Annotated in this window: 50 protein-coding genes (2 of these 50 running past the window's edge); 17 read left to right on the top strand and 33 right to left on the bottom strand. The window is 66.8% G+C overall.

Annotation, left to right across the window (positions count from 1 at the left end; translation table 11 throughout):
* Together smrA and AC27VL_RS03375 are read left to right on the top strand one after the other, a co-directional pair.
* Positions 1-814: the end of a multidrug efflux ABC transporter SmrA gene (smrA, locus tag AC27VL_RS03380; RefSeq protein ID WP_488765535.1), read on the top strand. It extends 1019 nt beyond the left edge of the window; only the last 814 of its 1833 coding nucleotides appear in the window; its start codon lies beyond the left edge, outside the window; the stop codon is at positions 812-814.
* 106 nt (positions 815-920) lie between these two features.
* Complete coding sequence (locus tag AC27VL_RS03375) at positions 921-1157, top strand: hypothetical protein (protein WP_100552001.1); 237 nt, start codon at positions 921-923, stop codon at positions 1155-1157.
* A gap of 129 nt (positions 1158-1286) precedes the next feature.
* On the opposite strand, the gene AC27VL_RS03370 is transcribed toward AC27VL_RS03375, so the two are convergent.
* Complete coding sequence (locus AC27VL_RS03370; protein WP_488765534.1) at positions 1287-3095, bottom strand: DUF885 domain-containing protein; 1809 nt, start codon at positions 3093-3095, stop codon at positions 1287-1289.
* 112 nt (positions 3096-3207) lie between these two features.
* On the opposite strand from AC27VL_RS03370, the gene AC27VL_RS03365 reads away from it, so the two are divergent.
* Together AC27VL_RS03365 and AC27VL_RS03360 are read left to right on the top strand one after the other, a co-directional pair.
* Entirely contained in the window at positions 3208-3564 is a 357-nt protein-coding gene (locus tag AC27VL_RS03365; protein ID WP_089239800.1) for a GFA family protein, read from the top strand.
* Positions 3561-4364: a DUF4349 domain-containing protein gene (locus AC27VL_RS03360; protein WP_488765532.1), complete on the top strand. Its 804-nt coding sequence runs from the start codon at positions 3561-3563 to the stop codon at positions 4362-4364. Before AC27VL_RS03365 ends, AC27VL_RS03360 begins: the two co-directional genes overlap by 4 nt.
* An 86-nt stretch (positions 4365-4450) precedes the next feature.
* Here the strand turns inward: AC27VL_RS03360 and AC27VL_RS03355 are convergent, their stop codons facing one another.
* Together AC27VL_RS03355 and AC27VL_RS03350 are read right to left on the bottom strand one after the other, a co-directional pair.
* The gene (locus AC27VL_RS03355) at positions 4451-4744 is read right to left on the bottom strand and encodes a hypothetical protein (protein ID WP_025877698.1); all 294 of its coding nucleotides are present in this window, start codon (positions 4742-4744) and stop codon (positions 4451-4453) included.
* Between the two features lie 69 nt (positions 4745-4813).
* Complete coding sequence (locus AC27VL_RS03350; RefSeq protein WP_108265809.1) at positions 4814-5758, bottom strand: LysR substrate-binding domain-containing protein; 945 nt, start codon at positions 5756-5758, stop codon at positions 4814-4816.
* Between the two features lie 116 nt (positions 5759-5874).
* Here AC27VL_RS03350 and AC27VL_RS03345 point away from each other — a divergent pair, with 116 nt between their 5' ends.
* Positions 5875-6747 carry a DMT family transporter gene (locus AC27VL_RS03345; RefSeq protein WP_089239805.1) on the top strand — a complete coding sequence of 291 codons (873 nt, stop codon included), beginning with the start codon at positions 5875-5877 and terminating at the stop codon, positions 6745-6747.
* A 590-nt stretch (positions 6748-7337) separates the two neighbouring features.
* Here AC27VL_RS03345 and AC27VL_RS03340 read toward each other — a convergent pair.
* Entirely contained in the window at positions 7338-8240 is a 903-nt protein-coding gene (locus tag AC27VL_RS03340) for a peptidylprolyl isomerase (RefSeq protein ID WP_488765531.1), read from the bottom strand.
* 130 nt (positions 8241-8370) lie between these two features.
* Here AC27VL_RS03340 and AC27VL_RS03335 point away from each other — a divergent pair, with 130 nt between their 5' ends.
* From AC27VL_RS03335 to AC27VL_RS03325, 3 genes are all read left to right on the top strand, one after another.
* On the top strand, positions 8371-9840 hold the full coding sequence (locus AC27VL_RS03335) for a hypothetical protein (RefSeq protein ID WP_488765530.1): 1470 nt from the start codon (positions 8371-8373) through the stop codon (positions 9838-9840).
* A 94-nt stretch (positions 9841-9934) separates the two neighbouring features.
* Positions 9935-10300, top strand: coding sequence for a PadR family transcriptional regulator (locus tag AC27VL_RS03330; protein ID WP_089239815.1), 366 nt, complete (start codon positions 9935-9937; stop codon positions 10298-10300).
* Positions 10297-11286 (top strand): sensor domain-containing protein, encoded by a 990-nt coding sequence (locus tag AC27VL_RS03325; protein WP_180164148.1) that lies wholly within the window; start codon positions 10297-10299, stop codon positions 11284-11286. Before AC27VL_RS03330 ends, AC27VL_RS03325 begins: the two co-directional genes overlap by 4 nt.
* Before the next feature lie 112 nt (positions 11287-11398).
* Here the strand turns inward: AC27VL_RS03325 and AC27VL_RS03320 are convergent, their stop codons facing one another.
* Together AC27VL_RS03320 and AC27VL_RS03315 are read right to left on the bottom strand one after the other, a co-directional pair.
* Positions 11399-12706 carry a polyhydroxyalkanoate depolymerase gene (locus AC27VL_RS03320; protein ID WP_100464249.1) on the bottom strand — a complete coding sequence of 436 codons (1308 nt, stop codon included), beginning with the start codon at positions 12704-12706 and terminating at the stop codon, positions 11399-11401.
* Positions 12707-12793: 87 nt separating this feature from the next.
* The gene (locus AC27VL_RS03315; protein ID WP_089239821.1) at positions 12794-13390 is read right to left on the bottom strand and encodes a class I SAM-dependent DNA methyltransferase; all 597 of its coding nucleotides are present in this window, start codon (positions 13388-13390) and stop codon (positions 12794-12796) included.
* Between the two features lie 148 nt (positions 13391-13538).
* On the opposite strand from AC27VL_RS03315, the gene AC27VL_RS03310 reads away from it, so the two are divergent.
* Complete coding sequence (locus AC27VL_RS03310; protein ID WP_025877688.1) at positions 13539-13994, top strand: CopD family protein; 456 nt, start codon at positions 13539-13541, stop codon at positions 13992-13994.
* 329 nt (positions 13995-14323) lie between these two features.
* Here the strand turns inward: AC27VL_RS03310 and AC27VL_RS03305 are convergent, their stop codons facing one another.
* The 24 genes from AC27VL_RS03305 to AC27VL_RS03190 all read right to left on the bottom strand — a co-directional run bounded on the left by AC27VL_RS03305 (position 14324) and on the right by AC27VL_RS03190 (position 42445).
* Positions 14324-15283, bottom strand: coding sequence for an acetyl-CoA carboxylase carboxyltransferase subunit alpha (locus tag AC27VL_RS03305; protein ID WP_049465344.1), 960 nt, complete (start codon positions 15281-15283; stop codon positions 14324-14326).
* 128 nt (positions 15284-15411) lie between these two features.
* Entirely contained in the window at positions 15412-16275 is an 864-nt protein-coding gene (locus AC27VL_RS03300) for a hypothetical protein (RefSeq protein WP_488765529.1), read from the bottom strand.
* A 59-nt stretch (positions 16276-16334) separates the two neighbouring features.
* Complete coding sequence (gene dnaE, locus AC27VL_RS03295; protein WP_180164154.1) at positions 16335-19913, bottom strand: DNA polymerase III subunit alpha; 3579 nt, start codon at positions 19911-19913, stop codon at positions 16335-16337.
* 238 nt (positions 19914-20151) lie between these two features.
* The gene (gene rnhB, locus AC27VL_RS03290; protein WP_180164156.1) at positions 20152-20811 is read right to left on the bottom strand and encodes a ribonuclease HII; all 660 of its coding nucleotides are present in this window, start codon (positions 20809-20811) and stop codon (positions 20152-20154) included.
* Positions 20808-22010 carry a lipid-A-disaccharide synthase gene (lpxB, locus tag AC27VL_RS03285; RefSeq protein WP_488765545.1) on the bottom strand — a complete coding sequence of 401 codons (1203 nt, stop codon included), beginning with the start codon at positions 22008-22010 and terminating at the stop codon, positions 20808-20810. Before lpxB ends, rnhB begins: the two co-directional genes overlap by 4 nt.
* A 53-nt stretch (positions 22011-22063) precedes the next feature.
* Entirely contained in the window at positions 22064-22855 is a 792-nt protein-coding gene (gene lpxA / locus AC27VL_RS03280) for an acyl-ACP--UDP-N-acetylglucosamine O-acyltransferase (RefSeq protein ID WP_089239831.1), read from the bottom strand.
* 19 nt (positions 22856-22874) lie between these two features.
* Positions 22875-23330, bottom strand: coding sequence for a 3-hydroxyacyl-ACP dehydratase FabZ (fabZ, locus tag AC27VL_RS03275; RefSeq protein WP_089239833.1), 456 nt, complete (start codon positions 23328-23330; stop codon positions 22875-22877).
* Positions 23327-24349: a UDP-3-O-(3-hydroxymyristoyl)glucosamine N-acyltransferase gene (gene lpxD / locus AC27VL_RS03270; RefSeq protein ID WP_093817747.1), complete on the bottom strand. Its 1023-nt coding sequence runs from the start codon at positions 24347-24349 to the stop codon at positions 23327-23329. Before lpxD ends, fabZ begins: the two co-directional genes overlap by 4 nt.
* Before the next feature lie 422 nt (positions 24350-24771).
* Positions 24772-27135 carry an outer membrane protein assembly factor BamA gene (gene bamA, locus AC27VL_RS03265; RefSeq protein WP_089239837.1) on the bottom strand — a complete coding sequence of 788 codons (2364 nt, stop codon included), beginning with the start codon at positions 27133-27135 and terminating at the stop codon, positions 24772-24774.
* Positions 27136-27209: 74 nt separating this feature from the next.
* The gene (rseP, locus tag AC27VL_RS03260) at positions 27210-28568 is read right to left on the bottom strand and encodes an RIP metalloprotease RseP (RefSeq protein ID WP_100552014.1); all 1359 of its coding nucleotides are present in this window, start codon (positions 28566-28568) and stop codon (positions 27210-27212) included.
* Between the two features lie 55 nt (positions 28569-28623).
* Positions 28624-29814: a 1-deoxy-D-xylulose-5-phosphate reductoisomerase gene (locus AC27VL_RS03255; protein WP_165376691.1), complete on the bottom strand. Its 1191-nt coding sequence runs from the start codon at positions 29812-29814 to the stop codon at positions 28624-28626.
* Positions 29815-29816: 2 nt separating this feature from the next.
* Positions 29817-30653 (bottom strand): phosphatidate cytidylyltransferase, encoded by an 837-nt coding sequence (locus tag AC27VL_RS03250; protein ID WP_025877667.1) that lies wholly within the window; start codon positions 30651-30653, stop codon positions 29817-29819.
* Entirely contained in the window at positions 30650-31417 is a 768-nt protein-coding gene (gene uppS / locus AC27VL_RS03245; protein ID WP_100464280.1) for a polyprenyl diphosphate synthase, read from the bottom strand. Before uppS ends, AC27VL_RS03250 begins: the two co-directional genes overlap by 4 nt.
* A gap of 5 nt (positions 31418-31422) precedes the next feature.
* Positions 31423-31977, bottom strand: a complete 555-nt coding sequence (gene frr / locus AC27VL_RS03240; RefSeq protein ID WP_089239845.1) for a ribosome recycling factor — start codon at positions 31975-31977, stop codon at positions 31423-31425.
* 97 nt (positions 31978-32074) lie between these two features.
* Positions 32075-32803 (bottom strand): UMP kinase, encoded by a 729-nt coding sequence (gene pyrH / locus AC27VL_RS03235; protein WP_025877663.1) that lies wholly within the window; start codon positions 32801-32803, stop codon positions 32075-32077.
* Positions 32804-32922: 119 nt separating this feature from the next.
* Positions 32923-34461: a sensor domain-containing diguanylate cyclase gene (locus tag AC27VL_RS03230; protein WP_100552016.1), complete on the bottom strand. Its 1539-nt coding sequence runs from the start codon at positions 34459-34461 to the stop codon at positions 32923-32925.
* Between the two features lie 260 nt (positions 34462-34721).
* Positions 34722-35600, bottom strand: a complete 879-nt coding sequence (tsf, locus tag AC27VL_RS03225) for a translation elongation factor Ts (RefSeq protein ID WP_089239849.1) — start codon at positions 35598-35600, stop codon at positions 34722-34724.
* A gap of 125 nt (positions 35601-35725) precedes the next feature.
* A complete protein-coding gene (gene rpsB / locus AC27VL_RS03220; protein ID WP_089239851.1) occupies positions 35726-36532 on the bottom strand; it encodes a 30S ribosomal protein S2 in 807 nt (268 codons plus the stop codon).
* A gap of 219 nt (positions 36533-36751) precedes the next feature.
* The gene (locus AC27VL_RS03215) at positions 36752-37450 is read right to left on the bottom strand and encodes a fimbrial biogenesis chaperone (RefSeq protein ID WP_191077539.1); all 699 of its coding nucleotides are present in this window, start codon (positions 37448-37450) and stop codon (positions 36752-36754) included.
* Entirely contained in the window at positions 37450-37677 is a 228-nt protein-coding gene (locus AC27VL_RS03210) for a hypothetical protein (RefSeq protein WP_100552018.1), read from the bottom strand. Before AC27VL_RS03210 ends, AC27VL_RS03215 begins: the two co-directional genes overlap by 1 nt.
* Positions 37678-37778: 101 nt before the next feature.
* On the bottom strand, positions 37779-38813 hold the full coding sequence (locus AC27VL_RS03205; RefSeq protein WP_488765544.1) for a Csu type fimbrial protein: 1035 nt from the start codon (positions 38811-38813) through the stop codon (positions 37779-37781).
* Between the two features lie 2 nt (positions 38814-38815).
* Entirely contained in the window at positions 38816-41158 is a 2343-nt protein-coding gene (locus AC27VL_RS03200) for a fimbria/pilus outer membrane usher protein (RefSeq protein ID WP_488765527.1), read from the bottom strand.
* 7 nt (positions 41159-41165) lie between these two features.
* The gene (locus AC27VL_RS03195; RefSeq protein ID WP_488765525.1) at positions 41166-41918 is read right to left on the bottom strand and encodes a fimbrial biogenesis chaperone; all 753 of its coding nucleotides are present in this window, start codon (positions 41916-41918) and stop codon (positions 41166-41168) included.
* Positions 41918-42445: a Csu type fimbrial protein gene (locus AC27VL_RS03190; protein ID WP_488765524.1), complete on the bottom strand. Its 528-nt coding sequence runs from the start codon at positions 42443-42445 to the stop codon at positions 41918-41920. Before AC27VL_RS03190 ends, AC27VL_RS03195 begins: the two co-directional genes overlap by 1 nt.
* Positions 42446-42618: 173 nt before the next feature.
* Here AC27VL_RS03190 and map point away from each other — a divergent pair, with 173 nt between their 5' ends.
* The 5 genes from map to dapE are packed head-to-tail and all read left to right on the top strand — an operon-like array spanning position 42619 to position 48640.
* Positions 42619-43461, top strand: a complete 843-nt coding sequence (gene map / locus AC27VL_RS03185; RefSeq protein WP_488765523.1) for a type I methionyl aminopeptidase — start codon at positions 42619-42621, stop codon at positions 43459-43461.
* A gap of 20 nt (positions 43462-43481) precedes the next feature.
* Entirely contained in the window at positions 43482-46091 is a 2610-nt protein-coding gene (locus tag AC27VL_RS03180; RefSeq protein WP_488765543.1) for a [protein-PII] uridylyltransferase, read from the top strand.
* Positions 46091-47137 carry a 2,3,4,5-tetrahydropyridine-2,6-dicarboxylate N-succinyltransferase gene (gene dapD / locus AC27VL_RS03175; protein WP_100552023.1) on the top strand — a complete coding sequence of 349 codons (1047 nt, stop codon included), beginning with the start codon at positions 46091-46093 and terminating at the stop codon, positions 47135-47137. The genes AC27VL_RS03180 and dapD overlap by 1 nt, the downstream gene beginning before the upstream one ends.
* Before the next feature lie 13 nt (positions 47138-47150).
* Positions 47151-47516 (top strand): arsenate reductase, encoded by a 366-nt coding sequence (locus AC27VL_RS03170; protein ID WP_025877641.1) that lies wholly within the window; start codon positions 47151-47153, stop codon positions 47514-47516.
* Entirely contained in the window at positions 47513-48640 is a 1128-nt protein-coding gene (gene dapE, locus AC27VL_RS03165; protein WP_100552024.1) for a succinyl-diaminopimelate desuccinylase, read from the top strand. Before AC27VL_RS03170 ends, dapE begins: the two co-directional genes overlap by 4 nt.
* Positions 48641-48686: 46 nt before the next feature.
* On the opposite strand, the gene AC27VL_RS03160 is transcribed toward dapE, so the two are convergent.
* Positions 48687-49580 (bottom strand): tetratricopeptide repeat protein, encoded by an 894-nt coding sequence (locus AC27VL_RS03160; protein WP_488765521.1) that lies wholly within the window; start codon positions 49578-49580, stop codon positions 48687-48689.
* Positions 49581-49938: 358 nt separating this feature from the next.
* Here AC27VL_RS03160 and asnB point away from each other — a divergent pair, with 358 nt between their 5' ends.
* Together asnB and AC27VL_RS03150 are read left to right on the top strand one after the other, a co-directional pair.
* On the top strand, positions 49939-51630 hold the full coding sequence (asnB, locus tag AC27VL_RS03155; protein ID WP_108266122.1) for an asparagine synthase B: 1692 nt from the start codon (positions 49939-49941) through the stop codon (positions 51628-51630).
* Between the two features lie 106 nt (positions 51631-51736).
* Complete coding sequence (locus AC27VL_RS03150) at positions 51737-53125, top strand: cation:proton antiporter domain-containing protein (RefSeq protein WP_488765520.1); 1389 nt, start codon at positions 51737-51739, stop codon at positions 53123-53125.
* A 123-nt stretch (positions 53126-53248) separates the two neighbouring features.
* On the opposite strand, the gene AC27VL_RS03145 is transcribed toward AC27VL_RS03150, so the two are convergent.
* Positions 53249-55579 carry a penicillin acylase family protein gene (locus AC27VL_RS03145; RefSeq protein ID WP_488765518.1) on the bottom strand — a complete coding sequence of 777 codons (2331 nt, stop codon included), beginning with the start codon at positions 55577-55579 and terminating at the stop codon, positions 53249-53251.
* 125 nt (positions 55580-55704) lie between these two features.
* On the opposite strand from AC27VL_RS03145, the gene bfr reads away from it, so the two are divergent.
* Positions 55705-56193, top strand: a complete 489-nt coding sequence (gene bfr, locus AC27VL_RS03140) for a bacterioferritin (RefSeq protein ID WP_025877631.1) — start codon at positions 55705-55707, stop codon at positions 56191-56193.
* Between the two features lie 379 nt (positions 56194-56572).
* Here bfr and parC read toward each other — a convergent pair whose 3' ends face one another.
* Positions 56573-57159: the final stretch of a DNA topoisomerase IV subunit A gene (parC, locus tag AC27VL_RS03135; RefSeq protein WP_488765516.1), read on the bottom strand. It continues 1657 nt past the right edge of the window; only the last 587 of its 2244 coding nucleotides appear in the window; its start codon lies off the right edge, out of view; the stop codon is at positions 56573-56575.

Below are 57159 nucleotides of genomic sequence, written 5' to 3'. Positions count from 1 at the left end.
CCAGCCGCTGACGGTGCAGGACCGCGAGGATGCGGTGCCGCTGCAGGTGACACGTGGCGGTGTGCATTTCCAGGATGTCCATTTCCATTACGGCAAGAAGGGTGGCGTGATCGCTGGCCTTGAGCTGGTGGTGAAGCCGGGTGAGAAGATCGGTCTGGTCGGCCCATCCGGTGCCGGCAAGTCGACGCTGGTGAACGTGCTGCTGCGGCTGTACGACCTGGAAAGCGGTCGCATCCTGATCGACGACCAGGACATTGCCTACGTCACCCAGGAAAGCCTGCGCCAGCAGATCGGTGTGGTTACCCAGGACACCTCGCTGCTGCACCGTTCGATCCGCGACAACCTGCTGTACGGGCGCCCGGATGCCAGCGACGAGCAGCTGCGCGCGGCCGTGGCCAAGGCGCGCGCGGAAGCCTTCATCGATACGCTGGTCGACGGCGAAGGGCGTCGTGGCTACGACGCGCACGTCGGCGAGCGCGGCGTGAAGCTGTCCGGTGGCCAGCGCCAGCGCATCGCCATTGCCCGCGTGCTGCTGAAGGATGCGCCGATCCTGGTGCTGGACGAGGCCACCTCGGCGCTGGACTCGGAAGTGGAAGCGGCGATCCAGGACAACCTGGACGAGCTGATGGGTGGCAAGACGGTGATCGCGATCGCCCATCGACTGTCGACCATCGCCCGCATGGACCGGCTGGTGGTGATGGACCAGGGCCGCATCGTCGAGACCGGTACCCATGCCGAGCTGATCGAGGCCGGTGGCCTGTATGCGCGCTTGTGGGCGCGGCAGACCGGTGGGTTTGTTGCTGCCGAGGAGTAGATCCACGCCATGCGTGGATGCACCGCTCGGAAGGCAATGCTCCACAGGGTTGGTTGAAAGGAAACTGGGCTGATTTCTTGCTGCCAAGACCAGGAAAAGGTGCGCCTTGAACATTACCGACTTTCTGCTGATGGACTATGAGGGTGATGAAATCGAAGCGGATGCGCATGGCAGCAACATCGCATTCCTCTGCTTCGACTGCGGGCATCCAGTCCTGGCCAGCGCGTTGGATGAGCAGCGGGGCAGCGACGAGGAGCATCCGTCCAAATGCCGTGGCTGCGGTGCAGAGTATTTTCTCGATGTCCGGCCACACGCGGAAAAACTCTACATCCACATGCTCTGAACCGACGAGCATCCACGCATGGCGTGGATCTACTGCAGGATCCGGGTGGATGGGATGCGCCTGCACACATGGAAATGAAAACGGCCCGGGTCTCCCCGGGCCGTTTGCGTTCAACTCACAGCCGATCGATCACTCGATCGGCTGGTCCAGCATCAGCTGGCGCGCGAAGCGCACCGGCGGGGCGCCGTAGGACAGCATCTGGTCGTGGTAGGCCTTCAGGTTGAACTTGTCACCCAGCTTGTCCTGCATCGCCTTGCGGGTGTCGAAGTGTTCCTGTGCACCGACGAAGTAGGTCGGCAGCTGTGCCGAGGTCAGCTGCGCACGCACCCACTTGCCCGAGGCTTCGCTTTCCTGCTGGAAGGCGTCGTGGGTCATCAGGTGCATCGCCTTCTCGCGATCCCAGTTGTCCACGTGCACGCCCTGGTCGAGGATCGCGTTGGAGATGGTGCGCAGGTAGAACTTCAACTGCACCAGGTGGAACAGCGGGTCGTTGTTGAGGTAACCCTGCTCCTGCATCATGCGCTCGGTGTAGACCGCCCAGCCTTCGGCGAACAGGCCCGAGCGCAGCACGGCGCGCAGGGTGGAGGGGAACTTGGCCGAGTGCCAGCCTTCCAGGTAGTGGCCCGGGGTGCCTTCGTGGATGCTCAGCAGGTGGATCATGCGCGAGTTGTACTCACGCAGGAACGAGTCAACCTGCTTGTCGTTCCAGTCGTCCGGAATCGGCGAAACGGCGTAGAACGTCTTCAGGTTCTTGTCCAGCGGGCCCGGCGAATCGCAGTACGCCACGGCCACGCCACGCTGGAATTCCGGCATCAGGATGATGTCCACCGGCGCGTCGGGCAGGGTCATCAGGTCGTGCTCGCGGACGAACGCGGTGGACTGCTCCAGTGCGGCCTTGGCATCGTCGACAACCTTGTCGCGCGCCGGCTTGTCAGCGTAGGCCAGCTCCAGCGCGGCCTCGATCGCCTTCTGCTGCTGTTCGTCGCTCGGCTGCGCCGGCATTTCCGGTGCGCCCGGCTTGTCCTTCAGCACGGTCTGCGCGATGCCGTACATGTCCTCGCGCACGCGCTTCAGTTCGGCGCGCGCACGCTCACCGATCTCCTGCCGCGACAGCGAGGAATTCAGCGCGAACTTCAGCTTCTGGTCGTACTTTTCCGCGCCGATGCGGAAGTCACCCTTGGCGTTCGGCACCAGGGTCTTGTCCAGCCAGGTCTGCTGCTCGTCCACCGCCTTCTTCAGGCCATCGATGGCGGCCTGCAGGCGCTGCTGGTCGGCCTGCGGCAGCTCGCCGATGTGCGGGGTGATGAAGGTATCGACGATGCTGAGGATGCCCTTGTTCTGCTTGGCCACGGTCTCGGCATGGATCTTCGGCACGCGTGCCGGATCCAGGTTGTCGCGGGCCTGGGCGAAGATCGCCGGCAGCTTTTCCATGCGCGCGGTGGCCGACTTCAGGCGCTCCGGCAGCGGCGCGAACTCGCGCGCCATCAGGCCGTAGATCGCGCTGCCGGCAATGCCGTTGTACAACTGCGGGTCCCACTTGCCGGACTGCATCACCTCGGCATTCCAGATCTCCGACTGCAGCTGGTTGCGCAGGATCGCGGCATCCACCTGGTTCTCGCGGCCGAGCTTGGCCACCTCGATCTTGTCCAGTTCGCCCAGCAGGCCCTTGTAGGCGTCCACGGTCTTCTGCTGGCCGGCCGCGCTCAGGTCGTCGATCTCGCTGTCATAGCGGTGGTCGCCGATCTGGGTGGCGCTGACCGGGGACAGCTGCATCCAGGTGTCCAGGGCACGCTTGGACAGGTCGGCGAAGGCGGCATCGACCGCCGCATCACCGGCCTGCTGGCTGGCGGCCGGGGTGGAACCGTTGGTCGGGGCATCGGCCGGCTGGCAACCGGCAAGGGCGGCGACGAGGGCGAGGGCAAGAAGATGCGGGCGCATCGGCATTCCTGTACGGGGTCAATCCCCGAGCATAGGCCCCCGGGGCTGCTTTGTCCCCGTGCCATAGGATTACCATGGGCGCACACAAGGACCCTCCAGCGGAGCGCAGGACATGGAATACCAGGGAAGCTGCCATTGCGGCAGGATCGCATTCACCGTGCAGGCTGATGCACCCATCAAGGACGTCATCGACTGCAACTGCTCGATGTGCCGCCGCCGCGGCAGCCTGCTCTGGTTCGCCCCGCGCGAGGCGTTCCAGCTGGGCACCGACATCGCCGACGTGGCGACCTACCAGTTCAACACCCACAACATCGATCACCATCACTGCCGCGCGTGCGGCACCGCGCCGTACAGCGAGGCGGTGGACCCGCGCAGTGGCCTGCCGATGGTGGCGATCAACGTGCGCTGCCTGCCACAGGTAGAGTTGGGTGGATTGTCGATCACCTCGTTCGATGGAGCCTCGCGATGACGGCGCCTCGCGTGTGGACGCGTGTGGTTATCGTGCCGGCATTGCTGCTGGCGCTGGCGGCCTGTGCCAAGAACGGTGAGCGAGCGCAGGAGTCCGGCGCAGTCGCTGCCGATGCCGCTGTCGCTTCGCCGGAAGGCGCTTTCCTGGCCTACGAGCACGATGTGCAGGTGCAGCTGGAAGCGGCGCAGATCGCGCCGCGCATCCAGCAGGTCGCGCAGGCCTGCCAGAACGCGAAGTTCGGTGAGTGCGCGGTGCTGCAGGTGGATCAGCGCAGTGGCGAACAGCCCAGTGGCGAAGTCAAGGTTCGCATCGCGCCGAAGGGCGTGGAATCGCTGATCGGCCTGGCCGGCGAAGGCGGCAAGCTGCATGCGCGCAACACGCGTGCCGAGGACCTGGCCCAGCAGGTGGCCGACACCGCGCTGACCAAGGCTCGGCTGGAGAAGGAGCACGCGCGGCTGCTGTCCTACCAGGACCGCGGCGATCTGAAGATCGAGGATCTGATGGCGATTACCACCCGCCTGTCAGAGATCGAAGCGGGTGTGGAGCAGGCCACCAAGGACGCCGCCCAGCAGCGCAGGCGCATCGATACCCAGCTGGTGACGATGCATTTCGACACCACCTCCGGCCAGCGCAGCCGCAGCGAGATCGGCGAAGCACTGAGCGAGTCGGGCAGCATTCTCAGCACCAGCGTGGCATTCCTGATCCGTGCTGCGGCCGCTTTGCTGCCGGTGGGCGTGGTGGCGCTGGTGATGGCCTGGATCGTCCGTGCGCTGATCCGTCGTCGCCGCCGCAAAGCCTGATCGACACCGCGCGATGCGCTCGCCGGGCATGGCCCGGCGCTACCGGAATGTGCAGAAGGTAGCGCCGGGCCATGCCCGGCGGCTGTTCACCCTTCGTCGGTCTCGTACTCGACGAACACATCCAGTTCCAGCGCCAGTTCCTGCACCGCATCGCGCACCTTCTGCGCGGTGCTTTCGTTGCCCACTTCCACTTCCAGTTCGTGGGTACCCGGGCCGATGTCGTCGGACAGCCCGGCCGAGCTGGAATCATCGTCGTCCATGTGCGGCATCAGGTCGTCGGTCTCTTCGACGTGTTCGATGCCTTCCAGGCCGAGCAGCAGGTCGCTGATCGCGCGGGCATCGTCTTCGGTTCCGGTAATTCGCAGTCGCAGCAGGGCCATGGCAGAAGCACGTTGTGGGGTTCGCCTGCAGCCTAGCCAGCGCCGGGCAAAGATCGGGTGAGGGCGCAGTCAGCCGGGTGTGCTCGGGCGCCCCAGCAGGCTGTCGGGCAACGCGGGAACCGGCGTGCGTTCGTCCTGCGCCTGACCCAGCAACCAGTCGATGAACAGCCGCGCGGCAGGGCTGGGCGGCCGCCCTTCGGCATGCACCACGTAGTACGCGTAGCGTGCCTTCAGTGCAGGGCCTGGCAGGCGCACCAGCTCATAGCGCTGCAGATAGGGCTGGGCGACGTGGGTGCGCGCCAGCACCGCGCCCATGCCATACACCGCCGCGCGCATCGCGTCGGTACTGTCGGCGAAGGTGTGCATCGCCGGCAACGGCGACGGCGGGCGCACGCCGGCGTGGCGGAACCAGTCGCGCCAGCCCTGTGGTGACAGATCACTGAGCAGCGGCAATCCGGCGATGCGTGCCGGGTCTTCCAGTGCTTCGACACCGGGCAATGCCGGGGACGCGACGGGAAAGAGGTTGTCGTCCATCAGGTGCTGCGCGTGCAGTCCGGGCCACTGGCCCAGTCCATAACGGATGCCCACCTCCGGGCCGTTTTCGTCGTAGCGGTCCAGGCCACTACCCGTGTGCAGCTCGATGCGGATGTGTGGATGGGCCTGGGTGAAACGCGGTAGACGTGGCAACAGCCAGCAATACGACAATGAGCGCAGCGTAGCGATCCGCAGCGGCACGCTGTCCGCGTCCGGCTGCAGATGGTGGGCGACGGCGGCCACATCGGTGAACGCGGCGCTGGCGGCGTCGGCCAGCTGCCGGCCTTCGGCCGTCAGTCGTACCCCGCGCGCATGGCGCAGGAACAAGCGCGTGGCCAGCACCTCTTCCAGGCGACGCACATGGTGACTGACCGCGCTGGCGGTCAGATGCAGTTCCTGCGCCGCCTGGGCGAAGTTCTGATGGCGCGCGGCGACCGCGAAAACGGCCAGCGCAGGGAGCAGGGAAGGGCGCAGCAGCATGTCCAGCCTCAAGCCATATTTGTGGCTGGCAGCGATACTACGCGCTTGTGCAGCGGGCGTCTGCGGCCGATCCTGTGTGGCCAGACCAGCGCCACGTTGACGGACGGACACAGAAGATGAATGCGATACCCCAGGCGACCGAGCGTGATTGGCGCACACCGCTGGAACTGACCCTGCTCGGCGCGATCTGGGGCTGCTCGTTCCTGTTCATGCGGGTGGCGGTGCCCTCGTTCGGTCCGTTCGCCCTGGTCGAGGTGCGGCTGGTGCTGGGCGCGCTGGTGCTGCTGCCGTTCCTGTGGCGCGCCCGCGCGCAGTTCCCACCGCGCCGCTGGCTGTGGCTGGCACCGATCGGTCTGGTCAATTCGGCGTTGCCGTTCGTGCTGTTCGCGTACGCCGCAGAGCGTGCGCCGGCCGCCATCGGTGCGATCTGCAATGCGATGACCGTGCTGTTCGCCGCGTTGATTGCGTTCCTGTTCTTCGGCGAGAAGATCGGTGTGCGCCGCGCGGGCGCGCTGCTGGTCGGTTTTGCCGGCGTGGTGGTGCTGGCCACGGCCAAGATCTCGGGGTTGAGCATCGGCACGGCAGTGCTGGCCGGTGCGGCAGCCTCGCTGCTGTACGGACTGGGCGTGAACCTGGTGAAGCGGCACATGACCGGTCTGCCCTCGGCTGCAGCTGCCGCTGCCACGTTGTCGTGCGCCTCATTGTGGTTGTTGCCGATGGCGCTCACGCATCTGCCGCAGGGCCCGATTCCGGGCAAGGCCTGGGGCGCGGCGATCGCGCTGGGCGTGGTCTGCACCGGATTCGCCTTCCTGATGTTCTATCGCCTGATCGGCCGCATCGGCCCGTCGCGTGCGTCAACGGTGACCTACCTGGTTCCGTTGTTCGGTGCTGCGTTCGCCTGGTTGTTCCTGGGCGAAGCGGTGACGGTGCAGATGTTGATTGCCGGTGCGTTGATTCTGGGCAGCGTGGCGGTCAGCCAGAAGGGCTGAGGCTCATTGGCGCCCACGCATCGGTAGCGCCGGGCCATGCCCGGCGAGCCCTTTTCCGCGGCTGCGGGGAGGTGTCACTTTCTTTGCTCGTGCAAAGAAAGTAACCAAAGAAACACGCCGCCAAACCGCGAGCCGCCGTGCTTCGCACGTCGGTACCCTGCGCTCCTCGGTCCGCCGAGGGACGGCGCGGGAACTCGCTGCGCTCAGACACCCGCGCCTCTTTGCCCTCGCCGGACCTGCGGTGCTCGGCTCGCTCAAGGCGGACCCAGACCAAAGGCTACAGCTGCACCCAGTAGATCCACGCCATGCGTGGATGCATTTGCTGTTGACCTTGCCCTTTCAGTCCGCCTTGAGCGAGCCGAGCATCGCAGGGGAATCAGGGGCGAAGAGGTGCCGATGTCTGAGCGCAGCGAGTTCGGCATCGTCCCCTGATTCGCCGAGAAGCGCAGGGGACCGACGTGCGAAGCACGGCGGCTCGCGGTTTGGCGGCGCGTTTCTTTTGGTTACTTTTCTTTTCGCGCGAAAAGAAAAGTAACGCCCATGAACAATGAAGCATCTTCAGCACGCGTCATGTGCAGGAAGCCAAGCCACTACCGCACCGGCACCGGAATATTGCACAGGTCGATATGCCCGGCCGGGCGCTTGTAGAAATCATCCACGCGGTTGCGCCGCGCTTCGACCGTGTCGGCGAAGGTCTTCGAGTCGGTGCGCAGCACCTGGATCGGCGTGCGCTCGGCCGCGGGTACGTCGCTGACGCGACGGATCGACACGATCGGTGTGCGCAGCTTCGGGTCGGCGTAGAAGCCCATCGGTGCCGGTCCGCGCGGGATCGCGCTGAGCAGTTCCATGCCCTTCAGCACGCGGCCGACCAGGGTGATGTTGCGGTCCAGCTGGCGCGGCGATTGGCCGGTCACCACGTAGAGTTCTGCACCGATGCTGCTGTCTTCCTCGTTGCTGCGGCCCGCACCCAGCATGCCGTAGCAGTGCGCCAGCCAGGCCTTGCCGGCCTGCGGGTCCTGACCGACCGGGAAGCCGTCGACGAAGCCGGTCTGCGCTGCCCAGCCATCGCGATCCGGCAGCACGCTCACTTTCAAACCGCTGTTGGCACGCTCGAATTCGGCCGGCAGCTTGCGCTGCGCGCTGCCGAACGGCTTGGCCCTGGCGGCATCGTCGGCGTCGGCATCGCCGAACTGCACCACGAAGTTGTCCTGCGAGCGGTAGATGCTGGTGCCGTCCCAGAAGTGCTCGTGGGCGAAGGTCTGGATGTTGCCGACATGGCGCGGGGCGAACTGCGGCGCCAGCTCGATGATCACCCGCCCGGCCGGCAGGTCCATGTACAGCAGGTTGGCCGGGTCCGGCGTGCGCCAGTCGCTGGCGGCCGAGGCCTCCAGGATCTGTTGGGGGCTGCGGTAGGGCGTGGCCGCGCTGGCGAGTGCGGGCAGCAGGCAGGCCAGGGCGAGGGTGGTCAGGGCAGGACGGCGACGGTGCGGCATGGGATCCCCGGAACATGAACGAGGCTTCGATTCTGCGCGAGTCGCTGCTGTTGCGCCAATCCTGCAGACTGGCTGTCGCGCCGCCCCTGCGGCACGATGTGCTTCCTTTGCATGGACGCACGAAATGCCAATGCTGGATCCAGGGGCCAAACTGCAGGCGATGGTCGATGGCTATCTGAAAGGCAATATCGATGACGGCGAAGACGGTGTCGGCTGGCTGCATGCACAGTCGCCACGGATGCTGGTCGATATCGATGGCCGCCGGCGCAGTTGGTGGGCGCCGCGGAACAGTGAGCTGCTCGACTGCCTTCAGGTCAGTCCGCAGGCACCCGTCGCAGTGCAGGCGGCTGCGTTGTTTCTCGCCGGCGCGGACGGCAATGGTCACACGCGTCAGGCGGCGCTGCAGCGGATGGGCGCCCTTGCAGGACGTCTGACGCTTTCCAGTGCGTTGCTGCGCTGCAATGACTGGGTCCCTGAGGTGCGGGTTGTAGCCCAGCAGGTGGTGGAAGTTCTGCTGTCCCGCTGCAGCATCGACGACGTGCTGGCAGCGTGGCCGCTGGCGGTTCGCTTGCAGGATGCGCAGCGGGTGGATGCCGATTGGCGCAGGGATACGCTGGAGGGCTGGCTATCGGCGCCCTCGCAGCGGGCAGTGCTGGGTGGCCTGCTCGTCCATCGTGACTCACGTACGCGGCTGAGCGCCCATGCGATCGCCTTCGATGTCCACCCAGAGCGTGTGGCGATCCGTGCGCGCGCGCTGCGGGACAGCGATCCGCGCATTGCACGCATGGCCTTCCAGGACCTTCTCGATGAGGGCGACCCATCGCAGGTGCTGGAGCAGTGCAGCATCGCGCTGACGGCTCCCTCCAGCCAAGTGCGCGCGTCGGCCCTGCGTACGTTGGTGGCGCATGAGGTGGAAGGGATCGACGTGTTTGTCGAGGATGCACTGTTCGACCGTGCACGGGCCGTCCGCAGTCTGGCGGCATTCCTGGTGCGGCAGCGCCACGCAACGCCGGCCATCGAGTTGTGGCGCAGCGCATTGGCGCAGCAGACAGCGGGGCGCTGGCGCGTGGCGCTGGAAGCGCTGGCCGACCATGCCGTCGCTGAGGACGTTGCACTGTTGCGGTCGCTGTATCCACGGGTGACGGCGCGCCATCGGCGCAATTGCGTACGAGGCTGGATACGGGCCGAGGGCGGCGCAGGGCTGGCGTTGCTGCGCGTTGCGCTGGAGGAGCCGGGGCGAAGCATCCACGAACTGTTGACCCACGCGCAGGCGGACTGGGTAGCCGAACTGGACGCCCCCCGGCTGCTGGCGTTCTGCCATGACGGTCCTTCCCCGGTGGCTCAGACCGGGCTGCTTCGGCTGCTGCCCCACATGCCGTTGTGGCAGCATCTGGAACTTCTGCTGGATGCGGTCCCGCAGAGGCAGGACGAACGTGCATGGCATCTGCGCCTGGTGGAGAACTGGCTTCGCGTGAGCGAGGGTTACTCACCGCTGTCGGCAGCGCGCCGACAGGCCCTGCTGACCCGCCTTGAACACGGTGGGCACGACCTCTCCAATGCAATGGCACAGCGGTTGGCTGAGGCGGTCCGCCAAGCCTGATGTGGCCGGTGCCCAACCGGCAGAGTGACTAACGACACATTCGCTATACCGAACTTCGCACTACTGTTGACTTCAACGTAGTGGAGGGCCGGTCATGTCCGAAGACGATGTCCACCTGAAGAAGTTCCAGAAGGAGCTCAGCGCCGGCACGGTCTCGTTGGCCCTGCTGGCGGTGCTGGCCCGCGCCGGTGAGCCGCTGTACGGCTACCTGATCGCCAAGGAGCTGGAGCGCGTGGGCGAGGGCGTGCTCAGCGGCAAGCAGAGCGCGCTGTACCCGGTGCTGCGCAACCTCGAAGGCGCAGGCCTGCTGGAGAGTCATGTGGAGCCATCCAGCAGCGGGCCGCCGCGCCGCTACTACCGCATCAACGCGCGTGGCCGGGAGGTGCTGGAGCAATGGCGCCAGGCCTGGCGTGACACCCGTGATTCCGTCGATTCCGTGTTGGAGGGGATACCGCAATGAACGACCTGAACCTGGCAGGCAACAGTCTGCCCAGCACCATTCCGCAGTACCTGGCGCAGTTGCGTGCGGCACTGGACGGTGCCGATCCGGCGATGGTGCAGGACGCCCTGTACGACGCCGAGGAATACCTGCGCTCTGAACTGGCAGCGCAACCCGGCCGCAGCGAAGCCGAGGTCATCGCCGATGTCGCCGGCAGCTACGGTGCACCGGACGAGGTGGCGGAGATCTATCGCGAAACCGAGCTCACGGTGAACCGCGCGCTGCGTACGCCGCGGGCCGACACGGGCCCGGTGCTGCGTGCAGCGGCCGAGGCCAGCGGTGCTGCACCGGCGGCGCAGCCGGCAGTCCCCGCGCAGCGTTCGCTGCTGGCGCGCTTCTTCGGCGTGGTGACCGACCCGCACACCTACGGCGCGCTGTTCTACATGCTGTTGTCGCTGGCCACCGGCATCTTCTTCTTCACCTGGGTGGTCACCGGCCTGTCGTTGTCGCTGGGCCTGCTGATCCTGATCATCGGCGTCCCGTTGACCGTGCTGTTCTTCGGCTCGGTGCGTGGGCTGGCGTTGCTGGAAGGGCGGCTGGTGGAAGCGCTGCTGGGTGAGCGCATGCCGCGCCGGCCGCAGTACACCGACCGCAGCCGCAGCTGGCTGCAGCGTATCGGCGACATGTTCACCGATGGCCGCACCTGGCTGACCCTGCTGTACTTCGTGCTGATGCTGCCGCTGGGCATCATCTACTTCACGATCGCGGTGACCCTGCTGTCGCTGTCGCTGGGTTTGATCTGGGCGCCGGTGGCGGCGATCTTCAGTGGCGATATCCCCGGCATCTACATCAACGACGTGAACGTTCTGCCTATGGCGGCCTCGCCGCTGGTGGCCATCGTGGTTGCAGCGGTGGGCGTGTTGCTGCTGCTGCTGACGATGCACCTGGCACGCGGCATCGGCAAGCTGCACGGCATGCTGGCCAAGAACCTGCTGGTGCGGTTGTAAAGCGGGAATCCACGCTTGGGTAGGTGCCAACCTTGGTTGGCACGATGCCGCCGGCATCGGGATTCACGGCAGAGCGCCAACCAAGGTTGGCATCTACCGGAAGCAGGGCGGGTTACCCCGCCTTGCGGCGCAGCGGGGTGACGTTGCTCTTCTTCTTCGTCGCCTTCGCTGCCGGGGCTTCGGCATGCGCGGCGAAGAAGTCACGCACCTTCGGGTAGACCACTTCGCGCCAGCGGCGGCCGCTGAAGATGCCGTAGTGGCCCGCGCCTTCGACGATGAAATGCTCGCGGCGGTCAGCAGCAATGCCGGTGCACAGCGACTGCGCCGCTTCGGTCTGGCCGAGGCCGGCGATATCGTCCAGTTCGCCTTCGATGCTCAGCAGCGCGGTATCGCGGATCGCCGACGGATCGACCTTCTCGCCGTTGACCACCCACTCGCCACGCGGCAGCAGGAAGTCCTGGAACACCACGGAAATAGTGTCCAGGTAGTACTTGGCCGGCATGTCCAGCACGGCGTTGTACTCGTCGTAGAAATTGCGATGCGCGTCGGCATCCTCCAGGTCGCCCTTCACCAGGTCGGTGTAGAAATCCCAGTGCGAACTGAAGTGGCGGCTGGGATTCATCGACAGGAAGCCGGCGTGCTGCAGGAAGCCGGGATACACGCGGCGACCGGCACCGGGATAGCTGGCCGGCACGGTGTGGATGACATTGTTCTCGAACCACGACAGCGGGTTCTGCGTGGCCAGGTTGTTGACCGCGGTCGGGCTGCAGCGCGCATCGATCGGGCCGCCCATCATCACCAGCGTGCGCGGCGTCGGTTCACCGCGGCTGGCCATCAATGACACCGCGGCCAGCACCGGTACGGTCGGCTGGCAGACACTGACCACGTGCAGGCGCTCGACACCGAGATGGCGGATGAACTCCTGGATGTAGGCGATGTAGTCGTCCAGCCCGAACTCGCCTTCGCTACCGGGCACCATGCGCGCGTCAACCCAGTCGGTCACGTACACACGGTGGTCGCGCAGCAGCGTGCGCACGGTGTCGCGCAGCAGCGTGGCATGGTGGCCGGACAACGGCGCCACCACCAGCACGAACGGCTGGTTGAGCATGGTGTGCAGCTGGTCGGCTTCATTGCTGTGGCGCTTGAAGCGCAGCAGCTTGCAGAACGGTTTGCTGAGTTCCTCGTGCACCACGATCGGCACGCGCTCGCCCTCGACCTCGATTTCGTTGATGCCCCACTCGGGCTTCTCGTAATCCTTGCCGATGCGGTGGAACAGCTCATTGACCGCCGCCAGGCGATCAGCGCCGGGCATCTGCGACCACCAGTGTCCCTGGTTGGCGAAGAACTTGGCGTTGGCCTGGGCCTGGTGCACCCAGGGGGCGAGCAGGTTGCGGGTCAGTTCGTGCAGTTGATAGAGCATGCCGACCGAATATGTATGGTCTTATGTTGCCGCGCAGCATAGCGCATCCAACTGTCCCGGACGTTAAGCGCACTCAATGGGCGGTATTCAGCGGGCGGCCTGCTCCAGTGCGGCCGCTTCACCGGCCAGTGCTGGACCCAGCCAGAGATGGGACCCGACTGCCTGCAGGCCTTGGCGCGTCAGCTCGCGCCGATACCAGCGGGCCGGACGCGACTGGAAGCCGTCATGGTCGCCCTCGAATTCATCTTCGGCAGCGAAGGTCTCCAGGAACGCCACGCCTGCGGTCAGCTCGGCGACACCGGCCAGGCCCGCGCGCAGTTCGCGGTTGGGCACGTAGTGCATCACGTCCGAACAGACCAGCAGATCGACCGGGGCGCAGGGCCGCAGCCAGGCGAAATCGCCAAAGCTGGCGAGGTGCAGGTTGCGGGTCCGGCCGTAGCGGCGCACAGCGTACTCGCTGCTGTCGAAACCGAGGTATTCGACCTTCGGACGCAGTTTCAGCAGCGGCGCGCGCCAGGCGCCTTCGCCGCAGCCGATGTCCAGCACGCTGCGGATCGGTCGTTCCAGGTAGTACTCGGCCGTGGCCACGGCGAGGGCGACCTTGCGCGCCAGGCGTGCACTGCCACCGATATCGGCGCGGCGGTACCAGCGTTGGAAGTAGGCGGCGTCGTAGGTCTTGTCCATGGCGGTCCGGTGCAGTCGTGAAATCGGCGCCTATCGTACGGTGTTGCAGCACACCATGCGTCGATGTGTCGCGGCGGTTGCACGTGGGGTGGCCTCGCCACGACATGCGAGAATGACGGACATCCACGCCAGCCGCCGGAGCGAGCGCATGCAGAGCTACTACTGGGTCAAGACCTTCCACATCGTGTTCGTGGTGGCGTGGATGGCCACGGTGTTCTACCTGCCGCGCATCCTGGTGAACCTGTCCGAGACGGCGGGGCAGCCGGCGGTGGTCGAGCGCCTGCAGCTGATGGGCATGCGCCTGTACCGCTTCGGCCATTCGATGTTCGGCCTGGCGTTCGTGCTCGGCCTGGTGTTGTGGCTGGGCTACAAGGTGATTCCGGATTTCCCGACCATGGTCGCCCCGGGCGGCGCGGGCTGGCTGCATGCCAAGCTGGGCTTGGTGGTGGTGCTGCTGGCGTACTTCATCTGGATCGGGCGCCTGCTCAAGGGTGTGGCCAAGGGCAGGGCGCTGCCGTCCTCGCGCGCGCTGCGCTGGATCAATGAGATTCCGTTGCTGGCGTTCATTCCGATCGTGTGGCTGGTGCTGGCCAAGCCGTTCTGAGATCCCGCATCCCGCGCGTTCGAACATGTCACTTTCTTGCTCGTGCAAGAAAGTAACCAAAGAACACGCCGCCGAACGCGAGCCGGTGCTGCGCACCGGTTCCCTGCGCTTCTCGGTGAATCAGGGGGCGGCGCCGAACTCGCTGCGCTCAGACACCGGCGCCTCTTCGCCCCTGATTCCCCTGCGATGCTCGGCTCGCTCATGGCGGACCCCAACGTCAACAGCCGCAGCTACCCAGTAGATCCACGCCATGCGTGGATGCCGCCAGGGCGCAAACAAAAGAGCCGGGCGTCTGCCCGGCTCTTTGCGTATCCGACGTCAGGAAACGATCACGCCGCTTCGTACGTGCCGTAGCTGCGCAGGCGCTTGTAGCGCTGGTCCAGCAGTTCCTGGGTGGACAGCGCATCCAGCGCTTCCAGCTCATTCAGCAGCACGGCCTTCAGGCGCTTGGCCATCTGCGTCGGGTTGCGGTGGGCGCCGCCGGTCGGCTCGCGCACGACCTTGTCGACCAGGCCCAGGCCCTTCAGGCGCGGCGCGGTCAGGCCCAGCTGCTCGGCAGCATCCTTGGCCTTGCCGGCGTCCTTCCACAGGATCGAGGCGCAGCCTTCCGGGGTGATGGTCGAGTACACCGCGTATTCCAGCATCACGGTGCGGTCGCCCACGCCCAGCGCCAGCGCGCCGCCGGAGCCGCCTTCACCGATCACGGTGCAGATGATCGGTACCTTCAGCTCGGCCATCTCGATCAGGTTGCGCGCGATCGCTTCGGACTGGCCGCGCGACTCGGCGTCGATGCCCGGCCAGGCGCCGGCGGTATCGATCAGGGTCAGCACCGGCAGGCCGAAGCGCTCGGCCATCTTCATCAGGCGCAGCGCCTTGCGGTAGCCCTCGGGCTTGGGCATGCCGAAGTTGCGCTTGATCTTTTCCTTGGTGTCGCGGCCCTTCTGGTGGCCGATGACCATCACCGAGCGACCATTGATGCGGGCCAGGCCGCCCATGATCGCCTTGTCGTCAGCAAAGGCCCGGTCGCCGGCCAGTTCCTGGAACTCATCGCAGATGATGCGGATGTAGTCGGCGGTGTACGGGCGCGACGGGTGGCGTGCCAGCTGCAGCACCTGCCACGAGGTCAGGTTGCGGAAGATCTGTGCGGTACGCACGCGCAGCTTGTCCTGCAGCGCATGCACTTCGGCCTCGACATTGACCGCCGGCCCGGCACTGGCGTTGCGCAGTTCCTGGATCTTGGCTTCCAGGTCGGCGATGGGTTGCTCGAAGTCGAGGTAGTTCGGATTCATCGGAAGCCGTCGTGTAAAGAAGAGGGGAATTCTAGCCGAATGCGCAGGAACGGCCCGTACGCCTTCGTCTGGAAACCGACGGTAGCGCAGTGGGGGCCAGCGGCGCCAGTCGGCCGCCGGCCGCCGGTTCAGGGCAGGACCAGCGCGCTGCGGGCCATTTCGGTGCTGCGGATCGTCACGAAGTCGTTGTAGGCCCGGTTGGCCGCCACCGGCAGTTTCGCGCCCAGCGTCATGGTGGCGCGGGTGAAGGCCATCTGCGCCTGGAAGTCTTCCTTGCGCAGGGCCTTCTGCTCGCTGGCCGTGGTGGCCTTCAGCCAGCGCGCATAGATATCGCGCACGGGACCGGCATGGGCCTCGAAGGCCGGGTCCAGGGCGGGCAGCGCGGGCGCCGGTTGCAGCGTGTAGGCGGGCGCCACGTAGCCGGCGGGCTGCTCGCGCTTGTAGGCACCGGGTTCGCCCATGCCGTCCTCGACATAGGCGATGAAGTCCGGCGCGGTGAAGATCTTGGTGCTGATCCTGCCGCCGGTCGAATCGACGTGGGCAACCACCTGCTCCTCGGGGAACGGCTCGCGCACGCCGAAGTTCCAGGTCTTGTCGATGAACAGGCCGTGGTGCTTTTCGAACGGTCCCTTGAACTCGACCCCACCCAGCTCGATGCCCAGGCCGCTGACGCCGAAGTTTTTCAGCTTGTCCTCGCCGGTCACATAGATCTCGCGCGCGGTCACGTATTCGCTGAGGCTGGGGTTGATCAGGCCGCCGCGGCCGTCGGCGTAGACGATGAAGCGCACGTCGCCCAAGCGGTCGGTATGCAGCTGATGCTCACCGGCAGCCAGGCTGATCGGCCGCGACGCGTGCGCGGCCACCGGCAGTTCCTTGCCATCGATGCTGATCGCCAGCGGTGCATCGGTCGGGTTGTCGATCTCGAAATCGACCTTGGAGGAACAGCCGGCCAGCGCAAGCGCGGCCATCATCGGCAACAACAGGTTCTTCATTGCGGGCAATCGTCCTTGACGTATGCAGCGGGAAAACAACAACGGATCCGGGGCCAGCCTCAGCTGGCCCAGGGCGGGCTGTAGCGCACCTTCAGCGTGCGCACGGCCGGTTCGGCGCGCAGCGCCTCCATCAGCTTGGAATCGACACGCACCGCGCTCTGCCCGGAGACATCGAGCATGCCGGCGATGCCGCCATCGGGGCCCTTCAGCAGCAGGTCCAGGCGCAGGGGCGTGCGGCCGGGGCGGTGGCGGTCGAGCAGGGCGTCGATGCGTTCCCACACCGGTCGCTGCTGGCGCAGGTCCAGCCGCAGTGACAGGCGCGTGGCGTAGTTCGCACAGACCTCGTCGAAGTCCCAGCACTGGCGGATCCGCAACGCGAAGCCGCCATTGAATTCGTCTTCGCGCAGGCCGCCCTTGACCACCAGGATGCGGTCCTTGGTCATCAGGTGGCCGAACTCGGCCATGGCATCGGAGAACGCGCTGCATTCGACGCGGCCCCGACCATCTTCCAGCTGGATGAAGATCTGGCTCTCGCCCTTGCGGCGCACGCCGACCACCTGGCCGGCAAGCACGGTCTGCACTTCCGGGCGCCAGCGCTTCTCGCCGCCGCCACTGTTGCTGTTGGCACTCCAGATCTTTTCCACCGAGCCAAGGTCGGTACCGACCAGGTCGCGCACATCATCGCGCCAGGGATCGAAGGGGTGGCCGCTGAGATAGAAGCCCAGCGTGTCGCGCTCGCCGTTTAGGCGCTGCAGCAACGGCCATTCGTCGGTTTCCTGCAGCTCCAGGTGGATGGCCTGCACGCCCGGCTCGGGGCCGCCGAACAGCGAGTTCTGGCCGGACGCGCGCTCGCGCGCCATCTGTTCGGTGGCCTTGATCACTTCCGGCAGCTGCAGCATCAGCGAGGCACGGTTGTGACCCAGCTCATCCAGCGCACCGCAGTTGATCATGGCTTCCAGCGTGCGCCGGTTGAGCTTGGCCGAACCGATGCGCGTGCAGAAGTCGAGCAGATCGGTGTAGTCGCCGCCGCGCAGGCGCTCGTCCACCACCGCTTCGCAGGCCCCCTGGCCGACGCCCTTGATCGCACCCAGGCCGTACTGGATCGTGTCCGGCGTGGCCGCTTCAAACATGAAGGCGGACTGGTTCACCTTCGGCGGCAGCACGGTCAGGCCGAGGTTGCGCACCTCGTCCAGGAAGCCGACCACCTTTTCGGTGTTGTCCATGTCCGAAGACAGCGTCGCGGCCATGAACTCGGCCGGGTAATGGCGCTTGAGCCAGGCCGTCTGGTAACTGACCAGGGCGTAGGCGGCGGCGTGCGACTTGTTGAAGCCGTAGCCGGCGAACTTCTCCATCAGGTCGAAGATCGCATCGGCCTTGGCTTCGCCGACGCCGTCCTTGGCCGCACCTTCGCGGAAGATCTCGCGGTGCTTGGCCATTTCCGCCGGCACCTTCTTGCCCATCGCACGGCGCAGCAGGTCGGCGCCGCCCAGCGAGTAGCCGCCGACGATCTGCGCCATCTGCATCACCTGCTCCTGGTACACCATGATGCCGTAGGTGTCGCGCAGGATGCGCTCGGTGCGCGGATCGGGATACTCCACGTCTTCGCGCCCGTGCTTGCGGTCGACGAAGGAGGGAATCAGGTCCATCGGGCCGGGGCGATACAGCGACACCAGCGCGATCAGGTCTTCGAAACGGTCGGGCTTGGCGTCCTTCAGCAGGCGGCGCATGCCCGAGGATTCGAACTGGAACACCGCACCGGTATTGCCCGAGGCGAAGATGTCCTTGTAGGTGGGCGCATCGTCCAGCGGCAGCTGGGTGATGTCCACCGGCGGAATGCCGGCGCGCTCGTGGCGCTTGTTGATCGCCTTCACCGCCCAGTCGATGATCGTCAGCGTGCGCAGGCCGAGGAAGTCGAACTTCACCAGGCCGACTTCTTCAACGTCGTTCTTGTCGAACTGGGTGACCGGATTCTTGCCGCGGCCCTCTTCATCGTGTTCGGCGAACAGCGGGCAGAACTCGCTCAGCGGCTCGGGCGCGATCACCACGCCGCCGGCGTGCTTGCCTGCGTTGCGGGTGAGGTCTTCCAGCTGCCGCGCCAGGTCGATCAGGTCGCGGACATCGTCCTCGCTCTGGTAGCGCTGGATCAGCTCGGGCGAGGCCATCTCGCTGTCCTTGCCCTCACCCATCGCATCTTTCAGCGAGATGCCGAGGATGTTCGGGATCAGCTTGGCGACACCGTCGACCAGGCCATAGGGGAAGCCGAGCACGCGGCCGGAGTCGCGCACCACCGCCTTGGCCGCCATGGTGCCGTAGGTGATGATCTGGCTGACCCGCTCGCGGCCATACTTGCGCGCGACGTAGTCGATGACTTCGTCGCGGCGGTCCATGCAGAAGTCGATGTCGAAGTCGGGCATCGACACGCGTTCGGGGTTGAGGAAGCGCTCGAACAGCAGGTTGTAGGGCAGCGGGTCCAGATCGGTGATCTGCAGCGCCCACGCCACCAGCGAGCCGGCACCGGAACCACGGCCCGGGCCGATCGGGATGCCCTGCGCCTTGCCCCACTGGATGAAGTCGGCCACGATCAGGAAGTAGCCCGGGAAGCCCATCTTGATGATGGTGTCCAGCTCGAACTCGAGGCGGTCGCTGTAATCCTGCGCGGTCATGCCGGGCGCGATGGGATTCTTTTCCAGGCGCGCGGCCAGGCCCTTGCGCGATTCGCTGCGGATCCAGCTGTCCAGCGTCTCCTCGTCGGGCACCGGATAGTCGGGCAGGAAGTAGGTGCCCAGGCGCATCTCGATGTTGCAGCGCTCGGCCAGCGCCAGCGTGTTGTCGATTGCATCGGGGATGTCGGCAAACAGCGCGCACATCTCCTCGGCCGACTTCAGGTACTGCTGGTCGCTGTACTCGCGTGGGCGCTTGGGGTCATCCAGCACGCGGCCGGTGGAGATGCACACGCGTGCTTCGTGCGCGCTGAAATCGGACGGCGACAGGAAGCGAACGTCGTTGCTGGCGATCACCGGCAGGCCGCGCTGGCCGGCGGCCATCAACGCGAACTGGTTGAAGCTTTCTTCGCCATCACGGCCGGTGCGGGTCAGCTCCAGGTGCAGACCGTCGCCGAACACGCGCTGCCAGTCGGCCAGCTGCTGTTCGGCCAGGTCATGCTTGCCATCCAGCGCCAGGCGCCCGGCCAGGCTGTCACGGCCGGCCAGGGCGAACAGGCTGGCGTTGCCGGCCTTCAGCCAGTCCGGATGCACGGCCACGCCGCCCTCGGGGCGATGGCCTTCCATCCAGGCGCGGGTCAGCAGCCGCGACAGGCTCAGGTAGCCCTCGCGGTCGCGGCACAGCAGGGTCATCCGCCACGGGTCCTGGCCTTCCTCGGCGATCATCACGTCGGCGCCGGCGATGGGCTTGATGCCCACGCCTTCGGCAGCCTTGTAGAACTTGACCAGAGCGAACAGGTTGTTGAGGTCGGTTACCGCCAGCGCAGGCAGGCCGAGTTCGACCGAGCGCGACAGCAGGTTGGCCTGCTTGGCTTTTTTCGGGTCAGCCTGGTCCGGCTTGGCCGGCACGCGGATGGTCGAGTCCGCCAGCGAGAACTCGGTGTGGACGTGGAGATGTACGAAGCGGGAGTTGGACATGCCGGACCAGGTTGGAGCGCGCAGGCCCCGGGTGCAGACGCGGGAATCGTCGCCGGGGTCGGGAAGCGCTGGAGTGCCCGGTCAGGGTAGCGAGGGCAGGGGGTGGCGACAAGCTCTTGACATGCCCGGGAAGACGGCCGGGTTCAGGCGTGCTGGAGGCCGCCTTCTGTAGAGCCGAGCCCATGCTCGGCTGCTGTGGACAGCCGAGCATGGGCTCGGCTCTGCAACTCCAGCAGGCTCAGGCGATGGCCGCGACAGCCGGCGTTTCCAGGCACGCGCGCACCGGGGCGAAGCTGCGCCGGTGCTCCGCGCACGGCCCGTGTTCACGCAGGGCGGCCAGATGCGCCGGGGTGCCGTAGCCCTTGTGCTGGTCGAAGCCGTACTGCGGGTGGCGAGCGTGCAGGTCCAGCATGTAGCGGTCGCGCGAGACCTTGGCCAGGATCGAGGCCGCCATGATCGCGCGGTCGATGCCATCGCCGCCGACCAGCGCCTGCGCCGGCAGCACCAGCCCCTTGGGCACCACGTTGCCATCGATGCGGGCGAAGCCGGCCACGTGGGCCACCGCCGCGACGACATCGCGCATGCCCTGCAGCGTGGCTTGATAGATGTTCAGGCGATCGATGGCTTCCACGTCCACCAGCACCACGTGCCAGGCCAGGGCGCGGTCGAGGATGCGGTCGTGCAGCTGCTCGCGGCGGGCCGCGGTCAGCTGCTTGGAATCATCCAGACCATTCAGTCGTGGCCGCTGCGGATCGAACACCACCGCTGCCACCGCGACGGGGCCAGCCAGCGGTCCCCGACCCGCTTCGTCGACACCGGCGATGCGGTGACCCGGGTCGATCACCGCGGCGCCATCAAACAGGGCCAGGCTGGCCGCTGCGGCATGGCGACGGCTCATGCTTTTTCCTGGCCGCGGACCAACATCTCGCCAACGGCATCGGCTGCACGCGCCGAGGCATTGCGGCGCAGGCGTTCATGCAGGCGCGCGTAGATACCGTGCAGGTCTGCGATCCGCTGCGGGTGGTCGAACCACTGCTGGACGGCCGCAGCCAGTTTCTCCGGCGTGCAGTCGTGCTGCATCAGTTCTGGCGCCAGGTCCTGGCCGGCAAGGATGTTGGGCAGGGCGAAGCGGTCGACCTTGATCAACCCCAGCGCCTTCACCAGGCGGTACGTCAGTTCGTTGACCCGGTAGCCGACGACCATCGGCCGCTTCACCAGCATCGCTTCCAGGGTCGCGGTGCCGGAGGCCAGCACCACCACGTCGGCGGCGATCATCGCGTTGCGCGCCTGGCCGTCCAGTACATGCGAATAGGCCACCGGCAGTGCCGAGCGTGACAGCTGTTCTTCGATCAGGCGACGGCAGGCCGCGTTGGCCGCAGGGACCACCACGTGCAGGCCGGGAATGCGCTCGGACACCTGCCAGGCGGCCTCGAAAAAGGCTTCGCCGAGCTTAGAGATCTCGCCCAGGCGGCTGCCGGGAAGCACGGCCAGCACCTTGGCCGAGGCGGGCAGGCCGAGTTCGATCCGGGCCGCTTCACGGTCGACGTGCAGCGGGATGTCATCGGCCATCGGATGGCCGACGAAGCGCGCGTCGATGCCGTGCTTGGCGTAGATCGGTGGTTCCATCGGGAACAGGCACAGCACCAGGTCGGCGCTGCTGCCGATCTTCTCGGCGCGCTTCTCGCGCCATGCCCATACCGAAGGGCTGACGTAGTGCACGGTGCGCACGCCACGCTGTTTCAGCCAGCGTTCGATGCCCAGATTGAAGTCCGGAGCATCGATGCCGATGAACACCTCCGGCTGCCACTCCAGCGCACGCTGGCGGAACGCCGAACGCAGCTTGAGCAGGCGCGGCAGATGGCGCAGCACTTCGGTCAGGCCCATCACCGCCAGTTCGCTGGCATCGTGCCAGGTCTGGCAACCGGCGCTGCGCATAGCATCGCCGCCGATGCCGGCGAATTCGGCATGCGGGAAGCGGGCCTTCAGTTCGCGTATCAGGCCCGCACCGAGCAGGTCGCCGGAGGCTTCACCAGCGACCAGCGCGATCCGCAACGGACGGTCGCTCAGCACCCGATGCGCAGGCACGCTGCCGACCATCGAGGCCAGCGAAATCACCTCGGCGCCGGCCGGCGCCTGGCCGGTCGCGCTGCTCATCGCAGCAGGTGCCTCTCGGTGTGTTCGATGAAGTCCAGCATCGACTTGACGTCGTCGCTGTCGCGCGCCTGCTCGGCCAGCTGCGCCTTGGCTTCGGCCAGCGGCAGGCCCGCCACGTACAGCGTGCGGTAGGCGCGCTTGATGGCGGTGATGCGCTCGGGGTCGAAGCCGCGGCGCTTCAGGCCCTCGCTGTTGATGCCGCGCGGGCGGCCCAGCGAGTCGGTGCCGACCATGGTGAACGGCGGCACGTCGCCATTGGTCAGCGCGCCCATGCCGAGGAAGGCATGCGCACCGATGCGGCAGAACTGATGCGCGCCGGCGAAGCCGCTGATGATCACGTAGTCACCCACGGTCACGTGGCCGGCCAGCGTGGTGTTGTTGGAGAACACGCAGAAGTTGCCGACGTGGCAATCGTGGGCCACGTGCGTGTAGGCCAGCATCCAGTTGTCATCGCCGATGGTGGTGATGCCACCGCCGCCGCCGGTGCCACGGTTGAGGGTGACGAACTCGCGGAACACGTTGCGGTCGCCGATCACCAGTTCGGTGCGTTCACCGGCGTACTTCTTGTCCTGCGGCTCGCCGCCGACCGCGACGTGGCCGATGAAACGGTTGTCGCGGCCGATCCGGGTCGGGCCGTGCACGCTGCAGTGCGGGCCGACCTGGGTGCCGGCACCGATTTCGACGTCCGGGCCGATGATCGTGAACGCGCCCACGCGGACATCGTCGGCCAGGCGCGCCGACGGATCGATCACGGCGGTGGGATGGATCAGGGGGGCGTTGTCGCTCATCTCGGGCCTCCAGCCAGGGTCATTCGCGGGTGCCGGCGCACAGCACCTCGGCGCAGGCGACGACTTCGCCGTCGACCTTGGCCACGCAGTCGTACACGGCCATGTTGCGGATCACACGCTTGATCTCCACGTGCATTTCCAGCACGTCACCCGGCACCACCTGCTTGGTGAAGCGGGCCTTGTCGACCTTGACCATGTAGAACAGCTTGGACTGCGCATCGCGGCCCAGCGTCAACTGGGTCAGCACGCCACCGGCCTGGGCCATGGCTTCGATGATCAGCACGCCGGGCATGATCGGCTGGCCCGGGAAGTGGCCCTGGAAGAACGGCTCGTTGATGCTGACGTTCTTGGTCGCGACGATCGTGCGCTTCTCGTAGTCGATCGACACCACCTTGTCCACCAGCAGGAACGGGTAGCGGTGCGGAAGCAGCGTCTGGATCTGCGCCATGTCCGGCAGGGTCTGGGGCTGGCTCATTCTTTCTCCTTGCTCACAGACAGGATGCGACGGGCCAGTGCATCGAGCTGCTTGAAGCGCGCGGCGTTTTTGCGCCACGTGCGGTTGTCGGTCAGGGGCGTGCCGGAGGAATACTCGCCCGGCTCGGTGATGGAGTTGCGGACCACCGATTTGCCGGTGATCACGACCTTGTCGCAGATTTCGAGATGACCGACGACGCCAACGGCGCCGCCGAGCAGGCAGTAACGGCCGATCTTGGCGCTGCCGGCAATACCGGTGCACCCTGCGATGGCCGAGTGGGCGCCGATCTGCACGTTGTGTGCGATCTGCACCAGGTTGTCCAGGCGGACGTCCTCGGCCAGCACGGTGTCTTCCAGCGCGCCACGGTCAACACAGGTGTTGGCACCGATCTCGCAGTCGTCGCCGATGCGCACGCCGCCAAGCTGCGGCACCTTGATCCATTTGCCGGCATCCATTGCCAGGCCGAAGCCGTCGGCGCCCAGCACGGCGCCGGGATGGATGCGCACGCGCTTGCCCAGCTTGACGCGGGTGACCAGGGTGACGCGGGCGATCAGCTCGCAGCCGCTGTCGAGGGTGCAGTCTTCGCCGATGATGCTGCCGGCGCCGATGATGCAGTTCTCGCCGATGACGCTGCGTGCGCCGATGGTGACGAACGGGCCGACGTGGGCGCTGGCGGCGACCTGCGCCTGCGGATCGATCACCGCGCTGGGGTGGATGCCGGGCGGGCGGGTCGGGGCGATGTCGAACAGCGCGCCGATCTTGGCAAAGGTGGTGTAGGGATCCTTGGCAACCAGCGCGGTGCCGGGAGCTGCGTCGGCATCCTCGGCGCGCAGGACCACGATGCCGGCCTGGCTGTCGGCCAGCTGGGCGCGGTAGCGCGGGTTGGCAAGGAAGGTCAGCTGGCCGGCACCGGCATGGGCGAGGGTGGCCACGCCATGGATGGCGGTGCTCGGGTCGCCATGGACCTGCAGGCCGAACTGATCGGCGAGTTGCTGGGCGGTGTAGGTAGGAGTATTCACGGCGGGAGTTTAACGTGTGACGCCATTGCGGTCATGCGGGAGCAAAAGCCGGCGCCGGGTTGATCCGTGGGGCGATGGCGCAGGGGACTGCCCAGGACACGCCGTAAACCCGTCCCTGGGGGCTCGATGGCGCCATCCATGGCGCCAACGGTCCTGGTCAGCCCCCTGCGCCATCACCGGATGGTCTCCCGCGCGCGAGCGGATCCAACGTCCACAGTCGCCTGCAGCCCCGAGCCATACTCGGCTCACCGCGCGTCAGCGTGCGCTTCAATAACGAAAACGCCGGGCAATGCCCGGCGATTCGAGACCCGTCTGGTGGAGAGCCCCCCTTCTGTTAAGGGGGGCGCGCCAGCGGTGCGGGGGATAGGTGAAATGCGCGGACAATTCACCGGAGGTGGATCAGTTCCGAGGAACGTCGTTCCTCAGAACTGGCCACCGAACGTGAATTGCAGGCGTTCGATCTCGTCGCCGTCCTTCTTCTTCAGCGGGAACGCGTAGCTGATAGAGATCGGTCCGACCGGGGCGCGCCACAGCAGGGCCACACCGGTGGACACGCGCAGCTCGTTGGCCTTGAAGTTGTCGGTGCCGTTGTAGACGTTGCCGAAGTCGACGAAGGCCGATACGCGGGCCGACGGGCTGTCGAACAGGCGCGGGAAGTAGGCTTCGACCGAACCGACGGTCTTCAGCGAGCCACCCAGCGGCTGGCCGTTCGGGTAACCGCTGGTGACTTCACGCGGGCCGAGGGTGTTGTCCTCGAAACCACGCACCGAGTTGGTACCACCGGCGTAGAAGTTCTCGTAGAACGGCAGGCCCGACGCGGTGACGGTACGGGTGGTGCCGTCGCCGTTGTCGATCACGCGGGTCTTGTCGTTGCCGTAGGAATCACCGTAGCCGATTTCGGCGCGGGTGTTGATCACCAGCGAGGGGATGATCGGCCAGTACTTGCTGATCTGGTAGTTCAGCTTGTAGTACTCGATGGTCGAACCCGGCAGCGTGGTTTCCAGGCCCACGCGCTGGTAGGTACCGCGGGTCGGCATGAAGTAGTCGTTGCGGGAGTCGCGCGCCCAGCCCAGCTCCGTGCGCCATGCATGGAAGGTGCGGCTGCCGACGGCATCGATGTAGTCGATGATCGACTTCGGAGTCGAGCCCGCATACGTGGTGATCTGGTTGCTGTCGATGCCGAACATCAGCGAGACGGTGTCGGTCTCGGTGATCGGCACGCCGAACACCACCTGCGCCGAACCGTTGGTGCTGTTGTACTGCGCGGTGTTGAAGTCGGAGTAGTCCAGCTCGCGCCAGGACAGGTTGTAGCCCAGCGAGACGCCGTCATCGGTGAAGTACGGATTGGTGTAGCTGAAGCCGTAGCGCTGCAGGTAGCTGCTGCGCGAGGCTTCGACCGACACCCGGTTGCCGCCGCCCAGGAAGTTGTTCTGCGACAGCTGCACCGAGGTGGTCATGCCGTAGGACTGCGAATAGCCCAGGCCGAACACGAAGCTGCCCGAGGTGGTTTCCTTGACGTTGTAGACGACGTCGACCTGGTCGTTGCTGCCGCTGACGGCCGGGGTTTCCACTTCGACGCCTTCGAAGTAGCCCAGGCGCTGCAGGCGGATCTTGGAACGGTCGATCGCGGCCTGCGAGTACCAGCTGTTCTCGAACTGGCGCATTTCGCGGCGCATCACCTCGTCGGAGGTGCGGGTGTTGCCCTTGAAGATGATGCGGCGGACGGTCACGCGCGGGCCGGGCACGACCTGCATGTTGACCGCCACGGTCTGCTCGGCGCGGTTGGTGGTCGGAATCGGGTTCACCTTGGCGAAGGCGTAACCGATGTTGGACAGCGAGTTGGTGATCGAGTCGGAGCTGAATTCCAGCAGCGCACGCGAGAACGTGTCGCCGGACTTCTGCACGACCATGCGCTCGACGTCTTCCTGCGGCAGGATCGTATCGCCGCTGACCTTGATCTCGGAGATCTTGTACTGGTCACCTTCGGTCACGCCGGCGGTGATGAACATGTCGCGCTTGTCGGGGCTGATCGACACCTGCGTCGAGTCGATGCTGAAGTCGACATAGCCGCGGTCCAGGTACCAGGAATTCAGCTTCTCCAGGTCGCCGGAAAGCTTTTCCTTGGAGTACTGGTCGTCACGGCGGTACCACGACGCCCAGTTGTGTTCCTTGGACTCCCAGTACTCCAGGATGTCCTTGCTGTCGTACTTCTCGGTGCCGACGATGTTGACGTGGCGGATCTTGGCCGCCTTGCCTTCCTTGATCGCGATGGCGATGTCGACGCGGTTGCGATCCAGCGGGCTCACCGTCGGGGTGATGTCGACGGTGTATTTGCCACGGTCGTTGTACTGGCGGCGAAGTTCCTGGGTCACGCGGTCCAGGCTCAGGCGATCGAAGGTGCCGCCTTCGGTCAGGCCGATGTCGGACAGGCCCTTGAGCAGCTGGTCGGACTTGATGTCCTTGTTGCCGGTGACGGTCAGCTTGTTGATCGCCGGACGCTCCTTGACGGTCACCACCAGGATGCTGCCCTGGCGATCCAGCTGCACGTCTTCGAAGAAGCCGGTCTTGTACAGGGCGCGGATGGTCTCGCCGACCTTGCTGTCGGTGACGGTCTCGCCACGCTCGACCGGCAGGTAGGTGAACACCGTACCGGAGCTGATGCGCTGCAGGCCGTCGACGCGGATGTCGCTGACAGTGAAGGGCTCGGCTGCCTGGGCCAGGGCGGGAGCGCCGGTGACGGCGGCGAGGGCGAGGGCCAGCAGGCGGCGATTGGGGAGTCGCGTCATGTCACGTCCGGTAGGAAGGTCGATTTCATTGGTAAGGGATGCCGACGCTGTAGACGGCAAAAACATGGAAAAGTTCATCGCGGGACCAGGCCGAGGATGTCGTTGTAGAACGCCAATCCCATCAGCCCGGCCAGCAACGCCAGGCCGATGTATTGGCCGGCGGCGACGGCACGCTCGCTCAGCGGGCTGCCCTTGACCAACTCGATAAGGTAATACAGCAGGTGGCCGCCGTCCAAGATGGGGATCGGCAGCAGGTTGATGATGCACAGGCTCAGCGACAGCAGGGCGAGGAACTGGATGAACCAATCCACGCCACGTTTGGCCGAAATATTGGCGACCCGGGCAATGGTGACCGGGCCGGAAACGTTCTGCAGCGAGGCTTTGCCGGTGACGATCCGGCCCATCATGGCCAATGAATCGGCGGCCATCCTGCCGGTTTCACGCACCGCCACCGTCACCGACTGCAGCGGGCCGAACTTGAGCAGGGTGTCGTAGGCGGGGCTGTAGCTCTGGGCAAAGCCGGCGCCGATCTGCCAGGTGGGTTGGCCCTTGCCGTCCTTGCCCTGGCGCGGGGTGATCTCCAGCGCCAGGCGCTCGCCGCCACGCAACACCTCGATCATCGCCGGGCCACCGCGGCGGCCGAGGCTGCCCACTTCGCTGATGGCCTGCTCGACGCTGTCGATGCGCTGGCCGTCGATCGCCACGATCAGGTCGCCGGTCTGCAGGTGACCTTCCGCCGCCGAACCCTTCACGATGTTGTCCACCAGCGGCGGCTGCAGCCACGCACGCCAGTACACGCCGGCCAGGATCGGAACCCGGCGTTCATCGAAACCGGCCGGCAGCTGCGACAGCGGCAGGGTGCGCGAGCGCAGCTGGTCTGCAGGGTCCAGAACTTCAAGGGTCACATCGCGACGGTCCATCGCCGCCGCGGTCAGGGCCATGCTGGCCTCACCCAGGGTGATCACATCACGGCCGTCCACGCTCAGCAGGCGGTCACCACTGCCGAGCCCGGCCGTGGCGGCCATGCCCGTAGCGCGGCCCACGGTTGCGGAATAGTCCTGCTTGCCGATCACGAACATCGCCCACAGCAGCAGGATGCACAGCAGCAGGTTGGCGATCGGGCCGGCGGCGACAATGGCGATGCGCTGCCATACGGTCTTGTGATTGAAGGCCTGGCCGCGCTCGTGCGGGTGGACCTCGACTTCGCGTTCGTCGAGGAATTTCACATAGCCGCCCAGCGGAATGGCGGCGATGGCGAACTCGGTGCCATGGCGGTCGCGACGCGACCACAGCGGACGGCCGAAGCCGACCGAGAAGCGCAGTACCTTGACCCCGCACAGGCGCCCGACCCAGTAATGCCCGAATTCGTGGAAGGTGACCAGCAGCCCAAGGCTCACGATCATCCACCAGACCGATCCGATGAAGTCAGTCATGCAGGTTCACATTGGCGGACACGGGCGGCGGCGTCATACGGGATGGGTGCGCTGTTCAGGTGGCGGCGATGGCGTTCAGGGTCAGCTGGCGGGCCCGCTGGTCGGCGGACAACAGAACCTCAAGTGTATCGGCTGGTTCGGTCGGCAGTGTTGAAAGAGCGTTAGCAACCAGCGTCGGAATGGTCAGGAAGCCTATGCGGCCCTGAAGAAACGCTGAAACAGCCTCTTCGTTGGCGGCGTTCAGCACCGCCGGGGCGGTACCACCGGCGCGCATCGCCTGCCATGCAAGGGCCAGACAGGGGAAGGCGTCGGTGTCGGGGGCCTCGAAATCCAGCCGGCCCTGGGTCAGCAGGTCCAGCCCGGACACGCCCGATTCGATCCGTTGCGGCCAGCCCAGGCCCACCGCCAGGGTGGTGCGCATGTCTGGCAGGCCCATCTGCGCCAAGGTGGAGCCGTCAACGAACTCCACCAGCGAATGCACCAGGCTCTGCGGGTGCACCAGCACCTCGATGCGCTCGCCGGGGATGCCGAACAGATGGTGGGCCTCGATCACTTCCAGGCCTTTATTCATCAACGTCGCCGAATCGACCGAGATCTTCGGTCCCATCGACCACTTCGGGTGCGCCACGGCCTGGGCCGGGGTGACCTGCTCCAGTTCGGCGCGGCTGCGCCCGCGGAACGGTCCGCCCGAGGCGGTCAGCAGGATGCGGCGCACGCCGGCACCGTCGAGGCTGGCATCACGTGAACGCAGGCACTGGAAGATCGCGCTGTGCTCGCTGTCGATCGGAATGATCTCGGCGCCGGCACGTTCGGCGGTACGGGTCAGCAGTTCGCCGGCCAGTACCAGGGATTCCTTGTTCGCCAGCAGGATGCGCTTGCCGGCCGCAGCGGCGGCCAGGGTCGAGGACAGGCCGGCGGCGCCGACGATCGCGGCAACCACGGTATCGCAGGCGTCACTGGCCGCCAGCTGGTCCAGCGCGGCATGGCCGGCGTGGGCCTGGGTGGCCAGGCCGGCATCGCGCAGGCCGTCACGCAGTTCGGCATACAGGGTTTCGTCGGCGATCACCGCATGCGCGGGCCGGTGCTGCCGGCACAGGGCCAGCAGCGCCTGTACCTGGCGGCCGGCGGCGAGCACGGTGGCCTGGTAACGCAGCGGATGGCGGGCGATCACGTCAAGCGTGGAGGCACCAATCGAGCCGGTGGCGCCGAACACGGCGACCCGGCGCAGGTCTGCAGCAGCATCCATGGTCAGAACCCGAAGATTTCCTTGCCCAGTGCGAACACCGGGATGGCCGCCAGCACGCCGTCGACGCGGTCGAGCACGCCGCCGTGGCCGGGGATCAGGTGGCCTGAATCCTTGGCGCCGGCATGGCGCTTGATCAGGCTTTCGAACAGGTCGCCCAGTACCGAGGCGAACACGGCCACCACCGAGGTGACCAGCAGGCCCGGCAGGTGCGCGGCATCGATGCCGGCCAGCCAGCCCAGGCCGACGGCCACCGCAACACCGGCGATCAGCCCACCGACGAGGCCTTCCCAGGTCTTGTTCGGGCTGATCCGCGGTGCCAGCTTGTGCTTGCCGAAGTGACGGCCGGCGAAGTAGGCGCCCGAATCAGCGGCCCAGACCAGCGCCAGCGCGGCCAGCAGCCACAGGTGGCCCTGATGGCCCGGCGGGTCGCCGCCGGCATGGATCAGTACCAGCGCCGCCCACGCCGGCACGATCGCCAGGGTACCGGCCAGCAGCTTGAGGATGCGTGCCGGACTGCCGGGTTGCGCGCCGAAGTTGAAGAAGCGCAGCCACACCAGCGCGCCCAGCCACCAGGCCACGCCCACCAGGGTCGCGATCTGGAACAGCACCAGGGTGCCGGCATCAGCCCACACCAGCAGCACCATCAACACAAGGTTGAGGACCAGCAGCACGGTGCGGGCGAGGGTGTCTTCGACATCGGCCAGTTTCAGCCATTCCCACAGGCCGATCAGCAGCACGGCAGCAGCGGCGGCGGCCAGCCATTGCGTGGGCAGCAACAGGATCGCAGCAATGGCGACCGGCGCCATGATCAGCGCGGCGAGGACTCGGGTCTTGGTCATGGGCTGGACGTCTCGGTGGCCAGGGCGGCGATCTGGGCGCTGGTCAGGCCGAAGCGGCGCTCACGGCTGGCGTAGGCATCCAGCGCCAGCTGCAGCTGCGCGGCGTCGAAATCCGGCCACAGCGCTTCGGTGAACCACAGCTCGGTATACGCCAGCTGCCACAGCAGGAAATTGCTGATGCGGGTATCGCCGCCGGTGCGGATGAACAGGTCCGGTGGCGGCAGGTCGGCCAGAGCCACCTGTCGCCCCAGCAGGGATTCGTCGATCTGCTCGGGAAGCAGGCGGCCGGCGGCCACTTCAACGGCCAGCGCGCGTGCGGCACGGGCGATGTCCTGGCGGCCACCATAGCTGGCGGCGATCGACAGGGTCAGGGCACTGTTGTCGGCGGTGCGCTGTTCGGCCAGCTGCATGCGGCTGACCAGCCCGGCGCCGAAGCGCTCACGTTCGCCGATGAAGCGCACACGCACGCCGCGCCGATGCAGCTCGTCCACTTCGCGATCGAGCGCGCCGAGGAACAGCTTCATCAACGCATCGACTTCTTCCTGCGGCCGGCCCCAGTTCTCGCTGGAAAACGCGAACAGGGTCAGCGCCGGAATGCCCAGTTCCAGGCAGCGCTCGATGGTACGGTTGACCGCACGCGCACCGGCCCGATGGCCGATGACGCGGGGGCGACGGCGCTGCTGTGCCCAACGCCCGTTGCCATCCATGATGATGGCAACGTGGCGCGGCAGGGCGGCCGGCAGGGGAGGCGGGACTGAAGGCATCGACTTCAGACCGACATCAGTTCCTTTTCCTTGTCGGCGACGACCTTATCGATGTCCTTGATGTTGGCGTCGGTCAACTTCTGGATATCGTCTTCGCCGCGCTTCTTCTCGTCTTCGCTGATGACCTTGTCCTTCAGCAGCTTGGCGACTTCCTTGTTCGCATCCTGGCGGATGTTGCGCACGGCGATCTTGGCGCCTTCGCCTTCCTTCTGTACCTGCTTGGTCAGTTCCTTGCGGCGCTCTTCGGTCGGCGGCGGCAGGTTGACGCGGATCGAGGTGCCGATGGTGTTCGGGGTCAGCTCGATGTTGTACAGGCCCTTCTCGATCTCCTTGATCATGCTCTTGTCGAAGGGCGTGACCAGCAGGGAGTGGGCGTCGGGGTTGGAAATGGACGCGACCTGGTTCAGCGGCGTGCTGGCGTTGCCGTAAGCATTGACCGTGACGCGGTCCAGCAGGGCCGGCGTTGCGCGACCGGTGCGGATCGAGGTGAGGGTGTGCTTAAGAGCGTCGATGCTCTTGGCCATGCGCGTCTGCGCGTTGTTCTTGATGTCGTTGAGCATCGCCAGGGTCCTGGATGTAACTGGAATCGGGCGATTATAGGCGAATACGGGACGCCGCCGGGCCTGAATCGGCCCGGAGGTCGCCTTGCGCTCAGCCTCAGGCCGGGTCGCGGCCCTGGACGAGGGTGCCGATGTTCTCGCCGTGCAGGATCTTCAGCAGCTCGCCCGGCTGTCCCATGTCGAACACGCGCATCGGCAGGTCGCTGTCACGGGCCAGGGCGAAGGCGGCGGTATCCATCACTTCCAGGCCACGACGGATCACTTCGTCGTAGCTCAGGCTGTCGAAACGGACGGCGTCGCTGTACTTGTTCGGATCCTTGTCGTACACGCCATCGACCTTGGTTGCCTTCAGCAGCAGGTCGGCGCCGATCTCGATGGCGCGCAGGGCTGCGCCCGAGTCGGTGGTGAAGAACGGGCTGCCGACGCCTGCGGCGAAGATCACCAGGCGGCCTTTTTCCAGATGGCGGATGGCGCGGCGGCGGATGTAGTCCTCGCACACGTCGTTGATCTTGATCGCGCTCATCACGCGGGCCTTGGCGCCCACTTTTTCCAGCGCATCCTGCATGGCCAGCGCGTTGATGACCGTGGCCAGCATGCCCATCTGGTCGCCGGTGACGCGGTCCATGCCGCCAGCGGCCAGGCCTGCACCGCGGAAGATGTTGCCCCCACCGATGACCAGGGCGACTTCGGCGCCGGCCTGCTGGGCTTCGACGACTTCACGGGCCAGGCGATTGATGATCTTGGGGTCGATGCCGTAGTCCTCATCTCCCATCAGCGCCTCCCCGGAAAGTTTCAACAGGATGCGGCGATAGGCGAGCTTGGACATAGGGACCTCGGGTGCGTGGAAATCGCGGGCGATTCTACGCGCAAGCGGCGCGCGGCCAAAGCGTTTTGTGCACTGCGGCGCAAAATACCGGTGTGCCCCGTACATCCGGGGCGCACCATTCAGCCCAGCTCGGCGCCCGCAGTGGCAGACAGTTCATCATGCCCGAGTTCGCCGGGAGAGCGTGCAATGACCCGGTTGCGGCCCAGGTTCTTGGAGCGGTAAAGCACGTCATCTGCAGCGCGCAGCAGGTCCTGCACGCCGGCAAAACGCTCGTAGCCGCCCTGGGTGGCTACTCCGGCCGAGAAGGTGATGAACAGCGGACCGCCTTCCAGTTCCGCCATCGGAGTGGCGACGATGTTGGCCAGCACCCGGCGGATCACGTCCAGCGCCACCGATTCGCTGGTGTTGGGCAGCAGGGCGACAAACTCCTCGCCGCCGAAGCGGGCCACGGTGTCGCTGTTGCGCAGCTGCCCCTGCAGCTTGCCGGCAAAGACGCGCAGCACCTCGTCACCGGTCAGGTGGCCGTGCGCATCGTTGATTTTCTTGAAGTCATCCAGGTCGATGAAGGCCACCGACAACGGCCAGCCATGGCGGCCGGCACGCAGGAATTCCTGTTCAAGCACGGCTTCGAGCTGGCGGCGGTTGAGCACGCCGGTCAGGGCGTCGCGATGGGCCTGGTCGGCCAGGCGCTTGGCACGGGCCTCGAATTCATCGGCGCGCCGGCGGGCCTGGTCGGCATCCTGCAGCTCGCGCAGGTTGCGCAGGGTTGCGAGCTCCTGGGCGTGGTCGATCAGCTCGCGCACGCGGGCCGGCGAATTCAGGCCGTTCTCGAACAGGCTGGCGATGTCCGGCAGCGCTTCGCTGATCCGGGCCAGGACCTGGTCGAAGCGGGCACTGTCCAGCTCCAGCCGGTCGTGGACCTGCTGCAGGGCGCGCTCACGGGCGGCATCGGCATCTTCATCCAGCCAGATGTCGGCAACGGCGCCAGACAGCTGTACGCAGGCCTGGAATGGATTCTCGGCGGCACCTTCGTCTTCGCTGTGGCGGATGCTGTCGACCAGGTAACGCGGCAGGCCCCACTCCTCGGCTACCCATGCACCGACGTCGGCGTGGCTGCAGCCGAGTTCCTGGCGCTCGCGCGCGATCAGGTCGGGGTTGTCGCGCGCTTCGCGCAGCAGGGGCAGGTAGCGTTCGGATTCGGCCTGTGCCAGGCACAGCACGCCCATGTCCTGCAGCAGCCCGGCCAGCATCAGCTCCTCCAGCCGGCGCAGGCCGCGCGCCTGGCCGAGCTGGCTGGCGGCCAGCGCGCTGAGGATGCTGCGCTTCCAGGCGCGTTGGCGCAGGTCGTGGTCGGCGCCGCCTTTGCCGGTCAGGCCCTGGGTGACAGTGAAGCCCAAGGCGAGGCTGATCGTAGCGTTCAGCCCGAGCATGGTCAGCGCCTGGCCGAGGTTCTCGATCCGGCGCCGGCTGGCGTACAGCGGCGAATTGGCGATGCGCAGCATGCGGGCACTCAACGCCATGTCGATGGCGATGATGTCCGCAGCGGTTGCGATGTCCGCTTCCGGATCCTGGGCCAGTTCGATGATGCGCAGGGCAATACCGGGCGGCGAGGGGAGGTTGCGGCAAAGCGCCAGTGCAGCTGTCAGCTCGGGAGGCATGTCGGGTCGTTCAATTCCATTAGGACAAGAATACCTAGGAATGCATCACAGTCCGCGACTTTCGTTCCTGTTATGTGACTGCAGCTTCCCTTTGCCGAGTATCGGCTTGATTCGCACGCAACGCAAAGACCCTTGGTTCCGGTGTGCGCACCAACGGTGCACACCCACAGAAAGGGCGCCCACCGCGGGGGGCAGGCACAAAAAAAGAGCCGCGGTTTCCCGCGGCTCCTTCTGGTTTCATTGCAGCCGGGAGGCTGGAATCAGACCTGCATCGCCTTGGCAACTTCAGCGGCGTAGTCTTCCACCACCTTCTCGATGCCTTCGCCAACGACCAGCAGCTGGAAGCCAGCCACGTCGGCGCCGGCAGCCTTGACCACCTGCTCGACGGACTTGTCGCCGTCCAGCACGTAGCTCTGGCCGTACAGGGTCACTTCGCTGACGATCTTGTTGATCTTGCCGCTGATGATCTTTTCCAGGATGTCGGCCGGCTTGGACTTGTCCTTCTCGGACATCTTGGCCAGTTCGATTTCCTTTTCCTTTTCCACGAACTCGGCCGGCACATCGGCAGCCTTGTTGTGCGGCGGCTTCAGCGCAGCCACGTGCATGGCCAGGCCGCGAGCCAGTTCGGCGTCGCCGCCGATCAGGTCGATCAGCACGCCGACCTTGCCGTTGGTGTGGACGTAGGAACCCACGTTGCCGGTGGTGTCCAGCTTGACCAGGCGACGGATGAGGATGTTCTCGCCCAGCTTCTGGATGGCGGTGGCGCGGGCTTCTTCGACGGTTTCGCCGGTGGCCAGCTTGGCGCTCTTCAGCACTTCCACGTCGGTGGCGCCCGATGCCAGGGCAGCGGCAGCGACGGAATCGACGAAGTTCTTGAAGTTGATGTCGTTGGCGACGAAGTCGGTTTCCGAGTTGATCTCGACCAGCACGGCCTTGCCGCCGTCCTGGGCCAGGCCCAGACGACCTTCGGCGGCCACGCGGTCAGCCTTCTTGTCGGCCTTGGCAGCGCCGGACTTGCGCAGCGCTTCAGCAGCGGCGTCGATGTTGCCGCCGGCCTCGGTGAGCGCCTTCTTGCATTCCATCATGCCGGCGCCGGTGCGCTCGCGCAGTTCCTTGACCAGGGAAGCAGTGATTTCCACGGGATTACCTCACGAAAGAAAGGGGTTGGGCCGGCATGGTGGCCGGCCCGTGTGACAGTTTCCTGTCGTCGCGCCATCGGCAGCGGACAGGAAAGGTGGGCGCGTGGCGCCCACCAGGGCCTGGATCAGGCCTGGGCTTCGCCCTTGTCGGCAGCAACGGCCTTCTTGGCCGGAGCGCGGCGAACCGGCTTGCCTTCTTCGGCCGGAGCGTCGGCGAACTCTTCTTCACGGACGGTGGCGGCGTGCGGTGCAGCAGCCTTGCCTTCCAGCACGGCGTCAGCAGCAGCGCGTGCGTACAGCTGCACGGCACGGATGGCGTCGTCGTTGCCCGGGATCGCGTAATCCACCAGCTCCGGGTTGTAGTTGGTATCGACGACAGCGATCACCGGGATGCCGAGCTTCTTGGCTTCCTTGATGGCGATGTCTTCGTGGCCGATATCGATGACGAAGATCGCGTCCGGCAGACGGTTCATGTCCTTGATGCCGCCCAGCGAGGCTTCCAGCTTGTCGCGCTCGCGACGCAGGCCCAGCACTTCGTGCTTGACCAGCTTCTCGAAGGTGCCGTCGGACTCACCGGCTTCCAGTTCCTTCAGGCGGGCAACCGACTGCTTCACGGTACGGAAGTTGGTCAGGGTGCCGCCCAGCCAACGCTGGTTCATGAACGGCATGCCGCAACGCTCGGCTTCTTCGCGGATCGACTCACGCGCGCTGCGCTTGGTGCCCAGGAACAGGATGGTGCCGCGCTTCTGGGCAACCGACGAGATGAAGTTCATCGCGTCGTTGAACAGCGGGACGGTCTTTTCCAGGTTGATGATGTGGATCTTGCCGCGGGCGCCGAAGATGTACGGAGCCATTTTCGGGTTCCAGTAGCGGGTCTGGTGGCCGAAGTGGACGCCGGCTTCCAGCATCTGACGCATGGTGACCTGGGGCATTGCAATACTCCTGATGGGGAACCGGCGATTCCGCCCGCGGGATAGGTATGCGGGACGCGTGGAAGCGCTGAAGGTTCCGGGGTTGGGCTTCCCTGTTGCCTCCGTGGCCGAACTCCTTGCGGAGCACCCCGGCACGGATGGGGGCAGCAGGTGTGGATTCACCGGTGACGTCCGGTGTGGACGGCGTCCTGCGCACAGGGCGGCAGGACATCCAGGCGATTATAGCCCGCTTGGCGGGCGGGCTGCAATTGCGGGCGTCGGCGCGGCCAGGATCACCTCTGCGCCGTCCTGCAGGCGGGCGTGGAACCTGCCGCCGGCATAGCCATCGGCGCGTGGCGGCAGCTGCCACGCGCGCTGGCGCGCCGCCAGTACGTAGCCGGCAAGACCGGGCAGCAGCAGGCTGCGGTGGCCGCCGACTGCCTCATAGGAAAGGTCGCTCAGGCGCGCGTGCCCGATGCCACTGTTCAGAAGTCGCAGCATGAGTTGCGACCCGTTGAGCACCACCTCTGCCTGCAGGCAGGGGGACGCTGGGCCAACCGGTTCGCCGCGGAACAGGGGCAGTGAATAGCGTGGCATGGCCGGTTCTGCCGGTGCCAGGATGATACGGAATGCCTGTTCGGCGGCCACAGGCGCGGACGACGCCGGAAGCAACCAGACGCGCTGGCGCGCACCGGCAGGTACATCCAGCAGGGTTGGGCTGGCCAGCACCTGCGCGCTGCGTTGCAGGTGTTCGGCACCCGGTTGCTGGTCCCACGCCCAGATCTGCACCTGGCCGCGCCAGTGCCCAGGGCCGGGATTGTGCAGCCACAGCTCGGACCGCCCCTGTGCGGCCGGCAGGCGCAGGGTGGTCGGCATCAGATCCAGCGCCTGCACGGGCATGGGCAGCAGTGCCAGCAACAGGGGCAGCAGCCGGCGCATCAGTAGTAGGTGGTTGGCGGTTCAGATGCGGCACGCCCTTGCTCGTCCTGCGCTGGCGGGGCCAGTTCACGGATCTGTGGCGGCAGGTGCAGGGTGTCGCTGTGCTGCTGTGGCACCGGGCAACGGGGGCCGCCCTCCGTGCCGGCGCAGCCTTCAACCACGGTCAGGCGGATCTGCAACGGAGCGGGCGCCGGGTCGGCCCACGCTGTCGTGCTGGCAATGGACATCGCTCCGATCAGTACTGCCCGAACCACCTGCCATCCACCCTGTTGTCGACCTGATGCGCGGTATCGGCCGACATGGGGGATTCTGTAGTGCGGGGCGTCACTCAGTAGGTGATCGTTACCTGTACCAGGTCGTTGTAGGTGCCGGCCGGCGGTTGGCCACTCACCGGCGGTACCCGGCCGTAGATGGTCAAGGGTTGCGCGCTGCCAGTGCCGACACCGCTGAAGGTGTCCACGTTGAGCGTATTGCCCCAGCGCTGGCTGCGCGCAGCATCCCGGTACAGCTCATAGGTCAGGTAATAGTTGTTGCTGCCGATGGTGGTGCGCATGCGCCGGGTACTGCTCAGGGCAGGGTTGTTCTGGCCGTTGTCGAGGCTGACCTGGAACGCGGTGCGCTTGAGGCAGGTCAGGGTGAGGGTGGCGGTCTGGTCGATGTTGGCGGGAATGCCGCCGGTGACGTTGCCGAAATTCATGGTGGTGGTTAAGTAGCTGCCGCATTGCGGCAGCACGGTGGCAGTGGCATTGAAGCTGAAGGCATTGCTGGCGGTGTTGGTGCCGGTAGCGCCGCCATTGCAGGTGGCCGGCACGGTGGCGGTGCCCAGCAGCACCTCGTTCCAGGCCCAGGTGAGCACCACGCTGGCACCGGTGAAGGTGCTGCTGTAGTTGCCGGAGGCCAGCACCTGGTTGGCCGGGATCTGTGCGAACAACTGCGTGGTACGGCTGCCGGAGCCGCCGATCAGCGGCACGCTGTAGGTCATCGTCAGTTCCTGTGCGGGCGGTGTGCCGCGCGGTGCCAGGCCGGTGACTTCGCTGTAGTTGGCGACGTTGTAGATCTGGAAATTGAGCGGATCACCGCTGCCGTTGACCATTGTCCGCCACGGCGAAGTACTGGTGCCGCCGGTGCCATTGCCCAGGCCGATGCAGACGCGGATGCCGGTGGTGGCGATAAGGCTGAGCGCGGCGGTGGAGCAGTTCACGGCAATGTTCAAGGTGCCGGGGGTGGCACCTGCGGCGCCGCTGCTGACGTTTCCGAAAGGCAGCAGCGCGTCGGCGGTGGCGGTGCAGGTGGCGGCCGCGCGCGTCGGTGCACTGGCGATCAGGCCTGCAAGCAGCAGCAGGCCGAGCAGCAGCGGGCGCAGGCTCACGGCGCCACCTCCGGCACGCATTGCAGGGGCGCCGGACGAGGCCGCGCACCCGCGGCGACCACCTGCGGCGATGCCGGTACCCGCGTACGGCACTGCCCTCGGCTGGTGGTGATGTACAGCACGGTGCCAGCGGCCACGTCTTCCAGGTACAGCAGTCCGTCGTAACCGACCGAGGCCTGGCGGCCATCCGCCAGTTGCACCTCGCTGCCTGCTTCCAGCGGCTGCCCCGCCATGTCCTGCACGGTGAGGGTCAACGACGGCCGCGAGCGCAGGTTGAAGGTCAGCCCGGTGCCGGCACGCTGGCGCGGTGTTACCCAGTCCTCGATGCGATCGGCGCGCATGTCCGCCGGCAGGTCCAGGGTGTCGATGGAGACGCGATTGCGCTGCCAGGACAGCAGTGGGCTGATCAGCAGCAGGCCACGATCGTCGGTGACACCGATCAGGCGGTTCTCAAGCCGCACGGGAACACCGCCAATGCCATTCGTGCTGACCACCGCGAAGGCATCGGCGACTTCGCGGGCGGCGAAGGTGTGCCCGGCCATCCACACCAGGCTGCCGCTGGCGCTGCCATAGGCGTAGTTGAGACCGGCCTGGCGCGAGGCACCGAAGGCGTAGCGACCGACATCGTTGAGGATGCCGACTTCGGCCAGGCCGCCGCTGCCGTCGTCGCCGTGGCGGACCTGTGCGCGCCAACCGATCCCCCCGGCACTGCCGTCACCCGGGACTGGCTGGGTGACATCGGCGACCCAGCTCTGGCGGTCGCCGTTGCGCTGGGAGGACAGGCTGGCCTGGCGGTTGTTGCCCAGGCTCGCGGTCAGCGACAGGTAGACACTGCGGTCATCGCTGTTGTCCAGGTTCTGGTTGACCGACAGGTAGGCCGACCAGCGCTGGCTCCAGCTGCGTGACCAGAACAGGCTGGCATAGCGGTTGTCCTCGCCATCGGGGTAGCGCAGGCGCAGGTAACTGCCGCTCAGGGAGCCCAGGCGCAGCAGGTCCAGGCCGACCGTGGCCTGCTCGCTGATGCTGGGCGGCAGGTTGGCCTGCAGCGCGCCCAGGTCGCGGTAGTCGCCGTGGCTGCGCACGCTGCGCAGATTGACGTTGAAACGACGGTTGTTCCAGCTGTACCCCAGCGCCCACTGGCCGCCCTGCAGGCCCTGGTAGCGGCTGTGGGCGTACGCGGCATTGACCACGCCCGCGCCGCCCAGCAGCCACCAGCCGCCCACGCCGGCCTGTGCCAGGCCGCCGCCACCTTCGGCGTGTGCTTCGCCGGTGAACGTATCGCTGACGCCGCCACGCCAGCTGGCGCTCGCCACGGTGCGGTCGTCGTAGGCGAAGGAGCGTTCGCCGAAGTGCTCGCGCAGCTGGCCGACGCCGAGCGACCAGTCCGACAGGCCCTTGGCCAGCAGCTGCTGGGTGCCGTAGAAGCTGAAATCCAGCGTCTGCATGCGGCCGAAGGCATCGGTGACCACGACCTGCGCGCTGCCGTTGCCGCTGATGCCCGGTTGCGCCGCCAGCTGGAACGGCCCGACCGGTACCTGGCCGCTGTACTGGCGCAGGCCATCGACATACAGCTCGACCGTGGATGGCACCACCGCCTGGCCGAGGAAGGCCGGGGTCGGGGTGAGTACACGGTACGGCTGCAGTCCGTAATTGCGCCCGATCTGCAGGCCACCCAGCCGTACCGGCCGGATCCAGTCGACGAAGCCGCTGTAGAAATCGCCCACCTCCAGGGTCAGCGCCTTGTCCGGGAAATCCAGGGTCCAGCGCGTGTCCAGGCGTACGCTTTCGCCGCGCCAGTGGTGGTCTCCGGTCTGGTAGCGACGACTGACCGCGGTGTTCTCGAAGGTGCCGGTACCCATGCCGAACACCCGCAGTTCTGAGCTCAGGGTCAGATTGCCCAGGCTGTCGACGCGGCTGCCGTACAGGTCGTAATTGAGCAGGACGCCGGGCGAGGCGCTGCCGCGGGATGCGCGGGCCTGCGGGCGGCTGAGCACGGTCGTGGGCAGGGTCAACTGCTCCAGTGGCACGTCCAGTGCGAGGGTCTGCAGGTGCGCGTCATAACGCACCACCGCGCCGCTGATCTGGTCCAGATACACCGGGGCATCGCCGCTGGCGTTGAAGCCAAGCTGGCGCAGGATTTCGGGGCTGGCCTGCAGGCGGCCACGATTGTCGGTGAAGGGCAGCAGGCCGCGTGGCGTGCTGTTGAGGGTCACGTCCAGGTACAGCGTCTGGTTGGCCGTGAGTGGGGTCGGTGGCGGCAGCAGGGCATCGGCGGAGACCCCGGAGACATCGGCTGCGTGAGCCGCCGGGGACAGGGCCGCACCGAGCGCTGCGCTCATCAGCGCCTCAGCGAGCCGGTGGTGGCGGCAGCGACGTCTGTTCCGACTCGCCATTGAGCTTGGCCGTGATCTGGTCGTTGTCGCGGTCGATCGCCGTGCGCTCCAGCGGCCAGCGCATGACCTGGCCGGGCAGCACGTAGCCCAGCAGGCCCGGATGGACGATGCGCGGCCGCTCCGGGCTGCCCAGGGCAAGGTCGGCGATCTGCGCGTAGCTGGTGCCGGTATTGCCTACTTCCACGCCATTGCGACCGTCGTCCAGCCGGACAAGGCGGGCATGCAGCCGCGGTGCCAGCCGGCTGCCGGCGCCGGGTTGCACGAATACCGGGATGGAATAGCGCAGCACGAACTGCATGCCTTCGCTGCGCGTGGCCAGATCGGGCACCTCATCGACGATCAACCGGTAGTACTGCTGCGCAGCCGGTGCGTCGGCCACGGCGCGCATGACCCGCACCAGCTGCTGCTGGCCGGCGGCCAGTTCCTGCATCGGTGGCGTGGCCAGCAGATCCTCGGTGGGCAGCAGCTGCTCCTTCCCGTCCTGCTGTACCCACCGGAACACCCGCACCTGCAGCTTCACTGGTGAGGTGCCGCTGTTGGTCAGCCACAGTTCGCCAGCGCGCTGGCGTGCTTCCAGCTGCAGGCTGGTGGGCGCGACCTGCAGGCTGGTCGCCGCGACCTCGGCGGCCACCAGCAGGCCAAAGACGAGCAGCGCCACGCCGGTGGCGCGCCACGGGCGGGATCCGGCCATGCGGGCGTGCTCCATCAATACGTGATCGTGGCGGTGACGGTGTCCAGATAGTTGCCGGTAGCGGCGTTGGCCGTGCTCAGGTTGAGGATCTGGCCGTAGACGATGTACGGCACCGCCAGGCCAGTGCCGATGCCAGCCTGGGTGTTGGTGCCGGTGGTGGCGCCCCACACCAGGGTATGCGCGGCATCCTGATAGAGCTGGTAGCCCACGTAGTTGTTCGCGGTCACTGCGGCGTTGGTGTTCTTCATCCGCCGCGTGGTGACGTCGTTGGCCGTGCCGGCATTGGCACCGGCATTCAGCGAGATGGTGTACGGGGTCAGCGCCGAACACTGCGCGGTCACGGTGCCCTGGCCCAGGGTCGGGGTGGCGGTGGTGGAAGCGGCGGTACCGAAGTCGACGTTGGTGGCTGCGGCCGCAGTAATGGTGCAGGCCTTGGTGACCACCAGGGTGACATTGAACGTGGTGGTGTCAGCGGCGGCGGCCGGGCCTGCCACCAGCAGGGCCAGGGCCCAGGCCAAAGGGGAACGAGCTGCGGATCGCATGGACAACCTCCCTGACCCGAAGGTCCGTTGAACAGGGCGAAAACGGCACATTCAGCGCCGTTTTGACGACAGTGACCCCAGCGTAGGCACCGTAAGTGTCTGTATTGCGTGAGAATCAGGGATTCGAAAGGGTGTGGGCCATCACGCTTTCACCTTCCTTGCCGGATCCGTGCATGGCCCGGATCGCCAGTTGGGTGGCGTTCGTTCAGATTGCGGCCGGATCGGCGATAATGGGAGCCATGAGCGTGAATATCAAAACCCCGCAGGAAATCGAGATGATGCGCATCGCCGGCCGCCTGGCCAGCGAAGTGCTCGACGTCGTCACCCCCCACGTCAAGCCCGGTGTCACGACCGAGGAACTGGACCGCATCTGCCACGACCATGTCGTGAACGTGCAGGGCGCCATTCCGGCCAACGTCGGCTACCGCGGCTTCCCGAAGACCGTGTGCACCTCGGTCAACAATGTCATCTGCCACGGTATTCCCAGCGAAGGGAAGGTCCTCAAGGATGGCGACATCATCAATATCGACGTCACCGTCATCAAGGACGGTTGGCATGGCGACACCAGCCGCATGTATTTCGTCGGCACCCCGTCGGTGATGGCCAAGCGCCTGGTCGACGCCACCTATGAGGCCATGTGGCGCGGCATCCGCGCGGTGCGTCCGGGCGCAACCCTGGGCGACGTCGGCCATGCGATCCAGAGCTATGCCGAAGGCGAGCGTTTCAGCGTGGTGCGCGAGTACTGCGGTCACGGCATCGGCAAGGTCTACCACGATGAACCGCAGGTGGTGCACTACGGCCGTCCGGGCCAGGGCCTGGTGCTGCAGCCGGGCATGACCTTCACCATCGAGCCGATGATCAACGAGGGCACCCGCTACAACAAGGTGCTGCCCGATGGCTGGACCGTAGTGACCAAGGACCGCAAGCTGTCGGCGCAGTGGGAGCACATGATCGCGGTCACCGAGACCGGCGTGGACGTGCTGACACTGTCGCCGGGCGAGTCGCAGGTCTCCTGACGATGCTGCCGGCGAGTTCGCTGCTGGACACGCCGGCCGCGTCGCTCAACGACCCGGATTGGGCTGCTGCCGCGCGCGATGCGCTGCAGCAGGCCGATACGCGCCTGTACCGCCGCTTCGACCAGGGCGACAACATCGAGCGCCTGCTGGCGTTGCGCGCGCGCGCGGCCGATCACCTGATCCGCCATGCATGGCAGCGCTGCCTGCCGGCCGACAGTGGCCTGTCGCTGTTCGCAGTAGGTGGCTATGGGCGTGGTGAACTGTTCCCGCGCTCGGACATCGACCTGCTGGTGTTCGGCGATCCGCGGGCGCAGCTGGCCCACGAAGAGTCGCTCGCGCGGCTGTTCGCGTTGCTGTGGGACTGCGGCCTGGCGGTCAGTCACGCGGTGCGTTCGGCCGCGCAATGCAGCGAAGCCGCTGCCGACCAGACCGTGCTGACGGCATTGATCGAAGCGCGTCCGCTGATGGCTGATGAGGCAGCGCGGCGTGCGCTGCGTGCGGCGGTGGATGACCGCGAACTGTGGCCACCGCGTGCGTTTTTCCTGGCCAAGCTCGAGGAACTGCGCAACCGTCACCAGCGCTTCGGTGATACCGCCGACAACCTGGAGCCGGACCTGAAGGATGGTCCCGGCGGCCTGCGCGATCTCAACACGCTGGGCTGGATGGCGCTGCGTGCGTTTGGCGTGCGCGATCTGGAAGCACTGGTCGGCCTGGGCCACCTGGGTGCTGACGAGGCCGCCGCGCTGAAACGCGAACGCGCGGTGCTGGCACGACTGCGCTTCGGCCTGCACCTGGTGGCGCGGCGCCCGGAAGAGCGCCTGCGCTTCGATTACCAGAAGACCCTGGCCGCGCGCCTGGGCTTTGAAGACGACGCCGAAAGCCTGGGCGTCGAGAAGATGATGCAGGGCTTCTACCGCGCCGCGTCGGTGGTGCGGCGGATCAGCGATCGTCTGCTGCAGCGCTTCGAGGAACAGTTCGATGGCGAGGCGCAGCCCGAGCCGCTGACCGTGGGGTTCGCCCTGCGCCGTGGCTATCTGGCGGCCAACGATGCCGACTGGCCGAACGCGGACATCGGCCAGGTCTTCGCGCTGTTCGCCAGCTGGGCGAACAATCCGCAGATCCGCGGCCTGCATTCGTTGACCGCGCGCGCGCTGGCCGAATCGCTGCCGCTGCTGCCTGCCTATGACCAGGCAGACCCTGACGCGCGCGAACAGTTCATGGCCCTGCTGCGTGGCCAGCGCCCGGTCGACACGCTTTCGCGCATGGCGCGGCTGGGCGTGCTCGGGCAGTGGATTCCCGCGTTCGCCCAGGTCAGCGGGCGCATGCAGTTCGACCTGTTCCACGTCTACACCGTCGACCAGCACACGCTGATGGTCCTGCGCAACATGGGGCTGTTCGCCAGCAGTCGCGCCGACGAACGTTTCTCGATCGCCCATGAAGTCTGGCCGCGCCTGCGCAAGCCCGAACTGCTGCTGCTGGCCGGCCTGTTCCACGACATCGCCAAGGGGCGCGGCGGCGATCATTCCGAACTGGGCGCGGTCGATGCACGGGCCTTCTGCCACGCGCAGGGGCTGAGCGGTTCGGATACCGAGCTGGTGGCCTGGCTGGTCGAACAGCACCTGCGGATGTCGGTGACCGCGCAGAAGCAGGACATCGCCGATGCGGACGTGATCCATCGTTTCGCGACCCTGGTCGGCAGCCGCGACCGCCTCGATTACCTCTATCTGCTGACCTGCGCCGACATCGCCGGCACCAGCCCGAAACTGTGGAACGCGTGGAAGGACCGGCTGCTGGCCGATCTGTACTTCGCGACCCGGCGCGCGCTGCGCGAGGGCCTGGAGCATCCGGTGCCGGCCGCCGAGCGCGTGGCCGAAGCGCGCGACAGTGTGCGTGCACTGGTGCGCGAGCAGGGCTACGACGATGCCACCATCGACCGCCAGTTCGCGGTGATGCCCGACGAAGGCTTCATCCGCCTGCGCCCGGAACAGCTGGCCTGGCAGGCCGCCGCGCTGGTACCGATCAAGCAGGGCCAGACGCTGGTGAAGGTACGTCGGATCAGCGTCGACGACCCGGCACTGGAAGTGTTCGTGCACTCGCCGGACCGTGACGGCCTGTTCGCCGCGATCGTGATGACGTTGGACCGCAAGGGCTACGGCATCCACCGCGCGCGCGTGCTGGATGGTCCTGCCGACACGATTTTCGATAATTTTGAAGTGAGCCCGGCCGATACGTTTGCCGATGGCAGCAGCGCCAATCTGGAAGCGGCCCTGCGCGAGGCGCTCAGTGGCGATTTGACGCGGCTGCGTCCCTCGCGCCGGGTGGTGCCACGCCAGCTTCGCCACTTCCGTTTTGCCCCGCGCATCGAGTTCCGCGATGAACCCGGCGCGACCCGTTTCGCCCTGGTCGCACCCGACCGCCCCGGCCTGCTGGCCGACGTGGCGTTCGTGCTGCGCAACCAGGGACTGCGCGTGCAGGACGCGCGCATTGCCACATTCGGCGAACGCGCCGAAGACACCTTCGTGATCAGTGACGAACACGACCTCCCCCTGACTGAATCCGCCCGGCAGCAGCTGCATGACGCAATGCTGGCCTGCCTGGACCCTGATCGAAACGCCGGAGACCCCGCCTGATGGCCACCAAGCCTGTAAAGAAGACTGTCGCGACCGCCAAGAGCGCAGCAGCCAAAAAGACCGCTGCCGCTGAGCCGGTTGCGAAGAAGACTGCCGCGCCGAAGAAGGCTGCGGTGAAGAAGGCACCAGCGAAGAAGGCCCCGGCCAAGACCGCCGAAGCCGCGCGCGCCGAGAACATCGCACGCAAGTCGCTGCGCAAGCCGGCCGGCCCGGGCGTGGAAGAACTGAAGTTCGGCATCGAAAGCGCTTTCGAGCGCCGCGCCACGCTGACCCTGCACGAACTGGAAGGCTCGACCCGTCCGCTGGTCAACCGCGTGATCGATGGCCTGGAAAGCGGCGAATTCCGCGTCGCCGAGCCGGACGGCCATGGTGGCTGGAAGGTCAACGAATGGCTGAAGAAGGCCGTGCTGCTGTATTTCCGCGTCAACGACATGGCCGTGGTCGATGCACGCCCGGCACCGTTCTGGGACAAGGTCGAATCGCGCTTTGCCGGCTATGACGAGGCGAAATTCCGCCGCGGCGGCGTGCGCGTGGTGCCGGGTGCGATCGCCCGTCGCGGCACGTACTTCGGCAAGGACGTGGTGCTGATGCCGAGCTTCACCAACATCGGTGCGTACGTCGGCGAAGGCACCATGGTCGACACCTGGGCCACCGTCGGTTCCTGCGCGCAGATCGGCCAGCACTGCCACCTGTCCGGTGGTGCCGGCATCGGCGGCGTGCTCGAACCGCTGCAGGCCAGCCCGACCATCATCGAAGACCATTGCTTCATCGGTGCGCGTTCGGAAGTGGTGGAAGGCGTGGTCGTCGGCCATCACAGCGTGATCGGCATGGGCGTGTTCCTCAGCCAGAGCACCCGCATCTACAACCGCGCCACCGGCGAAATCAGCTACGGCTACATCCCGCCGTACAGCGTGGTGGTGTCCGGCTCGCTGCCGAGCAAGGACGGTACCCACTCGCTGTACTGCGCGGTGATCGTCAAGCAGGTCGATGCCCGCACCCGCAGCAAGACCAGCGTCAACGACCTGCTGCGCGGCCTGGCCGACTGACGGAGCCGCACGCATGAGCACCACCGTCTACGGTCTGAAGAACTGCGATACCTGCAAGAAGGCGACCAAGTGGCTGGACCGCTTCGGCGTGCCGTACACCTTCGTCGACTACCGCGACAACAAGCCCAGCCCGGAAACGCTGCTGGAATGGGCCGCCCAGCTGGGTGGCCTGGCGGCGATGGTCAACAGGTCCTCCACCACCTGGCGGCAGTTGCCGGACAACCGCAAGGCCGCCGATTCGGAAGCGGAGTGGAAGCTGCTGCTGCGCGAATACCCGCAGCTGATCAAGCGCCCGCTGGTGGTGACTGCCGACGGCAAGGTCAGCCAGGGTTTCAGCGACAACGGCTTCAAGGCGCGCTTCGGCGTGGGCGGCGCGTGAGCGCCGTCCTCGACCTGGCCTGCGATCTGATTGCACGGCCGTCGGTGACCCCGGACGATGCCGGTTGCCAGCTGCTGATCGGTGAACGTCTGCAGGCGGCCGGTTTCACCTGCGAGCACCTGCGGCTGGGCGAGGTCGACAACCTGTGGGCCACTCACGGCAGCGGCGCACCGGTGCTGGTCCTGCTGGGCCACACCGACGTGGTGCCGCCGGGCCCGCGCGAGGCATGGCAGAGCGATCCGTTCGCACCGCAGATCCGCGATGGCGTGCTGTACGGTCGTGGTACCGCGGACATGAAGGGCAGCGTGGCTGCGTTCGTGGTCGCTGCCGAACAGTTCGTTGCGGCCCATCCGCAGCACACCGGCACGCTGGCGGTGCTGTTGACCAGTGACGAAGAAGGCGATGCCATCGACGGCGTGCGCCATGTCGCGCGGCTGTTCGCCGAGCGCGGCCAGCGCATCGACTGGTGCATCACCGGCGAGCCGTCGTCCACCGCCACGCTGGGTGACCTGCTGCGCGTGGGACGGCGTGGCAGCCTGTCGGCCAAGCTGCGCGTGCAGGGTGTGCAGGGCCACGTGGCCTACCCGGACAAGGCGCGCAACCCCATCCATCTTGCCGCGCCGATGCTGGCCGAACTGAGCGCACGGCGCTGGGACGAGGGCTATGAGAGCTTCCCGGCGACCAGCCTGCAGATCTCCAACATCCATGCCGGTACGGGCGCCAACAACGTGATTCCCGGTGAGCTGGAGGTGGATTTCAACATCCGCTACAACCCGCATTGGGATGCAGCGAAGCTGGAAGCGGAGATCACCACGCTGCTGGACCGTCATGGCCTGCAGTACACGCTGAAGTGGCACCGCAGCGGCGAACCGTTCTACACGCCCGAAGGGACGTTGCGCGCAGCGGCGCGCGCCGTGTTGGCTGAGCACACCGGTCGCGCGCCGGAAGAGAGCACCGGTGGTGGCACCTCCGATGCGCGCTTCATCGCACCCCTGGGTGCGCAGTGCATCGAAGTCGGCCCGGTCAACGCAAGCATCCACCAGGTGGATGAAAACGTGCGCGTGGACGAGCTGGAAGCGCTGCCGGGGCTGTACCAGCGACTGGTTGAACGCCTGCTGGTGTAGCGCTCGTCTAGCAGGTTGCTGTGGATACGCCGGGCATCGCCCGGCGCTATTCCGAGAACTGGAAGAACGGCGGTTTGATCGCTTCGCGCCAGTACGACTCGTCGGCCATGTAGAAGTCCTGCGCGTGGGCCTTGGCGAACCACGCCGCCGCAGCATCCACGTTCTTCTGCAGGCCTTCGCCGCCGCGCCCGAGTGCCAGTCCGGCCAGGTACTGGCCATACACGTTGCCCTGCGCAGCGGCACGCTCATACCAGCGCAGCGCTTCGGTTTTGTCCTGCACCACGCCGATGCCGGCCTCGTACAGCGTGCCCAGGTCCACCTGCGCTTCGGCATCGCCGCGCGCGGCGCGGCGCTGGATGCGCGCGATCACCGGGTTCGGTGAGGCATCGGCGCTGAGTGGAGTGCCGGGTTTCGCGGACCCGCTGGTGGCATCGCGCAACGGCTGCAGCTTGTACAGCTGGCGCAGGTAGACCGCGCGGCGCAGGCGCCAGCGCAGCGCGCCCTCCATGTCGCCACGTCGCTCATACCACGTCTCCAGATCGCTCATTGCATACGGCGAGCCGTGATAGGCGGCGCTGTGGTACCAGCGGTAGGCCTTGCGCGCGGAGGGTTTGAGCACCACCGCGTCGGGCTTCTGCGGGGTATCAGCACTGTCCAGCCGGCCGCGTTCCAGGATCGTGCCCAGCTGTTCTTCGGCACTGGTGGTGCGATGGGTGCGCGGCGTGGTGGCAGCGGCGCGCGCGTACCAGTCCAGCGCGCGCACGTCGTTGCGGTACTGGTACAGCTTGGCCATGCGCAACGCCGAATCGAACTGGCCATCGGCAGCTGCGGCCAGGGCGTCGCGTTCGCTGTCATCGACCGGGCGGGTGGGCGTGGTCGCACAGCCGGCCAGGGCGATCAGGGCCAGGAGGGGCAGCAGGCGACGGCAGCAAGGGTTCATCCATGAATTCCGGAAAGCGGGCAGGGAATTATCGGGGTCGCTACCGGCGTGGCCGCTGAATCGGTTGCCATCGCAACTGTTGCGCCGCGCCGGAAACCCGGTTACGGTCGGATCCATGTCGCTCCGCCTGGCCACCGCCGTCAACAACAGCAACCGCAATAATCTGCGCGCGAATAATCGTGCGCGGCCGATGCGGGACTGCGCCCTGGGTAGATAGACAGCAACATACGCCCGGACACCAGAAAACCCGCATCGGCCGATGCGGGTTTTTTTGTGCCCGGGCGCAGCCCCACCCGGGCCTGGATGGCCGGTCGAACACCTTCCCCCCGTGTACTTCCCCACAACAGGAGTTCCACCCATGTGTTCGATCTTCGGTATTTTCGGCCTGCAGGCCGGTGACGATCTTCCTTCCCTGCGCCGCCATGCGCTGGAGCTGTCGCAGCGCCAGCGCCACCGCGGCCCGGACTGGAGCGGCGTGTACCTGGACGAAGGCGCGCTGCTGGTCCACGAGCGCCTGGCCATCGTCGATCCGGCCGGCGGCTCGCAGCCGCTGCTGTCCGAAGACGGGCAGCTGGCGCTTGCGGTCAACGGCGAGATCTACAACCACCAGCAGCTCAAGGCCGGCCTCGCCGAAGCCTATGCCTTCCAGACCGGCTCGGACTGCGAGGTGATCAACGCGCTGTACCGCCAAGGCGGATCGCCGGCGCAGTGGCTGGAACAGCTCAACGGCATCTTCGCCTTTGCCCTGTGGGACCGTGCAGCCGGCCGTGTGCTGGTGGCGCGCGATCCGGTCGGCGTGGTGCCGCTGTACTGGGGCCATGATGCGCAGGGGCGGCTGCGCGTAGCGTCTGAAATGAAGGCGCTGGTCGATACCTGCGCCGACGTTGCCCAGTTCCCGCCGGGCCATTACTACGACAGTGCCAGCGGCGAACTGGTGCGCTACTACCAGCAGCCGTGGCGCGAGTACGACGACGTGCAGGGCCGCCAGGCCGATCTCGCCGAGCTGCGCCAGGCCTTTGAACATGCGGTCGAACGCCAGTTGATGAGTGACGTGCCGTATGGCGTGCTGCTGTCGGGCGGGCTGGATTCGTCGCTGGTTGCCGCCGTGGCAGCACGTTATGCGCGGCGTCGCATCGAAGATGGCGGCCAGAGCGAAGCCTGGTGGCCGCGCCTGCATTCGTTCGCCATCGGCCTGAAGGGTTCGCCGGATCTGGCGGCTGCTGCGGTCGCCGCCGAAGCGCTGGGCACCGTGCACCACGGCTTCGAATACACCTTCGAGGAAGGTCTGGATGTGTTGCCGGAGGTGATCCGCCACATTGAAACCTACGACGTCACCACCATCCGCGCCTCCACGCCGATGTTCCTGCTGGCGCGCCGGATCAAGGCGATGGGGGTGAAGATGGTGCTGTCCGGTGAGGGCAGCGACGAGATCTTCGGCGGCTATCTTTACTTCCACAAGGCACCGGACGCGCGCGAATTCCACCAGGAACTGGTGCGCAAGCTCGACGCCCTGCACAACTACGATTGCCTGCGCGCCAACAAGTCGATGATGGCCTGGGGCGTGGAGCCGCGCGTGCCGTTCCTGGACCGCGAGTTCCTCGACGTGGCGATGCGTTTCGATGCCGCGCACAAGATGGTCGGTGCCGGTTTCGGTGGTCGCCGCATCGAGAAGGCGGTACTGCGCGAGGCCTTCGAGGGCTATCTGCCGGACAGCATCCTGTGGCGGCAGAAGGAGCAGTTCAGCGATGGTGTCGGCTACGGTTGGATCGACGGCCTGAAGGCGCACGCCGAAGCACAGGTCAGCGACCGCGTACTGGCCGCCGCCGACAAGCGCTTCCCGCACAACCCGCCGCAGACCAAGGAGGCGTACTACTACCGCCACCTGTTCGAGCAGTTCTTCCCCAGCCATGCGGCGGCTGAAACCGTGCCGGGCGGGAAGTCGATCGCCTGTTCCTCGCCGGCAGCCATTGCCTGGGACGCCAGCTTCGCCGCAGCCGCCGATCCGTCGGGCCGCGCCATCGCCGGCGTGCACGAGCAGGCTCTGGCCTGACCGGCAGTGCCCGGTCGCCTGACAACGGTAGCGCCGGGCCATGCCCGGCGAGCGCACAGCGCCGGAGCAGGCAAGGACGTATCATCGGCGCCCTGCACATTGGGGAATGTTCATGGACGTACAGACCGGAGGTCCCGTGCGGCCGACGAAGTGGGCGTGGCGTTACCTGGTCTGGACCGGCGTGCCGCTGCTGGTCGGCCTGCTGCTGGCCCGCTATGCCGGGCCCGGGCTGCCGACGGTGGCCAGCAAGGCCGAAGCCGTGGTCGGCGGCGATTGGGCGCATCACCTGGCTTCACCGCTCGGCCTGTTCCTGCTGCAACTGCTGGTGCTGTTGCTGGTCGCCAAGGGCGCCGGCGCGCTGTTGAAGCGTTTCGGCCAGCCGGCCGTGATCGGTGAGATGGCCGCCGGCTTGATGATGGGGCCGCTGTTGCTGGGCAGTCTGCTGCCACAGGTGCACGGCGCGCTGTTCCCGGCCGCTTCGCTGGGGCCGCTGGGCATGCTCAGCCAGCTGGGCGTGCTGATGTTCCTGCTGGTGGCCGGCGCCGAACTGGATCTGGGTGCGCTGCGTGGGCGTCGTCGATTCGCCTTCACCGTCAGCCACGCGGGCATCGCGGTGCCGTTCGTGCTCGGCGTGGCCCTGGCCATCTGGCTGTACCCGCAGCATGGGCCGCAAGGCGTGAGCTTTACCGCGTTCGCGTTGTTCGTTGGCATCTCGATGAGCATCACCGCCTTCCCGGTGCTGCTGCGCATCCTCGCTGATCGCGGTATCACCCACACATCGCTGGGGCAGACCGCCATCGCCTGCGCGGCATTGGGCGATGCGACCGCGTGGTGTCTGCTGGCGCTGATCGTGGCGGCTGCGCAGGCCACTGGCTGGTTGCCCGCCAGCCTCAACCTGTTGTGCGTGGTGGCGTTCATCGCGCTGATGCTGGGGCTGGTGAAGCCGTGGTTTGCCCGCCAGACCATCGCGCCGGGTCGCGAAGGGCGTTGGCTGCTGGGCATCCTGCTGCTGTCGCTGGCCAGTGCGTTGGTTACCGAAGTGCTCGGCATCCACGCGCTGTTCGGCGCGTTCGCTGCGGGTGTGGCGGTGTCGTCCAACGCGCAGCTGCGGCAGCTGCTGGTGGCCAGGGTCGAACCGTTCGCGGTGACCCTGCTGCTGCCGCTGTTCTTCGCCATGACCGGCCTGCGCATGCGTGCCGACGCGCTGCAGGGCAGCGACATCCTGTTGTGCGTGGTGGTGATCGCCGTGGCCACGGTGGGCAAACTGCTGGGCACCTGGAGTGCGGCGCGCAGCACCGGCATGGCCTCGCGCGAAGCGTGGCGACTGGGGGCGCTGATGAACACCCGCGGGTTGATGGAGCTGATCGTGCTCAACCTGGGCTACGAGCTGGGCCTGCTCGGGGACCGCCTGTTCGCGGTGCTGGTGATCATGGCGCTGGTGACCACCGCAATGACCGGGCCGCTGTTGAACCTGATCGAGCGCCGCAGGGCCTGACCCGGTCGCGCTGGGCGGGCATTTTGTAGAGCCGAGCCCATGCTCGGCTCCGCACCAGAAGCAGCCGAGCATGGGCTTGGCTCTACAGCGTGCAACGCACCCTCTCGCATGTGGGGGCCGCCGTCAGGGCACCGGTACCAGCGTCATCGTGTGCTGTGCCTTGCCGGGCAGGAACGGGGTGGGGCGACCATGCACCCAATCCTCATGGCCCGCGCCCCAGTAAGGCGACAGCGGATGGCCGCTCTGCCCACCCGGCATGTGCACGATGCCGTCGGCTTCGTGGCCGGGTGAGACCACCATCCGCTGCGAGGCACCGAAGGACGGCGTCTGTACACGCGGCATGTCACGGTCGCCGGGCAGCGGATCGGCCGGCATGCACAACCAGCGACTGGCGAAGGCGGGCAGGGCGCGCGCGACCGGATGGCAGATCGCTGCGGTATTGCGTTCGCCCCAGCTGCGGTGTGCCAGCGGTCCCTGCGTGGACAGCTCCGCTTCGGTGCGACGTGCAGCATCGGCCAGCAGCGCATCCCAGCTTGCGTACGCGGGTGGCAGCAGGTTGGCGGGTCGCTGTTCCAGCATCGGCCAGGCGACGCCTTCCAGCTGCGCCAGGCGCGGTGCCAGGAAATCCTCGCCCAGCTGCGCCCGGGCCGGTGCCAGCAGCGCATCGGTCAGCGTGTCGAGCACCTGTGTACGGAATTCGCGCACCACCCGGTAGCTGGTCGAATTGATCGCGGCGCGCCCGTCCCAATGCTCGCTGACCGTTCTCAACCGCTTCAGTGCCGGATCGTCGCTGTGCTCGATCACCTCCTGCAGCAGCACCCACCAGCGCTGCAGGAACACTGCGCGGTCGTCCAGCTGGATTGCCAGCAGGTCGTGTTCGTCGAAGCGCTCCTGTGTGGCCAGCAGATCACGGATCTGCCGACCGCGTGCGCCGAGGTCGTAGCCGCCGTTGCCGACGGTGGCCAGAGTCGCCTCGTCCACCACGCGGCTGTTGGCGGTCCACAGCCGATGCGCGGGTGGATCGATCAGGCTCGGCGCGGCGTCGCTGCGGATCGGCCAGGGCGCGCAGCCCTGGTTGGCCTGATTTTCATTGAAACCCAGTGGCGCGCAGCCCGGGCCACGGTCAGGCCGCGCGCCGATCAGGCGCCACGCGATGCGCCCGCTGCGGTCGCCGATCACCAGGTTCTGCGCGGGAATGCCGGCATGGTCGGCAATCTGCAGGGCCTGGTCCAGATCGGCGGCGCGTGCCATGTCGGCGAAGTCCATGCGCACCGCACCCGGCAACTGCGCGACCCAGCGCAGGGCGTCGCCGCTGCCATCGGCGTGGGTGTGCAGGATCGGCCCCCACGCGGTTTCGCGCACCGGGAATTGCACGTCGGTGCCGCCGGCCACGACGATCCGTTCCTCATGCACGGTCACCGTGGCGTCGGCGGGCTCGCTGCGGAAGTCGGCGGTGTCGATGTAGCTGTTGGTGAAACCCCAGGCCACGTGGCCGTTGCTGCCGACAATCACTGCCGGCACGCCCGGCAGCGAGAACCCGCTGACGTCGACCTGGCCACCTGCGGCCTGCGGATCGGGGTAGCGCAGGCGCACACGGAACCACAGGCTGGGGGCGCGCAGGCCCAGGTGCATGTCGTCGGCGACGATCGCACGGCCATCGGTGGTCAGCGCGCCGGCAACGGCGAAATTGTTGCTGCCGACCGCGTCGGCATCTTCGGCAACTGCGCCGGTTGCGGCCTTCAGCGTGCGCAGGTCCAGCTGTCTGGCGTCGGGCAGACTGGCGTTGCCGCGCGGAGCGTCGGCCAGCGGCGCGTCCCACTCGCTGCCGTCGTGCGCAAGCAGGGCGTACAGGGCCGGCGGCACCACCGCGCGGATGCGCTGCAGGGCCAGTTCGGACTGGTTGCTGGGGTCCTGCAGGTCGGCGTACATGGCCAGGCCTGCCAGCACGCTGTCGCTGGCCTGCCACGGTTGCGGTGCCTGCCGCAGCAGCAGGTAGGCCCATGGCCGCACCGCCAGGCTGCCCAGGCCCTGGTTGACCCCGTCCACATAGGCGCGCACGGCCGCAGGGTCGCTGCCCAGCGCATCCTGCAGATGGGCCTCGGTGCGCGCGCGCAGGCGGTGTACGCGCATGCGCTTGTCGGCTTCGATCGCCTTCGCCCCGAACAGCGCGGACAGTTCACCGGCGGCACTGCGCCGCATCAGGTCCATTTCGAAATAACGTTCCTGCGCGTGAATACGGCCGAGCGCCCGCAGCGCATCGGCCTTGTTGCCGGCGGTGATGGTGACCACCCCCAGCGCATCGCGCTCCACGGTGACCTTGCCGGCCAGCCCGGGCAAAGGGCGCTCGCCGTCCAGCTCGGCCAGGCTGCCGCGCAGCAGCAACCACAGGGCCAGCACCGCGAGCAGCACGATCGCGACCAACGCACCCAGAATCCACCGCCACGTACGACGCATTGCAGGTCCTTCCCGAGCATGTCGGCCGATTGTAGCCGCAGGCGCAACTGCGACTGATTCCGATTAGATCACCGTATTTCCAGATGGGGCACCATGGGCGCCATCGATTCACAGGAGCTCCCCCCATGAAAGGCAACCCGGACGTCATCGCCTGCCTGAAGGAACTGCTGCGCGGCGAACTCGCCGCCCGCGACCAGTACTTCATCCACTCCCGCCGCTACGAGGACCAGGGCCTGTTCGCGCTGTACGAACGCCTGAACCACGAGATGGAAGAAGAGACCCAGCATGCCGACGCGCTGCTGCGCCGGATCCTGTTCCTGGGCGGCGACCCGGACATGCGCCCGCATGCCACCGAGCCGGGCAAGACCGTGGAGGAGATGCTGCGCAAGGACCTGGACACCGAATACGCCGTTCGCAACAACCTCGCCGCTGGCATGAAGCTGTGCGAGGAGAAGGGTGACTACGTGAGCCGCGACATGCTGCTGGCGCAGCTGAAGGACACCGAGGAAGACCACGCGTGGTGGTTGGAACAGCAGCTGGGCCTGATCAAGCGCATCGGCCTGGAGCTGTACCAGCTGAGCAAGATCGACGGCAGCGGCGCCCCGGCGCACTGACCGACGCCGCTTTCGGTAGAGCCGAGCCATGCTCGGCTGCTTTCCGGTAGAGCCGACCGCTGGTCGGCTGCTGTACCTGATGTAGAGCCAAGCCATGCTTGGCTGCATTTCGCAGAAGCGCAACGTCCCGTCGCCCGCCAGCACCGGAGCACCGCCAGCCAGCCTTCGCCAGCCAGCTGCTCCACCGCCCGCCAGCCGACAAACAAAAAAGCCGGGGAATGCCCCGGCTTTTTTGTGTCTGGCGTCCGGGGTCGGATCCGTTTTCGAAGAAAACGGCTCTGACCCCATCGGGTGAGGCGTGCCAACCAAGGTTGGCATCTACCAGAGGCGTTGCATGGGTCGGAGCCCTTTCCGCTGGAAAGGGATCCGACCCCGCGCCTCATTCGACCGACAACCCTTCCACCTTCTGCCAGCCACGCGGCAGCAGGTGGCCGCGGGTGGCGCGGGCGCCCAGATAGGCCTCGAGCTCGTTGAACTTCAGGCCCATCGTGCGCTGGCCACTGCGCACCTGCAGGGTCTGCCCCGGGCTGATCGCCACGATTGCCACCACGCGCTCGGTGGCGAGCTTGGCCTTGGGGATCTCGATGATCTTGTTGCCCTTGCCCTTGTCCAGTTCCGGCAGGTCGTTGGCGGCGATCGCCAGCAGGTTGCCCGAACTGGTCACCGCGACGATGCGGTCGGTGGCGACGTTGGCCACCACCGACGGCGACAGCACCGACGAGCCCGCCGACAGGTTCAGCATCGCCTTGCCCGCCTTGTTGCGACCGATCAGGTTCTCGAAGCGGGTGACGAAACCATAGCCGTGGGTCGAGGCCAGCACGAAGCGGGTATCCGGTTCGGCGCTGGCCAGGGTCACGAAGCTGGTGCCCGCGGCCGGCGAGAAGCGGCCGGTCAGCGGTTCACCGTTGCCGCGTGCCGAGGGCAGGGTATGCACCGGCGTGGAGTAGGCGCGGCCTTCGCTGTCCA

This window comes from Stenotrophomonas sp. 14P6.2.3 (assembly GCF_057799055.1).
This window is presented reverse-complemented; position numbering and strand designations above follow the sequence as displayed.

Excerpts from the sequence above, each read along its gene's own strand:
- rpsB (WP_089239851.1), bottom strand. The coding sequence starts at position 36,532 with ATGCCCCAGGTCACCATGCGTCAGATGCTGGAAGCCGGCGTCCACTTC.
- lpxA (WP_089239831.1), bottom strand. The coding sequence starts at position 22,855 with ATGAGCGACAACGCCCCCCTGATCCATCCCACCGCCGTGATCGATCCG.
- AC27VL_RS03190 (WP_488765524.1), bottom strand. The coding sequence starts at position 42,445 with ATGCGATCCGCAGCTCGTTCCCCTTTGGCCTGGGCCCTGGCCCTGCTG.
- AC27VL_RS03150 (WP_488765520.1), top strand. The coding sequence starts at position 51,737 with ATGTTCATGGACGTACAGACCGGAGGTCCCGTGCGGCCGACGAAGTGG.
- AC27VL_RS03350 (WP_108265809.1), bottom strand. The coding sequence starts at position 5,758 with ATGCTGCTGCGCCCTTCCCTGCTCCCTGCGCTGGCCGTTTTCGCGGTC.
- AC27VL_RS03365 (WP_089239800.1), top strand. The coding sequence starts at position 3,208 with ATGGAATACCAGGGAAGCTGCCATTGCGGCAGGATCGCATTCACCGTG.
- AC27VL_RS03345 (WP_089239805.1), top strand. The coding sequence starts at position 5,875 with ATGAATGCGATACCCCAGGCGACCGAGCGTGATTGGCGCACACCGCTG.
- AC27VL_RS03200 (WP_488765527.1), bottom strand. The coding sequence starts at position 41,158 with ATGAGCGCAGCGCTCGGTGCGGCCCTGTCCCCGGCGGCTCACGCAGCC.
- AC27VL_RS03300 (WP_488765529.1), bottom strand. The coding sequence starts at position 16,275 with ATGAAGAACCTGTTGTTGCCGATGATGGCCGCGCTTGCGCTGGCCGGC.
- AC27VL_RS03255 (WP_165376691.1), bottom strand. The coding sequence starts at position 29,814 with ATGGATGCTGCTGCAGACCTGCGCCGGGTCGCCGTGTTCGGCGCCACC.
- AC27VL_RS03320 (WP_100464249.1), bottom strand. The coding sequence starts at position 12,706 with ATGCTCTATCAACTGCACGAACTGACCCGCAACCTGCTCGCCCCCTGG.
- AC27VL_RS03330 (WP_089239815.1), top strand. The coding sequence starts at position 9,935 with ATGTCCGAAGACGATGTCCACCTGAAGAAGTTCCAGAAGGAGCTCAGC.
- AC27VL_RS03315 (WP_089239821.1), bottom strand. The coding sequence starts at position 13,390 with ATGGACAAGACCTACGACGCCGCCTACTTCCAACGCTGGTACCGCCGC.
- AC27VL_RS03370 (WP_488765534.1), bottom strand. The coding sequence starts at position 3,095 with ATGCGCCCGCATCTTCTTGCCCTCGCCCTCGTCGCCGCCCTTGCCGGT.
- AC27VL_RS03195 (WP_488765525.1), bottom strand. The coding sequence starts at position 41,918 with ATGGAGCACGCCCGCATGGCCGGATCCCGCCCGTGGCGCGCCACCGGC.
- asnB (WP_108266122.1), top strand. The coding sequence starts at position 49,939 with ATGTGTTCGATCTTCGGTATTTTCGGCCTGCAGGCCGGTGACGATCTT.
- uppS (WP_100464280.1), bottom strand. The coding sequence starts at position 31,417 with ATGCCTTCAGTCCCGCCTCCCCTGCCGGCCGCCCTGCCGCGCCACGTT.
- AC27VL_RS03340 (WP_488765531.1), bottom strand. The coding sequence starts at position 8,240 with ATGCCGCACCGTCGCCGTCCTGCCCTGACCACCCTCGCCCTGGCCTGC.
- AC27VL_RS03160 (WP_488765521.1), bottom strand. The coding sequence starts at position 49,580 with ATGAACCCTTGCTGCCGTCGCCTGCTGCCCCTCCTGGCCCTGATCGCC.
- AC27VL_RS03335 (WP_488765530.1), top strand. The coding sequence starts at position 8,371 with ATGCTGGATCCAGGGGCCAAACTGCAGGCGATGGTCGATGGCTATCTG.
- map (WP_488765523.1), top strand. The coding sequence starts at position 42,619 with ATGGCCCGGATCGCCAGTTGGGTGGCGTTCGTTCAGATTGCGGCCGGA.
- AC27VL_RS03250 (WP_025877667.1), bottom strand. The coding sequence starts at position 30,653 with ATGACCAAGACCCGAGTCCTCGCCGCGCTGATCATGGCGCCGGTCGCC.
- AC27VL_RS03210 (WP_100552018.1), bottom strand. The coding sequence starts at position 37,677 with ATGTCCATTGCCAGCACGACAGCGTGGGCCGACCCGGCGCCCGCTCCG.
- rseP (WP_100552014.1), bottom strand. The coding sequence starts at position 28,568 with ATGACTGACTTCATCGGATCGGTCTGGTGGATGATCGTGAGCCTTGGG.
- bfr (WP_025877631.1), top strand. The coding sequence starts at position 55,705 with ATGAAAGGCAACCCGGACGTCATCGCCTGCCTGAAGGAACTGCTGCGC.
- pyrH (WP_025877663.1), bottom strand. The coding sequence starts at position 32,803 with ATGTCCAAGCTCGCCTATCGCCGCATCCTGTTGAAACTTTCCGGGGAG.
- fabZ (WP_089239833.1), bottom strand. The coding sequence starts at position 23,330 with ATGAGCCAGCCCCAGACCCTGCCGGACATGGCGCAGATCCAGACGCTG.
- AC27VL_RS03145 (WP_488765518.1), bottom strand. The coding sequence starts at position 55,579 with ATGCGTCGTACGTGGCGGTGGATTCTGGGTGCGTTGGTCGCGATCGTG.
- AC27VL_RS03310 (WP_025877688.1), top strand. The coding sequence starts at position 13,539 with ATGCAGAGCTACTACTGGGTCAAGACCTTCCACATCGTGTTCGTGGTG.
- bamA (WP_089239837.1), bottom strand. The coding sequence starts at position 27,135 with ATGACGCGACTCCCCAATCGCCGCCTGCTGGCCCTCGCCCTCGCCGCC.
- lpxB (WP_488765545.1), bottom strand. The coding sequence starts at position 22,010 with ATGGTCGGCAGCGTGCCTGCGCATCGGGTGCTGAGCGACCGTCCGTTG.
- AC27VL_RS03325 (WP_180164148.1), top strand. The coding sequence starts at position 10,297 with ATGAACGACCTGAACCTGGCAGGCAACAGTCTGCCCAGCACCATTCCG.
- AC27VL_RS03215 (WP_191077539.1), bottom strand. The coding sequence starts at position 37,450 with ATGCGCCGGCTGCTGCCCCTGTTGCTGGCACTGCTGCCCATGCCCGTG.
- dapD (WP_100552023.1), top strand. The coding sequence starts at position 46,091 with ATGGCCACCAAGCCTGTAAAGAAGACTGTCGCGACCGCCAAGAGCGCA.
- AC27VL_RS03360 (WP_488765532.1), top strand. The coding sequence starts at position 3,561 with ATGACGGCGCCTCGCGTGTGGACGCGTGTGGTTATCGTGCCGGCATTG.
- dnaE (WP_180164154.1), bottom strand. The coding sequence starts at position 19,913 with ATGTCCAACTCCCGCTTCGTACATCTCCACGTCCACACCGAGTTCTCG.
- AC27VL_RS03170 (WP_025877641.1), top strand. The coding sequence starts at position 47,151 with ATGAGCACCACCGTCTACGGTCTGAAGAACTGCGATACCTGCAAGAAG.
- AC27VL_RS03230 (WP_100552016.1), bottom strand. The coding sequence starts at position 34,461 with ATGCCTCCCGAGCTGACAGCTGCACTGGCGCTTTGCCGCAACCTCCCC.
- rnhB (WP_180164156.1), bottom strand. The coding sequence starts at position 20,811 with ATGAGCCGTCGCCATGCCGCAGCGGCCAGCCTGGCCCTGTTTGATGGC.
- frr (WP_089239845.1), bottom strand. The coding sequence starts at position 31,977 with ATGCTCAACGACATCAAGAACAACGCGCAGACGCGCATGGCCAAGAGC.
- AC27VL_RS03355 (WP_025877698.1), bottom strand. The coding sequence starts at position 4,744 with ATGGCCCTGCTGCGACTGCGAATTACCGGAACCGAAGACGATGCCCGC.
- AC27VL_RS03305 (WP_049465344.1), bottom strand. The coding sequence starts at position 15,283 with ATGAATCCGAACTACCTCGACTTCGAGCAACCCATCGCCGACCTGGAA.